General features: G+C 74.3%; 45 protein-coding genes, 1 tRNA gene, 2 pseudogenes and 1 riboswitch. Of the genes and pseudogenes, 21 read left to right on the top strand and 27 right to left on the bottom strand.

What is annotated here, in order from left to right:
- Positions 1–202, bottom strand: a pseudogene (locus ACEQ2X_RS12475) (hypothetical protein); the annotation flags it as partial.
- A 632-nt stretch (positions 203–834) separates the two neighbouring features.
- Here ACEQ2X_RS12475 and ACEQ2X_RS12470 point away from each other — a divergent pair.
- Positions 835–1,509, top strand: a complete 675-nt coding sequence (locus tag ACEQ2X_RS12470) for a YitT family protein (protein WP_370326139.1) — start codon at positions 835–837, stop codon at positions 1,507–1,509.
- Here ACEQ2X_RS12470 and ACEQ2X_RS12465 read toward each other — a convergent pair.
- From ACEQ2X_RS12465 to ACEQ2X_RS12455, 3 genes are read right to left on the bottom strand one after another with little or no spacing between them, the layout of a single operon-like run.
- The gene (locus tag ACEQ2X_RS12465; protein ID WP_370326138.1) at positions 1,490–3,022 is read right to left on the bottom strand and encodes a cell wall-binding repeat-containing protein; all 1,533 of its coding nucleotides are present in this window, start codon (positions 3,020–3,022) and stop codon (positions 1,490–1,492) included. The genes ACEQ2X_RS12470 and ACEQ2X_RS12465 overlap by 20 nt on opposite strands.
- A 60-nt stretch (positions 3,023–3,082) precedes the next feature.
- Positions 3,083–4,000 carry an MBL fold metallo-hydrolase gene (locus tag ACEQ2X_RS12460; protein ID WP_370326137.1) on the bottom strand — a complete coding sequence of 306 codons (918 nt, stop codon included), beginning with the start codon at positions 3,998–4,000 and terminating at the stop codon, positions 3,083–3,085.
- Between the two features lie 19 nt (positions 4,001–4,019).
- Complete coding sequence (locus ACEQ2X_RS12455) at positions 4,020–4,499, bottom strand: hypothetical protein (RefSeq protein ID WP_370326136.1); 480 nt, start codon at positions 4,497–4,499, stop codon at positions 4,020–4,022.
- A 146-nt stretch (positions 4,500–4,645) separates the two neighbouring features.
- On the opposite strand from ACEQ2X_RS12455, the gene ACEQ2X_RS12450 reads away from it, so the two are divergent.
- Positions 4,646–5,080, top strand: coding sequence for a protein kinase (locus ACEQ2X_RS12450; RefSeq protein ID WP_370326135.1), 435 nt, complete (start codon positions 4,646–4,648; stop codon positions 5,078–5,080).
- 422 nt (positions 5,081–5,502) lie between these two features.
- Positions 5,503–7,113 (top strand): molybdopterin-dependent oxidoreductase, encoded by a 1,611-nt coding sequence (locus ACEQ2X_RS12445; RefSeq protein WP_370326134.1) that lies wholly within the window; start codon positions 5,503–5,505, stop codon positions 7,111–7,113.
- Between the two features lie 17 nt (positions 7,114–7,130).
- Here ACEQ2X_RS12445 and ACEQ2X_RS12440 read toward each other — a convergent pair whose 3' ends face one another.
- The 4 genes from ACEQ2X_RS12440 to ACEQ2X_RS12425 form a co-directional block, all read right to left on the bottom strand.
- Positions 7,131–9,227, bottom strand: coding sequence for a cell wall-binding repeat-containing protein (locus tag ACEQ2X_RS12440; protein ID WP_370326133.1), 2,097 nt, complete (start codon positions 9,225–9,227; stop codon positions 7,131–7,133).
- A gap of 76 nt (positions 9,228–9,303) precedes the next feature.
- Complete coding sequence (locus ACEQ2X_RS12435; protein ID WP_370326132.1) at positions 9,304–9,582, bottom strand: DUF5522 domain-containing protein; 279 nt, start codon at positions 9,580–9,582, stop codon at positions 9,304–9,306.
- 30 nt (positions 9,583–9,612) lie between these two features.
- Positions 9,613–10,335 carry a hypothetical protein gene (locus ACEQ2X_RS12430; protein WP_370326131.1) on the bottom strand — a complete coding sequence of 241 codons (723 nt, stop codon included), beginning with the start codon at positions 10,333–10,335 and terminating at the stop codon, positions 9,613–9,615.
- Positions 10,336–10,407: 72 nt separating this feature from the next.
- A complete protein-coding gene (locus ACEQ2X_RS12425; RefSeq protein WP_372530563.1) occupies positions 10,408–11,211 on the bottom strand; it encodes an aldo/keto reductase in 804 nt (267 codons plus the stop codon).
- A gap of 93 nt (positions 11,212–11,304) precedes the next feature.
- On the opposite strand from ACEQ2X_RS12425, the gene ACEQ2X_RS12420 reads away from it, so the two are divergent.
- On the top strand, positions 11,305–12,639 hold the full coding sequence (locus tag ACEQ2X_RS12420; protein WP_370326129.1) for a cytochrome P450: 1,335 nt from the start codon (positions 11,305–11,307) through the stop codon (positions 12,637–12,639).
- Between the two features lie 19 nt (positions 12,640–12,658).
- On the opposite strand, the gene ACEQ2X_RS12415 is transcribed toward ACEQ2X_RS12420, so the two are convergent.
- From ACEQ2X_RS12415 to ACEQ2X_RS12405, 3 genes are read right to left on the bottom strand one after another with little or no spacing between them, the layout of a single operon-like run.
- Positions 12,659–12,913: a Rho termination factor N-terminal domain-containing protein gene (locus ACEQ2X_RS12415; RefSeq protein WP_370326128.1), complete on the bottom strand. Its 255-nt coding sequence runs from the start codon at positions 12,911–12,913 to the stop codon at positions 12,659–12,661.
- 45 nt (positions 12,914–12,958) lie between these two features.
- Positions 12,959–13,774: an LLM class flavin-dependent oxidoreductase gene (locus ACEQ2X_RS12410; RefSeq protein ID WP_370326127.1), complete on the bottom strand. Its 816-nt coding sequence runs from the start codon at positions 13,772–13,774 to the stop codon at positions 12,959–12,961.
- Between the two features lie 23 nt (positions 13,775–13,797).
- Positions 13,798–14,850: an iron-containing redox enzyme family protein gene (locus tag ACEQ2X_RS12405; RefSeq protein WP_370326126.1), complete on the bottom strand. Its 1,053-nt coding sequence runs from the start codon at positions 14,848–14,850 to the stop codon at positions 13,798–13,800.
- Between the two features lie 176 nt (positions 14,851–15,026).
- Here ACEQ2X_RS12405 and ACEQ2X_RS12400 point away from each other — a divergent pair, with 176 nt between their 5' ends.
- Together ACEQ2X_RS12400 and ACEQ2X_RS12395 are read left to right on the top strand one after the other, a co-directional pair.
- Positions 15,027–17,270, top strand: a complete 2,244-nt coding sequence (locus tag ACEQ2X_RS12400; protein WP_370326125.1) for an MMPL family transporter — start codon at positions 15,027–15,029, stop codon at positions 17,268–17,270.
- Positions 17,271–17,272: 2 nt separating this feature from the next.
- Entirely contained in the window at positions 17,273–17,983 is a 711-nt protein-coding gene (locus ACEQ2X_RS12395; protein WP_370326124.1) for a TetR/AcrR family transcriptional regulator, read from the top strand.
- On the opposite strand, the gene ACEQ2X_RS12390 is transcribed toward ACEQ2X_RS12395, so the two are convergent.
- Positions 17,974–18,816 (bottom strand): LysM peptidoglycan-binding domain-containing protein, encoded by an 843-nt coding sequence (locus ACEQ2X_RS12390; RefSeq protein WP_370326123.1) that lies wholly within the window; start codon positions 18,814–18,816, stop codon positions 17,974–17,976. The two genes, ACEQ2X_RS12395 and ACEQ2X_RS12390, sit on opposite strands and share 10 nt — an antisense overlap.
- A 133-nt stretch (positions 18,817–18,949) precedes the next feature.
- Positions 18,950–19,888 carry an alpha/beta hydrolase gene (locus ACEQ2X_RS12385; protein ID WP_370326122.1) on the bottom strand — a complete coding sequence of 313 codons (939 nt, stop codon included), beginning with the start codon at positions 19,886–19,888 and terminating at the stop codon, positions 18,950–18,952.
- 170 nt (positions 19,889–20,058) lie between these two features.
- On the opposite strand from ACEQ2X_RS12385, the gene ACEQ2X_RS12380 reads away from it, so the two are divergent.
- The 5 genes from ACEQ2X_RS12380 to hypE all read left to right on the top strand — a co-directional run bounded on the left by ACEQ2X_RS12380 (position 20,059) and on the right by hypE (position 26,500).
- Entirely contained in the window at positions 20,059–21,600 is a 1,542-nt protein-coding gene (locus ACEQ2X_RS12380; protein WP_370326121.1) for a cell wall-binding repeat-containing protein, read from the top strand.
- 37 nt (positions 21,601–21,637) lie between these two features.
- Positions 21,638–23,929 carry a carbamoyltransferase HypF gene (gene hypF, locus ACEQ2X_RS12375; protein ID WP_370326120.1) on the top strand — a complete coding sequence of 764 codons (2,292 nt, stop codon included), beginning with the start codon at positions 21,638–21,640 and terminating at the stop codon, positions 23,927–23,929.
- Between the two features lie 125 nt (positions 23,930–24,054).
- Entirely contained in the window at positions 24,055–24,339 is a 285-nt protein-coding gene (locus ACEQ2X_RS12370) for a HypC/HybG/HupF family hydrogenase formation chaperone (RefSeq protein ID WP_370326119.1), read from the top strand.
- Positions 24,336–25,445 (top strand): hydrogenase formation protein HypD, encoded by a 1,110-nt coding sequence (hypD, locus tag ACEQ2X_RS12365; RefSeq protein WP_370326118.1) that lies wholly within the window; start codon positions 24,336–24,338, stop codon positions 25,443–25,445. Before ACEQ2X_RS12370 ends, hypD begins: the two co-directional genes overlap by 4 nt.
- Positions 25,442–26,500 carry a hydrogenase expression/formation protein HypE gene (gene hypE, locus ACEQ2X_RS12360; RefSeq protein ID WP_370326117.1) on the top strand — a complete coding sequence of 353 codons (1,059 nt, stop codon included), beginning with the start codon at positions 25,442–25,444 and terminating at the stop codon, positions 26,498–26,500. The genes hypD and hypE overlap by 4 nt, the downstream gene beginning before the upstream one ends.
- 20 nt (positions 26,501–26,520) lie before the next feature.
- Here hypE and ACEQ2X_RS12355 read toward each other — a convergent pair whose 3' ends face one another.
- Genes ACEQ2X_RS12355 through ACEQ2X_RS12345 form a run of 3 tightly spaced genes read right to left on the bottom strand, consistent with a single transcriptional unit; the run spans position 26,521 to position 28,315 of the window.
- Positions 26,521–27,063, bottom strand: a complete 543-nt coding sequence (locus ACEQ2X_RS12355; RefSeq protein WP_370326116.1) for an SRPBCC family protein — start codon at positions 27,061–27,063, stop codon at positions 26,521–26,523.
- A 2-nt stretch (positions 27,064–27,065) separates the two neighbouring features.
- A complete protein-coding gene (locus ACEQ2X_RS12350; RefSeq protein ID WP_370326115.1) occupies positions 27,066–27,374 on the bottom strand; it encodes an ArsR/SmtB family transcription factor in 309 nt (102 codons plus the stop codon).
- Positions 27,375–27,424: 50 nt separating this feature from the next.
- Entirely contained in the window at positions 27,425–28,315 is an 891-nt protein-coding gene (locus ACEQ2X_RS12345; protein WP_370326114.1) for a patatin-like phospholipase family protein, read from the bottom strand.
- A 229-nt stretch (positions 28,316–28,544) separates the two neighbouring features.
- Between ACEQ2X_RS12345 and ACEQ2X_RS12340 the strand changes: the two genes are divergently transcribed.
- Positions 28,545–29,543, top strand: a complete 999-nt coding sequence (locus ACEQ2X_RS12340; protein WP_370326113.1) for a DUF559 domain-containing protein — start codon at positions 28,545–28,547, stop codon at positions 29,541–29,543.
- 267 nt (positions 29,544–29,810) lie between these two features.
- Positions 29,811–30,032, top strand: coding sequence for a DUF3072 domain-containing protein (locus ACEQ2X_RS12335; RefSeq protein ID WP_370326112.1), 222 nt, complete (start codon positions 29,811–29,813; stop codon positions 30,030–30,032).
- 6 nt (positions 30,033–30,038) lie between these two features.
- Here the strand turns inward: ACEQ2X_RS12335 and ACEQ2X_RS12330 are convergent, their stop codons facing one another.
- The 6 genes from ACEQ2X_RS12330 to ACEQ2X_RS12305 all read right to left on the bottom strand — a co-directional run bounded on the left by ACEQ2X_RS12330 (position 30,039) and on the right by ACEQ2X_RS12305 (position 35,801).
- On the bottom strand, positions 30,039–30,785 hold the full coding sequence (locus ACEQ2X_RS12330) for a 3-hydroxybutyrate dehydrogenase (RefSeq protein WP_370326111.1): 747 nt from the start codon (positions 30,783–30,785) through the stop codon (positions 30,039–30,041).
- Between the two features lie 37 nt (positions 30,786–30,822).
- Positions 30,823–31,737, bottom strand: coding sequence for an alpha/beta hydrolase (locus ACEQ2X_RS12325; RefSeq protein WP_370326110.1), 915 nt, complete (start codon positions 31,735–31,737; stop codon positions 30,823–30,825).
- Positions 31,734–32,399, bottom strand: a complete 666-nt coding sequence (locus ACEQ2X_RS12320) for a TetR/AcrR family transcriptional regulator (RefSeq protein ID WP_370326109.1) — start codon at positions 32,397–32,399, stop codon at positions 31,734–31,736. The genes ACEQ2X_RS12325 and ACEQ2X_RS12320 overlap by 4 nt, the downstream gene beginning before the upstream one ends.
- Entirely contained in the window at positions 32,396–33,877 is a 1,482-nt protein-coding gene (locus ACEQ2X_RS12315) for an AMP-binding protein (RefSeq protein ID WP_370326108.1), read from the bottom strand. The genes ACEQ2X_RS12320 and ACEQ2X_RS12315 overlap by 4 nt, the downstream gene beginning before the upstream one ends.
- Before the next feature lie 50 nt (positions 33,878–33,927).
- Positions 33,928–34,983 carry an alpha/beta fold hydrolase gene (locus tag ACEQ2X_RS12310; protein WP_370326107.1) on the bottom strand — a complete coding sequence of 352 codons (1,056 nt, stop codon included), beginning with the start codon at positions 34,981–34,983 and terminating at the stop codon, positions 33,928–33,930.
- A 311-nt stretch (positions 34,984–35,294) separates the two neighbouring features.
- Positions 35,295–35,801 (bottom strand): metallophosphoesterase, encoded by a 507-nt coding sequence (locus ACEQ2X_RS12305; protein WP_370326106.1) that lies wholly within the window; start codon positions 35,799–35,801, stop codon positions 35,295–35,297.
- Between the two features lie 66 nt (positions 35,802–35,867).
- Positions 35,868–35,952: riboswitch (ZMP/ZTP riboswitch) on the top strand.
- Positions 35,953–35,984: 32 nt separating this feature from the next.
- Here ACEQ2X_RS12305 and ACEQ2X_RS12300 point away from each other — a divergent pair.
- Entirely contained in the window at positions 35,985–37,439 is a 1,455-nt protein-coding gene (locus ACEQ2X_RS12300) for a glycine hydroxymethyltransferase (RefSeq protein WP_370326105.1), read from the top strand.
- 16 nt (positions 37,440–37,455) lie between these two features.
- Here ACEQ2X_RS12300 and ACEQ2X_RS12295 read toward each other — a convergent pair whose 3' ends face one another.
- Both ACEQ2X_RS12295 and ACEQ2X_RS12290 read right to left on the bottom strand, forming a co-directional pair.
- Positions 37,456–38,079 (bottom strand): TIGR00730 family Rossman fold protein, encoded by a 624-nt coding sequence (locus ACEQ2X_RS12295; protein WP_370326104.1) that lies wholly within the window; start codon positions 38,077–38,079, stop codon positions 37,456–37,458.
- Positions 38,080–38,133: 54 nt separating this feature from the next.
- A complete protein-coding gene (locus ACEQ2X_RS12290; protein ID WP_370326103.1) occupies positions 38,134–41,220 on the bottom strand; it encodes a S8 family peptidase in 3,087 nt (1,028 codons plus the stop codon).
- Between the two features lie 147 nt (positions 41,221–41,367).
- On the opposite strand from ACEQ2X_RS12290, the gene ACEQ2X_RS12285 reads away from it, so the two are divergent.
- From ACEQ2X_RS12285 to ACEQ2X_RS12275, 3 genes are all read left to right on the top strand, one after another.
- Positions 41,368–42,693 carry an NADH-ubiquinone oxidoreductase-F iron-sulfur binding region domain-containing protein gene (locus ACEQ2X_RS12285; RefSeq protein WP_370326102.1) on the top strand — a complete coding sequence of 442 codons (1,326 nt, stop codon included), beginning with the start codon at positions 41,368–41,370 and terminating at the stop codon, positions 42,691–42,693.
- A 123-nt stretch (positions 42,694–42,816) separates the two neighbouring features.
- Positions 42,817–43,569, top strand: coding sequence for an ABC transporter ATP-binding protein (locus tag ACEQ2X_RS12280; RefSeq protein WP_370326101.1), 753 nt, complete (start codon positions 42,817–42,819; stop codon positions 43,567–43,569).
- 26 nt (positions 43,570–43,595) lie between these two features.
- On the top strand, positions 43,596–46,148 hold the full coding sequence (locus ACEQ2X_RS12275; protein WP_370326100.1) for an ABC transporter permease: 2,553 nt from the start codon (positions 43,596–43,598) through the stop codon (positions 46,146–46,148).
- 81 nt (positions 46,149–46,229) lie between these two features.
- On the opposite strand, the gene ACEQ2X_RS12270 is transcribed toward ACEQ2X_RS12275, so the two are convergent.
- Positions 46,230–46,302: transfer RNA gene (locus tag ACEQ2X_RS12270), tRNA-Gly, on the bottom strand.
- A 138-nt stretch (positions 46,303–46,440) separates the two neighbouring features.
- On the opposite strand from ACEQ2X_RS12270, the gene ACEQ2X_RS12265 reads away from it, so the two are divergent.
- The 4 genes from ACEQ2X_RS12265 to ACEQ2X_RS12250 all read left to right on the top strand — a co-directional run bounded on the left by ACEQ2X_RS12265 (position 46,441) and on the right by ACEQ2X_RS12250 (position 53,096).
- Positions 46,441–46,917 carry a hypothetical protein gene (locus ACEQ2X_RS12265; protein WP_370326099.1) on the top strand — a complete coding sequence of 159 codons (477 nt, stop codon included), beginning with the start codon at positions 46,441–46,443 and terminating at the stop codon, positions 46,915–46,917.
- Positions 46,918–46,956: 39 nt separating this feature from the next.
- Positions 46,957–49,623, top strand: a complete 2,667-nt coding sequence (locus ACEQ2X_RS12260; RefSeq protein WP_370326098.1) for a glucosidase — start codon at positions 46,957–46,959, stop codon at positions 49,621–49,623.
- A 40-nt stretch (positions 49,624–49,663) separates the two neighbouring features.
- Entirely contained in the window at positions 49,664–51,595 is a 1,932-nt protein-coding gene (locus ACEQ2X_RS12255; protein WP_370326097.1) for a diguanylate cyclase, read from the top strand.
- A gap of 205 nt (positions 51,596–51,800) precedes the next feature.
- Positions 51,801–53,096 (top strand): DEAD/DEAH box helicase, encoded by a 1,296-nt coding sequence (locus tag ACEQ2X_RS12250; protein ID WP_370326096.1) that lies wholly within the window; start codon positions 51,801–51,803, stop codon positions 53,094–53,096.
- Here the strand turns inward: ACEQ2X_RS12250 and dut are convergent.
- Together dut and ACEQ2X_RS12240 are read right to left on the bottom strand one after the other, a co-directional pair.
- Positions 53,093–53,596 (bottom strand): dUTP diphosphatase, encoded by a 504-nt coding sequence (gene dut / locus ACEQ2X_RS12245; protein ID WP_370326140.1) that lies wholly within the window; start codon positions 53,594–53,596, stop codon positions 53,093–53,095. The genes ACEQ2X_RS12250 and dut overlap by 4 nt on opposite strands.
- Positions 53,597–53,662: 66 nt before the next feature.
- Positions 53,663–53,953: pseudogene (locus tag ACEQ2X_RS12240) on the bottom strand (GNAT family N-acetyltransferase); the annotation flags it as partial.
- Positions 53,954–54,184: the final 231 nt, after the last annotated feature.

Raw genomic sequence — 54,184 nt, 5'->3', positions numbered from 1 at the left:
GGGGGCGGGCCGCGGCGGGGGGGGGGGGGCGGGGGGCGGGGGGCGGGGGTGCGGTGGCGTGCGCCGGCACCGGGATGGTGCTCGGGACCTGCGCGACCGGTTCCGGGCCGGTGCGACCGCTGCACGCCGCCGCCAGCCCCGCGAGCGCCAGCACCAGGCCGGCGACCAGCAGCCGGCGACGGGGGCCCGCGCATCCGTCCATCCCGCGACCGTACCGACCCGCTCGTGACACCGCCGGGGAGGGGGAGGGAAACCCCGTGCACCGGTGCCTGTGGTGCGGTCGTGCGCAGGCCTGGACGTCCCCCTCACCCCGACGTGCTCACCCCCTCGGAGTGGCAGGTCCTCGACGCGGCCCGCCACGGGATGAGCCGACGCCAGATCGCCCGCCGGCGCGGACGTCACCGCCGCCCACGCCCACCTGGTCTCCCGGGGCGCGGAGTCGGTCGGCGTCCCGCACCGGGTCCACACCCACGCCGACGGCACGGCCGACTGATCCGGACGATCGGACCACGGATCGACTCCGCGACGGGCGGCACGGATCGGCTCCGGACCACAGATCGACTCCATGACCGGTGTGCGCGACCGGCGTCGTGCACATCCGTGGAGGTAGGTGCAGGTCAGGCGCGTCCTGGGCCACGGCCCGGAGTCGATCGGTGGCATCCCGGAGTCGATCCGTGGAGGGGGGAGCGCGAGACCGTCCCAGCCGGAGTCCATCCGTGGGGATCCCGGAGTCGATCCGTGGGGGTGGGCGTGGCGGGGGGTGAGCGCACCGTCCGGGCGCACACCGGGAGTGGCCGCGCGATTGGCCGCCCGCGCGGTCGTACGGTGACGCGCATGAGCTCGGCCGCGGTGGCATCCGCCGTCCCACCCCTCCCCCTCTGGCGCACCTCCCCCGCCAGGGTGGCGCGGCTCGTGGTCGGGCTCTGGGTCTTCGGCACGGGGGATGCGCTGCTGGTGGCCTCCCAGCTCGGGAACTCCCCGTGGACGGTGTTCGCCGAGGGGTTGTCGCTGCACACCCCGCTGACCATCGGCGCCTCCACGATCGTGATCAGCCTGGCGATCTTCGCGATCTGGGTGCCCCTCCGCGTGAGACCCGGCCTGGGGACGGTCCTGAACGTGATCGTGATCGGCATCGCGATCGACGTGACGCTCCTGCTGGTGGACACGCCCGGGTCGCTCATCGCGAGGGGCCTGCTGCTCGGCGGCGGGATCGCGCTCATCGGCGCAGGCAGCGGGCTCTACCTCGGCACCGCCCACGGCCCCGGTCCGCGGGACGGGTTGATGACCGGCCTCCACCGCGCGACCGGCCGTCCCGTCTCCCTCGTCCGGGGAGCGATCGAGGTGACGGCGCTGACCATCGGCTGGCTGCTGGGCGGCACCCTCGGCATCGGGACGGTCACCTTCGCGCTCCTGATCGGCCCGGCGGTGCAGCTCGGCCTGGCCGCCGACGCCCGCTGGCGCGCGGCCGCATCCCGTCGGCAGGAGCCGCTCAGCGCCCCGACGCGCTGAAGTGCTGGTAGTCGTCGGCTGAGGAGAAGTCCGCCCCCCACCCCCACCCGATGGCGGCGAAGGCGTCGACGACCGGTCCGGGCCGGACGATCATGCCCGGCCGGACGTCGGTGCGGTCGACGTACCCCGCGCCCGCGGGGGGGTCGACGGACCCACCGCGCACGTACGGGTTCTGCACCGGGTTCAGATCCACCGCGGTCCCGTAGGCGTGCTCGGACCACCGGCTGGTCCCGCCGACGAAGCGGCAGTTGAACGCCGAGGTGTTGTTGGCCGCCATGGACGCGTCGTCGTCACCGCCGTGCTCCCGGACCGGGCGGACCGACGCGAGCGGGAAGCGCGCGTCGAACAGGGCGGCCATGACACCGCGGACGTCCTCGGCGACGTCGGCGTGGACGACCAGCTGCCCGTCGCGGCGGACGTCCCCGTCGAACGTCCAGTGGTCCACCTCGACCACGCGGAGGGCGTCCAGTCCGACCGGGCACCCGTCGCGCCAGCTCACGCCGGTCATCGCGGCGCGCTCCTCTGCCGTCAGCCCCCGCACGCCGCCGTCGAACCCGGGCGGCGGCACCCCGGCCAGCGCCGCGGCGACCTGCTCGTCGACGAACGTCCCGACCGCCACGGTGCCGCCGGCGACGACCGCCCGGGCGTAGCCGCCGGAGCGGAGGTGGCCCTCCACGGCGGATGGCAGCTCGTCGTGGGTCGTGACCACGAGCGTGGCGCCACGACGCGCGGCCCACGGCACGAACGCGAGCGCATCGGCGTGGTCCTGACCCGAGGCGACGACGACGGTCCCACCACCCGAGGACCCGGCCGCCACGACGGCGGTGTCGTAGCGCGTGGGCCCCGCGAGGCGGTCGACGGCCGGCCCCTCCGCCTCGATGGCCGCGACCACGTCGTCGGAGACCGCGGCCGGACCGCCGAGCACGACGACCTCCTCGGGATCGAGGGTCCGGATGGCCTCGGCGGCCTCGGGTGCGAGCACATCGCCCGGCGTCAGCAGCAGTCGCGCAGGCGCCAGGGCCGCCCCGGCGAGCGCGTCGGCGAAGGGCGCCTCGGCGGCGACGACCACGGGGGCCCCAGCCGGGCCCGGCTCGAGGCCGAGCGCCTCCGCTGCCAGCGCGGCCGGTGAGCCGGCCCGGACGTGGGTGACCGCCGCCTCGGAGGACGGGAGGGCGACGTCGCCCACGACGACCACGCGCTCGGGTGCCAGGCGGTCCACCGCCTGCTGGGTGGCCGGCGGGACCTGTGCGGCTGACACCAGCACCGGGGCGTCCAGCCTGGCCGCGAGGTGCGCGCCCACCAGGGCGACCACGTGGTCCCAGCCGTCGACCAGCACCACCGTCGACGCGTGGTCCCACCCGTCGGCGGCCACGGCAGCCGCGGTCCCCGCGCGGTCGTCCCCGGCGATGCGCCGGACCGCAGGGTCCTGCGCCGCACCGGTCGGTGCCCACGCGATGACGAGGACGAGGGCCACCAGGGTGGCCAGCAGGCGGTGTGGCGGGACGGTGACCACCTCCGACGGTCGGGCGCGGACTCCGGAGCCTACCCACCCCTCAGCGACTGACTGCCTCCGTCAACGGCGCTGAGCGGGGACGGGGATGGTGACCAGGTCCCGGGCGGCCACGACGTCGGGGTGGTGGGCCCGCGCCTGCTCGGCGAAGACCTCCTCGTCGGCGTACCGCTGGGAGAAGTGGGTGACGACCAGCCGCCGCACACCGGCGGCCGCCGCCTGCGCCCCGGCAGCGTCGGCGGTGAGGTGGCCGTGCCGCTCGGCCAGCGCCTCGTCACCGCGCAGGAACGTCGCCTCCACGACAGCCAGGTCCACGTCGCGCAGCAACCGGCCGATCGCCGCGCACTCCCGGGTGTCCATCACGAGCGCGGCCGCCTGGCCGGGCCGCGGGTGGCTCACGTCCTCGACGCGGACGGTGCGACCGTCGACGTCCACCACCCCGTCCCGCTCGAGCACCCCGACGATCGGCCCCTCCAGCCCCTCGGCCGCCAGCCGGTGGGGGTCCATCGCCCGGCGGTCCGGCTCCTGCAGGCGGTACCCCAGGGTCGGGACCCGGTGGTCGAGCGGCTCTGCGACGAGCACCCGCCCCTCCCCCAGCGGCACGGTCGACCGCCGATCGGTGGGCAGGGGAACCCGGTGGACGTCGATGGGGCTGTCGTAGAGCCCCACGCCGAGCAGCCGGTCGAGGTGCGGACCCGCCTCCGCGGGGTGGATGAGCGGGATCGGGTCGCGGCGCTGGTCGAGGGCCATGCGCTGGAGCACGCCGGGGAGGCCGAGCACGTGGTCGCCGTGGTGGTGGGTGACCGCGATGTGGGAGATCTGGGAGGTCCGGACGCCCGCCAGCAGCATCTGGCGCTGGGTGCCCTCACCGGGGTCGACGAGGAGGCCGAGCTCGTCCCAGCGCAGCAGGTACCCGTTGTGGTTGCGGGTGCGGGTCGGGGCCTGGCTGGCGGTCCCGAGGACGACGAGCTCACGCGGCACCCGGTCAGGCTATCGGGGGTCAGACGGCATCCACGTCGGGGTACTGCTCGGCCCACCGGCGACGGGCCGCCAGCGCGGCCGGTGGGACGTCGGCGGGACGCCACGTCGCGACGGGCTGGAACTCCCAGCCGAAGCCTGGTCGCCGGTCGAGCCGGCCGCTCGGGCCGGGCGTCCGGCACTCCGCGCAGCGCCTCGGGGGGTCGAGGTCGACCGCGTCGCGCGTGCGGGCCCGCAGGACGCGTCCGCACCTGCGGCAGGACCCCACGACCGGGCCGCGCCCGGCGAGGGCGCGGAGCGCGTCATCGGACCCGACCGCCATCCGCAGCGCGGTCGTGGGGACCTCCGGCATCCGCCAGTAGGCGTGGCGGATGACCGCGCGCTGCTCGACGACGTCGAGGCCGTCCAGGGACCGGCGGATCAGCGCAGCGGTGTCCGCGTCGTCGGCGGCGGTGTGGGCGAGGTGGAGGTGCAGCCCGCGGATGGCGCGTGTGAGGTCCATGGGCGGACGGTAGATCCGATCCGGGCGGCGAGGTCGCACGGGATCGCCAGAGGTGTGGATGACGCCCCGCCGATGCACCGCGAGATTGCGCGACGCCCCGCGCTCTAGCCTCCCGCGGGTCCCTGACCGCGACCCGAGGTGCACTGGTGGAGATCCCCGGCTTCACGGACCTGACCGAGATCGGGCGCGGCGGGTTCGGGACGGTCTACCGGGCGCCGCAGCCCGGCTTCGGCCGTGACGTCGCCATCAAGGTGCTCGACGTCACGGCGGCGCGGCTGGACGACCGGGCCCGACGGCGTTTCGAGAACGAGACCGAGACCACCGGGCGGCTGTCGGGCCACCCCCACATCGTCACCCTCCACCACGCCGGGTTCACCCCCGAAGGGCGGCCGTACCTGGTCATGGCGCACCTGCCGGGCGGGTCGCTCGGCCAGCGGCTGGCGCCGGGGGCCGCTCTGCTGGCAGGAGGCGGTCGAGGTCACCATCGCGGTGTGCGGTGCGCTCGCGACGGCGCACGAGGCCGGCATCGCCCACCGCGAGACCGACGGCGACCGAGGCCGCACCGGCGCTCCCACCACTGACGACCGCGCCCCCCGTGACGCCCCCAGCGACTCCCCCGCCCGCCACGGAGCCACCGAGCACGCCACCCCCGCCCACCCCGCCACCGGCGACCGGCGTCGTGGTCGACGTGGCCTCCGCGCACCCGGACGCGGACGCCCTCGCCGCGGTCCTCGTCCAGTGGGCCGACGGCATCAACGCCGGCGACTACGAGCACGCGTTCGCGACCTACACCCCGGCCCTCAGGACCCCGCCTTCGGGCCGGACGGGCAGGCATGCTCGTCCTGGCGGCTCCTGTGGACCGCGGTGGCAGGCGTCGACGGGACGTGGCGGATCGACGACGCCGACACCGTCGACGGATCCCCCACCTCCTGCTGAGGGAACCGCCTGGCGGACCGGCGCACGACCCATCTGAGACCGCGTCCGCGACGAACACGGGGTGCTGATGGACTCCTCCCCCACCACCCCCTCCCGACCGCTCGCCGCCGTCGCCGGCCTGCTGGCCACCCTGGCCGCGCTCGCCGTGGGCGAGCTCGCCGCCGGGCTGATCGCGTCGTGGTACTCACCGGTCCAGGCGGTCGGCGACACCGTCATCGTCTACACGCCCCAACCGGTCAAGCAGTTCGCCATCGACGTGTTCGGGACGGGCGACAAGATCGCCCTCATCGCCGGCACGCTGATCATCACCGGGCTGTACGGCGTCGCGATGGGCCTCCTCGGCCGGCGACGCCTGCGCCTGGCCTGGGTCGGCGTGGGGATCTTCGGAGCGATCGCGATCGCCTGCTCGATCCACCAGTCCGACGTGCCGGCCAGCGCGCCGAGCCTGCTGACCATCGCCGTCGGCATCCCGGTCCTGACAGCGCTGCTGCGCCGCGCACCCGCCGGGGCCTCGACGCCGGCCGACGCCGTGGAGGCGGGCGGGGACCGGCGGGCGTTCCTCGCCATGTCCGGCGGGGTCGTCGCCGCCTCCGCCGCCGCGGTCGCGACGGGGCGCGTCCTGACCGGCCGGCGAGCCGCGTCGGTCGCCGACACCCGTCGCGACATCGCCGAGCAGATCAGCGGGGCCGGCTCGGGGCCACCGGTGGGTTCCGCCACGGAGCGCGCCCTCGGGCAGGTCGCCGATCCGCTGCCGCCGCTGCCGGACGGCGTCGACTGGGAGATCGAGGGGCTCGCGGACTTCCAGACGACCGATGCGGACTTCTACCGGATCGACACCGCGCTGGCGGTGCCCCAGATCGACCCGACGACGTGGTCGCTGCGGATCCACGGCATGGTCGACACCGAGCTCGAGATGGGCTACGAGGACCTGCTGCGCCGCGACGACCTCATCGAGGCCGACATCACCATGACCTGCGTCTCCAACGAGGTCGGCGGGGACCTCGTGAGCTCGGGGCGGTGGACCGGCGTGCCGCTCGCCAACCTGCTCGCCGAGGCCGGCGTCCAGGACGGCGCCACCCAGCTGGTCGGTCGGGACGGCGACGGCTTCACCACGGGCTTCCCGACCGAGGTGCTCGACGACGGACGTCCCGCGATGCTGGCGCTGCTGCTGAACGGCGAGCCGCTCTCACCGGAGCGGGGCTTCCCCGCCCGCACGGTCGTCCCCGGGCTCTACGGGTACGTCTCCGCCACCAAGTGGATCACCGAGATCGAGCTGACCACCTTCGAGGAGTTCGACCAGTACTGGGTCGAGCGGGGCTGGGCCGAGCGGGCGCCGATCAAGACCCAGTCGCGCATCGACGTGCCGGGACCGCTCGAGCAGGTCCCCGCCGGCGAGGTCGTCGTGGCCGGCGTCGCGTGGGCGCAGACCCGCGGCATCCAGGCCGTGGAGATCCGCGTCGACGACGGCGACTGGCAGCAGGCCGAGCTCGCCGAGCAGCTCGACGAGATCACCTGGCGGCAGTGGCGCTACCGCTGGCAGGCCGAGCCGGGCAGCCACCGGCTGACCGTCCGCGCGACCGACGGGACCGGCGAGGTGCAGACCGAGGAGCGCGCCCAGCCCTTCCCGGACGGGGCGAGCGGCTGGATGACGCTGCTGGTCACCGTGACCGAGGTGTGAGCGGCCACGGCGCCGGCTCAGCTGAAGCGGACCTGGCCCACGCCGTAGTCCTCGGTCGGGACGCCCTGGGCATCGACGTCGAACTTGCCGTTGCCGTCGCCCGCCACGACCACGACGGTGGCGCAGTCGGCGGACTCGGCCGCCACACGGATGTCGATCTGGCCGTCGACCGCCTGCACCCCGCCGACCGCGGTGCGTGCCTCGATCGTCTGGCCGTTGATGGCGGTGATCAGCATGGCACCGGTGTCGCTCGACCCCGTGCCGGCGGTGAAGCCGTCAGCCCCGCCATCGCCGTCGGCGTCGGTGAAGGTGTCCGGACCTGACCCGAGCACGTCGGTGGAGCTGCACGGGAACAGGATCACGTCGAGCCCGCGGGTGATCGGCGCACCGTCGAACCGCCCGTCGACGGTCAGGTCCGCGGTCTGGCCTGCGGCCGCGTCGATCCGCTGCTGGGGCTCGACCCGGTACACCTGGGTCGGGTTGAGGCCGTCGTCGGGGTCCTCACCGCCCGTGCCGTCGTCGACGGGGTGGTCGCCGAAGCGGATCTCGCTGGCGCCGTAGGGCACGGTCGGGCGCCCGGCGTCGTCGACGGGCAGGCCGTCCGGCTGGGTCGGGAAGACCAGGAGGGTCGCGCAGTCGTCGGCGTAGGCGGACACCTGGACGCCGAGGCGACCGTCCTCGGGCGCGAGCCCGCTGACGGCGGTGTCGTCGTCGACGTCGACGTTGTTCGCGCCGGTGATCAGCGCGGGGCCGACGACGTCGTCGCCCTCCGAGGCGCTCGACGATCCGTACGCGTCGGCCATGCCGTCGCCGTCGGCGTCGGTGAGGACCGCCGACCCGTCGGCGTCGACCTCCACGGCCTCGCAGGCGAACATCACCGCGTCGAGGGAGGTGGCGCCGTCGAGCTCCGTGGCCGCGACGGTGTCCACGAACCCGGTGCCGTAGATGGGCTTGAACGGGTTGTCGCCGACGAAGGACCGCGGCTGGCCCTCCCGCTGCTCGGCGGTCATGGCGTAGTCCGGGACGGCGTCGTCGACGGGATCGCCGCCCGTGCCGGACCCGCCGCAGGACTCAGCCGCCCCCTCGGCCTCGGCCAGGACGGCGGTGCTGACGGCGGCCTCGCCGCCGACGGCCTGCACGACCTCGATGTCCGCGCACCGAGCGGCGAGGAAGGCGCGGGTGCCCGGGCTCAGGATCTCCGGGGTCGTGGCGAGCACGAGGGCCCGCCCGGCGCGACCGGCCAGCTGGCCGGCGGTCAGCGCGTCGGGGAAGTCGTCACCCCGCGCGAGCATCACGGAGTGCCGGGTGAACCCCTCCACGTTCGCGGTGGTCCAGGCGGCGACCCGCTCGGCGGTCTGGGTGCGGTCCTGCCCGCCGAGGCGGACCACGGTGATGCCGTCGGCCTCGAGCTCCGCCTGCACCGCCGCGCCGATCGCCGCCTCGCCGCCGAGGACGACCACCTGCTCGACGGCCTGCTCGGCGAGGAACGCCCGCGTCTCGTCGCGCAGGTCGCCCGTCTCGGCGTACAGCACGGGGATGGGGCCGGCGAACGCCGCGGGGCTGCCGGCCAGGGCGTCGGGGAAGTCCTCGCCGTCGGCGAGCATCACGGTCCGGCGCCCGTCGACGACCGGCAGGTCGGCGACCTGGGCGGTCGCGGCCGACACCAGGGCGGCGGTGTCGTACTGGGTCTCACCGGCGATGCGGCGCACCTCGTAGCGCTCGGCCAGCTGCGCCTCGACCGCGGCCGACACCCCGAGCTCCCCGCCGACGATCGTCACGCCCTGCACACCGAGCCCCTCGAGGGCGCTCGCGGTCTCGTCGGGGACCCGGTCGAGCTCCACCAGGAGCATCGCCGCACCGCTGGCACCGGCGAGGGACGTGGCGGTCAGCGCGTCCTGGGCGGCGGCCGCGGTGGTCACGACGGCCTGCTCGGTCCCCTGGGGGAACGCCTGGTCGGCGATGGCGGCCGCGGTGGCGAAGCGGTTCGGGCCCTCCACCCTCGCCGGCGTGACGTCGTCGACGGCGGCGGCGGGCGGGGCCATCACGGCCCAGGCGAGGACGACCGCCACGAGGGCGGCGAGGGGCATCAGGCGATCGGTTGTGGTCTGGCTCACGGGGACAGTCCTTGCCGGTCTGACGTCGGGGAAACGCCGACCGTATCGCCGTCACGGCGCTGCCGCGGTCGGCCGGTCAGCGGCCACCCAGGCGCCCGGCGGCGTCCACCCAGGGGCAGTGGCGGCACCCGAGCCCGCAGCAGCGCCCGCGCCGCCAGTGGTGCAGGGCGGTGAAGCACAGCAGCCCGCTGACGGGGTCGACATAGCCCTCGGCGCCGTCGGCGACCGCCGCCCGGTGGACCGCGAGGACCTGATCAGCCGCGACTGCGGGCACGCGCTCCGGGTGGGGGTCGACGAGCGCATCGGGCAGCGGACGACCGGCGCGCGCCAGCTCCTCGAGGTCGTCGTGGCCCATGGCGCCAGAGGGTAGGCGGTCGTGCCCCGCTCAGGCGACGGCCGCGCCGTCGTCTGACAGGTCGGGCACGCACCGGGTCAGCGGCGCGGTCGGCGTCGTCCGCAGCGCCACGTCCCCCGACAGCGCGGCGAGCTCGAGGTCCGTCGCCGACCAGGTGGTGTCCGGTCCGTCGTGCGACGCGACCGCCCGGACCACCCGCAGGGCCTGGAGCAGCCGGGCCGTGGCCACCTCGTCGACGACCCCGGCGGAGAGGTGCAGTCCCTCCGGACCCGGCACCACCACGGCGAGCTCGCCGACCGGCACCAGGACGGGCGGGACGACGAGGACGCGCTGGCCGGACCGGCCGGTGACCACCGGCGCCATCCCCCGTCCCGCCGCCCCGCTGACCGGCACCTCCGCCCACCCCGCGAGAGGCGACAGCGCGGTCGCCAGATCCGCGTCGACGGGCCACAACCCGCCCGCCCGGCCGCGCGTGCGCGCGTCGTCGACGGCATCGTCGACGGCGATGGTGAAGGCGCGACCGTGCACCGTGGCGGCCAGGTCGAGCCAGCGGCCGTCGGGCAGCCGCCGCACCAGCGGGTCGGCGTCGAGGGCCGCCACCAGCCACCTGGCGTCCGGCAGCGATCGGCCCCAGTCGGTGCGCAGCTCGGCCGCGAGGCCCTCGAGGGTGACCGCACCCGTCCGGCGGAGCGCGGCCCGGGCGTCACGTCGCACCCGGTCGAGCGTCGCGGGTGTGGGATCGGTGTCAGCCATCACCGGACATGCAACACCGCCGACCGCGGGAGCCGGCGGTGTTGTCCACAGGGCGACCCCGGTGGCAGCAGCTCAGTCCCAGTCGGGCGCGAACGGCGGGTCGATCACGCGCTCGGACTTCGGGAGGGCGTCGATGGCCGCGGTGTCCTCCGGTTCGAGGGGTGGCATGTCGAGGGCGGCGAGGTTGTCGCGCAGGTGGTCCTCGCTGCTGCCCTTCGGGATCACGACGACGTCGTCCTGGTCGAGCAGCCAGCGCAGGGCGATCTGCGCAGGGCTGGCGCTGCGCGCACCAGCGATGTTGACGATCACCGGGTGGCTGAGCAGCTCGCCGCGGGCGAGGGGCGAGTAGGCGGTCAGCACCCCCTCGATCGCGCGGACCGCCTCGAGGACGGGACGCTGGTCGAGCAGGGCGTGGTACTCCACCTGGTCGGTGAGGATGTCGGTCACCGACTGGGCGCGCTTGACCTGGTCGGCGGTGAAGTTGCTCACGCCCACGTGACGGGTCAGCCCGCGGTCCCGCAGCCCAGCCATGGCCTCGAGCGTGGCCTCCAGGCGGTCGGGCTCCACGGGCCAGTGGATGAGCAGCAGGTCCACGTGGTCGAGCGCGAGGTCCCGCAGCGACCCCTCGGTGGACGACACGACGTCGTCCGGCGCGTGGTTGCCGTTGGCGAGCTTGGTCGTGACCCACAGCTCGTCGCGGTCGATGCCGCTCGCGGCGATGCCGCGGCCCACCTCCGTCTCGTTGCCGTACATCTGGGCGGTGTCGATGTGGCGGTAGCCGAGGCCGATCGCGGTCTCGACCGCGGGGGCGGCACGGTCGCCGGTCAGCTCCCAGGTGCCCATCCCGAGCCGTGGCATGGTGGTCATCGCAGTCATGTGGAGACCCTCTCCGGCCGGGTGGACCGCGACACGTGGACCGCCCTCCACCGGAGGACCCGTCGACCAGGCCACCGTGGAGGACCGTCGCCGATGCCCCGCCTCGCCCCCGGCCCCCGGGCCAACCCGCTCATCGGCCACCTGCCGCTCGCGACCTCGTCCCACATCGCCGGGGAGTGGCAGCGCCTCCACCTCGACTGGGGTGACACCTTCAGCCTCCGGTTCGGCCCGCCGCTGATCGGCCGACGGCTGACGGTGACGCGGACGCCCGAGGCGATCGGGCAGATCCTCGGCGCGCGCTCGCCCTTCACCAAGACCGGGCACCCGTTCTTCGAGGCCTTCCGGGACGTGCTGGGCACGGGGCTGTTCAGCGCCTACGGCGAGGACTGGCGGTTCCAGCGCCGTGTGCTGTCCCCGCTGTTCACGGCGAAGCAGTCAGCCGCCTACGCCCCGCTCGTCCGCAGGCGGGCCGAGGAGGCGGTGGCGCGCTGGATCGCCGCCGAGCGACCCCTGTCGCTGCGCAGCGAGGTGCTCCGGCTGACCCTCGTCATCGTCACCGACCTGCTGTTCGGCGCCGGTCGCGACGACCTGGCGGACCGCCTCGAGCGGCACTTCCAGACCGTCTCGGCCTACATCATCGAACGCGCCTTCGGCCCGCTGGTGCTGCCGCGGCGGACGCCCCTGCCCCACATCCGCCGCCAGGAGCGGGCGGTCCGCGAGGTCTACGCGCTGGTCGACGAGGTGCTGGCCGGCGCGACCGCGGACGAGGACTCCTTCATCGGCCGGCTGCGGCTGGCAGAGGACCCCGACACCGGGCGGCGGGTCACCGACGCCGAGATCCGCGACCAGGTCCTCGTGTTCGTCGCCGCGGGCCACGACACGACGGCGACCGCCCTGACGATGGCCCTGCAGCTGCTCGGCATGCACCCGGAGGTGCAGTCCGACGCCGCAGACGAGGTCGCCGCGCTCGGGCCGGTGGAGACCGCGGAGGACGCCCAGCGGCTCAGGCTCACGACCGCGGTGATGGACGAGACCATGCGCTTGTACCCCTCGGCGCCGGGGACGGGGCGGCGGGCCGCGGAGGACGCCGTCGTCGACGGCTGGGACGTGCCGGCCGGGACGATGGCGTACACGAACTTCTGGAGCCTGCACCGCCACCCCGACCTCTACCCCCACCCCGAGGCGTTCCGGCCACAGCGGTTCGTCGACGTGCCCGCCACCGACCGCCCGCGCCACACCTACCTGCCGTTCGGCGCCGGCCCGCGGTCGTGCATCGGGGCCCACACCGCGGTCCTCGAGATGCAGCTGATCCTGGCGACCGTGCTGGCCCGCGCGGAGGTCGTCGCGCTCACGCGGGACACCCCGGTGCGCAGCGACATCACCCTCACCCCGTCGGTGCCCCTGCCGGTGCGGTTCCGCCGGCGGTGAGGGTCAGGAACCCGGTCGTTCAGGAACCCTTGCGGAGGGCGTCGATGAGCTCGTCCTTCGACATGTCCGAGCGGCCCTCCACGTCGAGCTCCTGCGCCCGCTCGTAGAGGTCCTCCTTCGTCCACTCGTCGTAGGACGGGCTCTTGCCGCCCTTCTCCGAGGCCTCCTCACCGGAGTTGGCGATCGCCGCGGCCTTGGACTTGCTCATGCCCTGGTCGCGCAGCGCCTCGTACTGCTCGTCGTCCTTCACGCTGGGTCCGTGATCCTTGGCCATGTCATGGTCCTGCCCCGACGTCGCGGATGCGAACCCGGAACTCGATCAGGTCGTGGACGGCGGTCCCGCGGCGATGACCGCGCGGCACTCGGCGACCGGGCGCTCCTCGGAGCGGAAGGACTCGAGCCACCAGTCGACGCCCACCTCGGCGTACGCCGGCCAGCGGTCGATGTCGCCGGCCTCGCCGCTGCCCTGGTGCACGACGGTGGGCGGGGGGGCGGCCGGATCGCGGTGCTCGGCGATGAAGGCCCGCATCGCGGTGTAGTCCGCGGGCTCGTACCCGGCCCGGGTGACCGGGAACACGCCGTCGTACCGGGCTGCGCGGCGGAACGGCGCGGCGTTCGGCCAGGTACCGCCGACCCAGATCGGGATGTGCCCGCGGACCGGCCCGGGGGTGAAGTGCGCCTCGACGTCGAAGGCCGCCCCGTGATGGCGGACCGGCTCGGCCGTCCACAGCGCGGTGATGACCTCGAGGGCCTCGTCGAGCAGCGCCGCCCGGCCGCGGGCGGTGCCCTCCTCCCCCAGCTGCCCGAACTCCTCGGCGTGCACGCCGAGCCCGACGCCGAGGACGGTGCGGCCGCCCGAGAGGTGGTCGAGCGCGACCGCCTCGCGCGCCACCTTCCAGGGCCGTCGGCGTGCGAGCGGGGTGACCATCGGGCCGATCGTGATGCGCGCGGTCAGGGTCGCGATGGCCGCCAGCGCCACCTGCGGGTCGGTCATCGGCGGCTCGCCGTCGCGGGCGATGTGGTCCCACACGAACACGCCGTCCCACCCGGCGTCCTCGGCGGCGACGGCGAGGTCGGCGAGCAGCGCGGGGTCCGCGTACTCGCCGTGGTTGCAGAGGGTCAGCCCGAAGCGCATGCCCGCACTGTAGGCGCCACGGGTCAGCGGTCCGCGGGGGCCGGCGGGAGGTCGAGGGGGAGGCGGAGGGACGTCCGACCCGCCCCGAAGCAGTCGGTGAGGTGGCTGCTCATCATCCCCTCCACCGCCGACAGCGCGCTCGCGCCGAACAGGACGTCGGCCTTCATCGCGGGCGTCTGGGTGACCAGGCTCTCGGCCAGCTCCACCGCGACGTACTGGTGCTCGGCGTCGGCGACGACGTGGGTGTCGTAGAACAGGCAGGTCCAGTCGTCGCAGCCCAGGCGTCGGAGCGCAGTCGCGTAGTTGCGCATCGGGGCGACGGAGGCCATCTCGAACCCGGCGAGGTGCCCGATCAGGGCGCCGCGCCAGCGGCGGTGGAGGCCGAAGAACGAGATGAGGTTGACCGTCGACAGCGTCACGCCGGGGATGTGGTCCAGGTAGGCGCCGTAGGTCGGGTCGAGGCCCATGCCCTGCATGGACAGGCCGAACAGCCCGGCGTGCATCTCCTCGGTGATGCCCTCCCCGTACTCGTCGGACTGGATGGCGACCAGGCGGGCCTTGGGCTCGCCCGCCAGGCGCGGGATGCCCCAGGTGTGGGGGTCGGCCTCCTTGCGCTGGTAGGCGGAGCGGTGGACCGAGATCTCGCACAGGTCGGACCAGGTGCCCTCCCGGGCCATGCGGGCGCTCAGGGCGTCGGGGGACTCGGCCCCGGCGGCGAGCGCCCACAGCTCCTCGGCGAGGTCGAACCCGGCGGGGAGCCGGCCGACCTCGTCGCGCAGGCGGTCCTCGAAGGCCGTCTCCAGGCGCTGGCGGTGGGCCAGGAGACCCGGATCCCACTCCCAGGCATCGTCGACGCCCTCCAGCCCGCGGTAGTGGAGCTCGTAGCACAGGTAGAGGGCCAGCGCGGCGTCCTCGCCCGTCAACGGGTCGTCGGTGGGCTCCGGCAGGTCCGGCAGGTGGCCGCCCGGCTGGGACAGCGCCTTCATGAGCGCGGCGCTCGCGTCGCCCCGCGGCTCGGGTAGCGGGGCGGGTTCGCCCTGGTCGACGATGCGGGGGCGGTCGGTCTGGGTGCTCACGTCAGCTCTCGTCCTGCGTCCTGGCCCGCCGGGTGGAGGGCGCTCAGCTCCTCACCTACCCCGCCACGCGCAGGCGGCGAATCCACGGAGGTTGGCAACCCAGGATGTTGACATCGTCAACTTGACGTCGTTATGTTGGTTGGCGCCAGCACTCGACCGCTCCGTCAGGACCCGCCATGGCACTCCCGCTCCCCGCCCGACGGCCCTGGGCCGTCATCGTCGTCGCCCTGCTCGGGGTCGTGCTGGCCGGCGCGGTCGGCGGCGATGTCCAGGACTCCCTCGTCTCCGGCGGCTTCGACGACCCCGGCTCGGAGTCCGCCGCGGCGCGGACCGCGCTCGAGGAGACCTTCGACGCCGGCGGGCCCGACCTGACCCTGCTGGTGACCGCGGCGGAGGGGGACGTGGACGCGCCGGCGGTCACCCGCGCCGCCACCGCGCTCGCCGACGACCTGGCCGCGCGTCCGGAGGTGGCTGAGGTCGTCAGCTACTGGGGGCTGGGCGGTGCGCCGCCGCTGCGCTCGGCATCGGGCGACCGCGCCCTTGTGCTCGTCCGCCTGGCCGGTGACGAGGAGGCCCGCCTCGACGCCGCGGCCACGCTGCGCGAGGAGCTGCCAAGCGACACCGAGGTGATGGCCGTGCAGGTGGGCGGCATCACGGCCACCTTCGCCGAGATCAACGAGGTCGTCGAGGAGGACCTCGTCGCCGCCGAGCTGATCGCCCTGCCGGTGACCCTCGTCCTGTTGATCGTGATCTTCGGGTCGGTCGTCTCCGCCCTCCTCCCCCTGGCCATCGGCGGCCTGGCGATCCTCGGCACCTTCCTCGCGCTCGAGCTGATCGCCGGGGTCACCGACGTCAGCGTCTTCGCGCTGAACTTCACGACCGCCCTGGGCCTGGGGCTCGCGATCGACTACGCCCTGCTGGTCGTCAACCGGTTCCGCGAGGAGCTCGCCGCCGGCCACGACGTCACGACCGCCGTCGTTCGGACGCGCCGGACCGCGGGTCGGACCGTGCTGTTCAGCGGCCTGACGGTCGCCTCCAGCCTGGCCGCGCTCGCGGTGTTCCAGTTCGCGTTCCTGCGGTCCTTCGCCTGGGCGGGCATCGCCGTGGTCGGCCTCGCCGTGGTCGGCCTCGCCGTGGTCGGCGCGGTCGTCGTGCTGCCGGCGCTGCTGACCGTCCTCGGCCACCGGGTCAACGCCCTGACCGTGCGCCGGGTGCGGACCGCCGCGCCGGGCGAGGCGACGGAGGGGACGTGGCACCGCATCGCCATGGCGGTGATGCGGCGGCCGGTGCCGATCGCCACGGTCTCGACCCTGCTCCTGCTCGTCCTGGGGCTGCCCTTCCTCGACGTGGCCCTCGGCTTCCCCGACGACCGCGTCCTGCCGCCGGGCGCGGAGACCCGCCAGGTCGCCGACGTCCTGCGCGAGGAGTTCGACTCCCGCGAGGCGTCCGCGGTCACCGTCGTGCTGTCGGGCGTCGCGGACGCGGAGGAGGTGGAGGGCTACGCCGTGGCGCTCAGCGGCCTGGACGGCGTCGCACGCGTCGACGCCGCGACCGGGACCTACGCCGCGGGGGGCCGGTTGCCCGTCGAGCTGCCGGATGCCGTGGACCGGGCCGTCGGGGACCGCACGCACCTGTCGGTGATCTCCGCCGTGGAGCCCCTGTCGGACGCCGGCCGCGACCTGGTCGCCGCCGTCCGCGCGGTGGGTGCCCCCGCGCAGGGGGTGCTGGTCGGGGGGCCCTCGGCGGAGCTGACCGACTCCGTCGACGGGCTCCTCGACCGGCTGCCGGTGGCGCTGGCGCTGATCGCGGTGATCACCTTCGTGGTGCTGTTCCTCAGCTTCGGGTCGGTCCTCATGCCGCTGAAGGCCATCGTCCTGAACCTCCTGAGCCTGACCGCCACGCTCGGCGCGATGGTGTGGGTCTTCCAGCAGGGCCGGTTCGAGGAGGCGCTCGGGTTCACCGCCACCGGCTCGCTGGCGGTGACCATGCCGGTGCTGCTGTTCGTCCTGGCCTTCGGCCTGAGCATGGACTACGAGGTGTTCCTGCTCAGCCGGATCAAGGAGGAGTGGGACGCCACGGGCGACCCCATCGGCTCGGTCGCCTCCGGGCTCGAGCGGACCGGGCGGATCGTCACGGCTGCCGCGGTCCTGATCGCCGTCGTGTTCGTGTCCTTCGGGCTGACCGGCTCGGTGTCGTTCATGAAGCTGTTCGGGTTCGGCATGACGCTCGCGGTGCTGGCCGACGCCTTCATCGTCCGCACCACCCTCGTCCCCGCGTTCATGCGGCTCGCCGGGACGTGGAACTGGTGGGCACCCGCACCGCTCCGGCGGCTGCACGAGCGCATCGGCTTCTCGGAGGTCATCGACCTCGACGACGACACGGCCTCGACCGCCGAGGACCGGAGGCCGGCTACCGTCTAGCCATGTCGACCACGTCGCCCGCGGCCGGAGCGAGCAGCCGACGGAGCCACCGCGCGGCCGCCGGCGAGGGCGACCGCCTGCGGGACGAGCTGATGGACGCCGCGGAGCGGCTGCTCGGCGAGCGCGGCAACGTCGACTCGGTGTCGCTGCGCCAGGTCGCCCGGGAGGTCGGCGTCAGCGCGACGAGCGTGTACCTGCACTTCGCCGACAAGGACGACCTGTTCGTGCAGGTCTGCCACCGGCGGTTCACCGCGCTCGCCGACCACCTGCGCCTGGCCAGGGAGGGGCTCGCGTCACCCGCCGCGCAGCTCCGCGCCTGCGGTCGGGCCTACGTCCGCTTCGGCCTCGAACGGCCGGCGGAGTACACGACGCTGTTCACCACCCTCCCGATGGCGAAGGTCGTCGAGCTCGTCGACCCCGAGGAGCTGATCGGCCTGCGGACGCTCGAGGAGATGGCCGGGATCGTCGCGGCGGGCGTCGAAGCGGGCGAGCTGCGCGACGTCGACCCCTTCACCACGGCGGTCAGCCTGTGGGCGACCGTGCACGGGCTGGTCACCGCGCTCGGCCACGGCCTCGGCGAGGTGGAGCTCGACGCCGACGCGGTCACCGACCACACCCTCGACCTGCTGCTCGACGGCCTGCGCCGGCCCGAGCGCCAGCCGGCGCGCTCGCAGACGGCTCAGCCGTCGCGCTCTGACAGCGCTCAGCCGTAGCGCTCTGACAGAGCGATGACGTTGGCCGCGTAGCGGCGGCCGCCCTCTGACGGGCCGCGCTCCTCCACCCGACGCGGGCCCTCGTAGTAGGCGGCGAGGGTCAGCTCGATGTCGCCGTCGAAGCGCCCGTAGAGGTAGTCGAGGTAGGCGATGCCCGCAGCCACGTTGTCGGCGGGCTGGCGCAGGTCGGGCTGGCGGTCCAGCAGGTACGTGCCGGCCCACTCCCCGGTCGCGGGGAGCACCTGCATGATGCCGATCGCCCCGGCGGAGGAGACGACGGTGTTGTTCCAGCCGGACTCCTGCATCGCGAGCCCGAGGGGGATCGCGGGGCGCCAGCCCCAGCGCTGCGCGGTCTCGACGATCAGCCGGCGGACCTCGTCGCGGTCAGCGGCGCGCCCACCCCCGCCGGTGGCCGCCGGGGTCGCGGTCGTCCCGCCACCGCCCGCTCCGCCGGCCACCGCGATCTGGCGCCCGCTGTAGATGAGGTCGGGGTCGTCGATGCCGTTCGCCTCGGCGAGCGCGCTGACCGACACGCCGTACATCGCCGCGATGTGGCTGAGGGTCTCACCGGGCGCCACGACGTGCGTGACCGCGCTCGGTCGCCCGGAGCCGGAGGGGATCACCAGGACCGCGCCCTCGACGATCAGGTCGGGGTCGGCGAGGCCGTTCGCGTCGGCGACCGCGGCGGTGGACACGCCGTGGCGGGAGGCGATGCCGGACAGGGTGTCGCCGCGCTCGACGACGTAGCCGGACGCGGCGGTGGGGCCGGTGACGATGGTCAGGCCGGCCACCGCGACGATCATGCCGCGGCGGGTGGGGAAGCTCTGGCGCATGGCGTGGGGCCACCTCTCGTGTGACTGGTGTGGCGTGAGTTAAGGTAAGTCAACTCCTGTGCCCGTGCCAAGGGTCGATTGGGCGTCCCCCGATGCCGTACGTGACCGTCCGTGCCGAGATCGGCCGGCGAGGTCAGCCGTCGGATCCGGGCCCAGGGGCGCGGTCGAAGGAGCGGTCGGTCACCACGGTCGTGACCGCGGCGGCCAGCCGCGCGCAGAGCGCCGGCGTGATGCCGTCCTCCGCGTGCCCGAAGCCCGGGGCCTCCTCCCACAGGGTCGCGGACCCCCCGGCGGCGTCGCGGAGGGCGGTCGCGTGGTCCAGGGAGAAGTAGTCGTCGTCCGGGCCGTGCACGACCAGCCCCGGGGTCGAGGTCCCACCCAGGAGGTCGACCGGGTCGGGGTACGGCGGGATGGTGGCCGGGTCGTCCATGCGGAACCCCGCGAGGAGCTGCCACACCCGCCGCTTCACCGGGTGGCGCCACAGCCCGTCGAGCGTCCGCATGCCGGGCAGGTCGAGGTCGTGGTGCCGGGCGCTGCCGGAGATGAGCACCACCCCCGCCACGTCGAGGCCCCGCGCCAGCGCGTGGCAGGTGGCGGTCGCGCCGAGGGACACGCCGACCACGACGACGTCGCGGGTGCCCCGGTCGCGCAGGGCGGCGACGCCCGCGGCCACGTCCCGCCACTCGTCCGCGCCGAGGCGGCAGCGCCCGCCGGACTGGCCGTGGCCGCGGAGGTCGAGGCTCAGGCCGTCGACGGTGCCCGCGAGGTGGTCGGCCAGCAGGGCGTACGCGGGCTTGCGACGGCTCGCCGCGAACCCGTGGACCAGGACCACCCCCGGGCCGCGTGCACGCGGGCCTGGCAGCCAGGAGGCGGCGATGCGGACCCCGTCATCGGTGGTCAGGTCGACGCGGCGGTGCGGGGCGCGGTGCCCGCCGAGCCACGCCCGGGTCTCGGCGAGGCGGCGCAGGTCGCTGCGCTGGGCGCGGAGCTTGGCCGCGAGCACCAGCTGGCGGTCGACGCGCGCGGGGGAGCGGCGGAACGACGGCGGTGGAGGGGGCTCGGTCCCGGGCACGACGGGCGAGCCTACCCACGCTCCGCGGGCCCGGGTCGGCGCCAGCGGGCGGCCGTGGTCCGTTTGGACAGGGGGTGCAGCCGGTTAGGCCAGGGGTGAGGCCGCGTGGGGATCGGCGGTCGCCTGACCGCGCCCCGCACGCGATCCGCGACCTCGGAGAGACCCGCGCCATGACCCGATCGACCCGCTCGCCAGGACCACTCGGACGGACGCGGCACCTGCTGCTCGTGCTGATCGGCACCCTCGCGCTGCTCGTGCCCACCGTGCCCGCCGCCGCCGTCGAGGACGTCCAGCCCGCCCGCGTCGCCGGCGAGACCCGCCTCGAGACGGCCGCCGCCGTCGCGGACCTGTCCTTCCCCGAGGGCGCGAGCGAGGCCGTCGTCGCCAGCTCCACGACCTACCAGGGCGCGCTCGTGGGCTCCGGCCTCGCCGGCGCGATGGACGCCCCCGTGCTGCTGACCCCGCCAGAGCAGCTCGCCGCCACCACCGCCGCCGCCATCGGTGACCTCGGCGTCGATCGCGTGATCATCGCCGGCGGGCTCGATGCGATCAGCGCCCAGGTCGAGGCCCAGCTCACCGACCTCGTCGAGACCGACCGCATCGGCGGTGACGACCCGTACTTCACCGCGGCGAACGTCGCCAGGACCACTGCCGCGATCAACGGCGCCCTGCCGACCATCGACGGCCGACCGACCGTGCTGATGGCGAGCGGCGAGGACTTCGCCGATGCGCTGACCCTCAGCGGCCCGGCCCACGACGGCGCCTTCCCCCTCCTCCTCACCCCCGGCGGCATCCTCGCCCCGCAGGCCGCGTGGGTGCTCGACGAGCTCCAGCCCGCGCACGTGGTCATCGCCGGCGGCCCCGAGGCCATCGGGGACGTCGTCGTCGACGACATCGAGGCCCGCGGCATCGACGTGACCCGCCTCGGCGGCATCAACCGCGCGGACACCGCCACCGTCGTCGCGGACTACTTCGTCGACGTCGGCTACTTCCAGGCCGTCACGCCGCTGCTGGCCCGTGGCGACGACTTCGCCGATGCGCTGACCGCCGGCACGCTGTCCTCGGTCGAGGACGCCCCGATCCTGCTGACCGCCACCCAGGGCCTGCTGGGCGAGGAGGCCGGCGGGTGGTTCGTCGAGAACTGCCCCACGATCGAGGTCCTGCAGGTCGTCGGCGGGACCGCCGCGGTGTCGCCTGAGGTGGCCAACGGCGCCGAGGGGCTCGCGGAGTCCTGCGGCGAGGCGCCGCCCGAGATCCCCGAGACCGGCCAGACCTTCGAGGTCCAGCCGATGGAGGCCCTAGAGGGTGAGGCGCCGACCACCTTCGACTTCGAGGTCGCCCGCCGCACCGACGGCCAGCCGCTCGACGGCCCGCTCGACCTGATCCTGTTCCCCTGCACCGCCGCCGACGTCACCGGCAGCGGCCCCGACACCTTCGTCGACGCGGACGGCGACGGCGACGCGGACGGGTTCGCGACGACCGACACCGGCCAGGCCCGCATCGCCGTGGTCAACGACACCGACGTGGACGACACCACGATCTTCCTCGCCGAGCCCGGCGACGACGGTCAGATCGACGTCCGCCTGGCCAGCCAGGCCGAGGACTGCGCCCTGGTCGTCGTGGTCGATGGCAACGGCAACGGCGCGCTCGACCTCGACGAGGCCGGCAACCCCGTCGAGGACTACGGCGTCGGCAAGGCCACCTGGACCTGAGTTTGACGCCCGCCGGGACGGGTGCGTTGATCCCCCGGTGACCCCGACCCCTCCCACCCGCGCCGTCCGCCGGGCGCTGCGGGTGGCGGGCGTCGTCCAGGGCGTCGGGTTCCGTCCGTTCGCCTTCCGGTTGGCCTCCTCCCTCGGGCTGGCCGGACACGTCGGCAACGACGCGGCCGGCGTGTTCTGCGAGGTGGAGGGCCCGGCCGAGGCCGTCGAGGCGTTCACCCGCCGCCTGGTCGCCGACGCCCCGCCGCTCGCCAGGATCGAGTCGGTCGGGGCCGAGGACCGCACGCCGACGGGGGAGATCGGCTTCACGATCGTGGCGTCCCGCCCCTCCCCCGGCGCGCTGACGCTGGTCGCCCCCGATCTCGCGCCCTGCGACGCCTGTCTGGGCGAGCTGACCGATCCGGCCGACCGCCGGTACCGCTACCCGCTGCTCAACTGCACCGACTGCGGGCCGCGGTTCACGATCACGACCGACGTGCCCTACGACCGGCCGTCGACGACGATGGCCGCCTTCGCGATGTGCGCGGCCTGCCGTGCGGAGTACGACGACCCGGCGGACCGCCGCTTCCACGCCCAGCCGACCGCCTGTGGGACCTGCGGTCCGCGGGTGTGGCTCGAGTCGCCCGTCGGGGTGCCGGTCCACGACGCGGATCCGGTGCGCGCCGCCCGCGCGGTCGTCGTGGGCGGGGGGGTGCTCGCGGTGAAGGGCGTCGGGGGCTACCACCTGGCATGCCGGGCCGATCTCGACGACGCCGTCGCGGCGTTGCGCAGCCGCAAGTCGCGACCCGACAAGCCGTTCGCGGTCATGGTCGCCGACCTGGGCACCGCACGGGCGATCGCCCGGGTGGACGATGGTGAGGCGGCGCTGCTGGAGGGGCCGGAGCGGCCGATCGTGCTGGTCACCGCACGACCGGGGTCGGTCTCGTCGGCGGTCGCACCGGGCAACGGCTTCCTCGGCGTCACGGTGCCGCCGAGCCCCCTCCACGCCCTGCTGGTCGAGCCGGGAGAGGTGTGGGTCATGACGTCGGGCAACCGGTCGGGCGAGCCGATCTGCACGGGCGACGACGAGGCGCGGGACCGGTTGGGTGGCATCGCCGACGCGATCCTGGGCCACGACCGGCCGATCGCGGTGCCGTGCGACGACTCGGTGGTCCGCGTCGTCGACGTCGGGTCGGGCCCTTCGGTGCTGCCGCTGCGGCGCTCGCGCGGGTACGCGCCCTACCCGGTCCCCTTGGACCTGCCGGACGGCCCCCCGGTCCTCGCCGTCGGCGGCGAGCTGAAGGCCACGGCCTGCCTCCGCCGTGGCGGGCACGCCTTCATGAGCCAGCACGTCGGGGACATGGGCAGCCTCGAGGTCCTGGCCGCCTTCGAGCGGGCCGTCGACCACATGAGCCGGCTGTTCCGGACCGACCCCGAGGTGCTGGTCTGCGACGCCCACCCCGGGTACGCCTCGGCGGCGTGGGCGCGGCGGCACGCCGGCGGGCGCCCCGTCATCGCGGTGCAGCACCACCACGCCCACCTCGCGTCCCTGCTCGCCGAGCACCGCCGCGCCGGCCCGATCATCGGGTTCAGCTTCGACGGCACCGGCTACGGCACGGACGACACGATCTGGGGCGGCGAGGTCCTGCTCGCGGACCTCGCCGGTCTCGAGCGCGTCGGCCACCTCCGCCCCTCGGCCCTGGCCGGCGGTGACGCGGCGGTCGAGCGGCCGTACCGCCAGGCGCTCGCCCGGCTGGCGGAGGCCGGTCTCGGCTGGGATGGCGACCTGGCGCCGGTCGCCGCGTCGGGCGAGGACGAGCGGCGGGTCCTCGCCACGCAGCTCGAGCGGGGCCTCGGGGTGGTGGCGACGAGCTCGATGGGACGGCTGCTCGACGCGCTCAGCGCGCTGTGCGGCGTGCGGCAGGTGATCTCCTACGAGGGGCAGGCCGCGATCGAGCTCGAGGCGCTCGTCGACGCCGACGAGCCGGGGAGCTACCGGTTCGCCGTCGGTGACGACGGCGTCTGGGATCCCCGGCCCGTGGTGGCCGCCGTCGTGTCGGACGTCCGCATCGGCACCCCGGTCGGGGCGATCGCGGCCCGCATCCACGCCGCCGTGCGCGACGGCATCGTCGTGGCCTCCCAGCGGGTCCGCGCCACCCACGGCCTGGACGTCGTGGGGCTCTCCGGCGGCGTCTTCCAGAACGTCGTGCTGACCACCGCCGTCGCCCGGGCGCTGGCCGAGCAGGGCTTCGAGGTCCTCACCCACCGCCTGGTCCCCCCGAACGACGGCGGGCTCGCGCTCGGCCAGGTCGCGGTCGCGGCGGCCCAGCTGGCCCGGTGACCTGCGGCGGGCGTGGGTCGCCCCCGACCTCGGGGGGTCCCGGCCGGACCGGGCCGATGGGCCTGTCCGCGAGGCCGGAGCCGGCGTAGCGTCCGTCCCCGTCACCAACGAGCGAGGTCGCTGCCATGTGCCTGGGCATCCCCGGCCGGATCATCGAGATCGGCGAGTCCGACGGGGCCCGGATGGGCCGGGTCGACTTCGACGGGATCGTCAAGGAGGTGTGCCTCGAGTACCTGCCGGAGCTCGAGGTCGGTGACTACACGATCGTCCACGTGGGCTTCGCGATCACCAAGCTCGACGAGGACAGCGCGATGGAGACCCTCGCGCTGATGCGCCGCCAGGGGGTCCTCGCCGAGGAGCTCGACCCCGCGGCGGCTGAGCGGGCGGCGGACTGGGGCGCCGGGACGTGAAGTACCTCACGGAGTTCCGGGACCCCGAGGTCGCCACCGGCCTGCTGGCCGAGATCGCGCGCACCGTGACCCGCCCGTGGGTGCTGATGGAGGTCTGCGGCGGCCAGACCCACTCCATCATCCGCAACGGCATCGACGTGCTGCTGCCCGACGAGGTCGAGCTGGTCCACGGGCCGGGCTGCCCGGTGTGCGTCACGCCGCTCGAGACGATCGACCGGGCCCTCGCCATCGCCGCCCAGCCCGGGGTGATCTTCTGCTCGTTCGGCGACATGCTGCGCGTGCCCGGGTCGACGACCGACCTGTTCAGCGTGAAGAGCCAGGGCGCGGACGTCCGGATCGTGTACTCACCCCTCGACGCCTACCGGATCGCGGCGGAGAACCCCGACAACCAGGTCGTGTTCTTCGGCGTCGGGTTCGAGACGACCGCCCCGGCCAACGCGATGGCGGTGCACCAGGCGCGGCGGAACGGGGTGGGGAACTTCTCGATGCTGGTGTCCCACGTGCTGGTGCCGCCGGCGATCGAGGCCATCCTCTCCTCGGCCACCAACCGGGTCCAGGCGTTCCTCGCGGCGGGGCACGTGTGCAGCGTCATGGGCACCTGGCAGTACGAGCCGATCGTCGAGCGCTGGGACGTCCCGATCGTCGTCACGGGCTTCGAGCCGGCCGACGTCCTCGACGGGATCCTCCGGGCGGTCCGCCAGCTGGAGGCCGTGCGGGCCGAGCTCGAGAACGGCTACCCGCGGGCGGTGACCCGCGAGGGGAACGTCGGCGCCCAGGCGATGCTCGAGGAGGTCTTCACCGTCGTCGACCGGACCTGGCGTGGCATCGGGACCATCCCCCAGAGCGGCTGGGCGCTGAGCGACGCGTACGCCGAGTTCGACGCGGCCGAGCGCTTCACCGTCACCGACATCCACACCGAGGAGTCGACGGCGTGCCGCGCCGGCGAGGTGCTGCAGGGGACCCTCAAGCCCACCGACTGCCCGGCGTTCGGGGTCGAGTGCACCCCCCGATCGCCGCTCGGGGCGACGATGGTGTCGTCGGAGGGGGCCTGCGCCGCCTACTTCACCTACGGCCGGTTCCACCAGATCGCCGGGACGGCACGATGAGCGCCGACCTCGACTTCGAGGGCGCGACCTGCCCCCTCCCCCTCCGCCAGTTCCCGCAGGTGGTCATGGGCCACGGCGGCGGCGGCAAGCTCTCGGCCGAGCTGGTCGAGCACCTCTTCGCCCCCGCGTTCGACTCGACGGTGCTGGACCGGCTGGGGGACTCCGCGGTGCTGGAGCGGCCCGCTGGCCGGATCGCGGTGTCCACCGACAGCTTCGTGGTGCAGCCGCTGTTCTTCCCCGGCGGGGACATCGGGCAGCTCGCCGTGCACGGGACCGTCAACGACGTGGCCATGTCCGGCGCGGTGCCCCAGCACCTCACCTGCGGGTTCATCCTGGAGGAGGGGTTCGGGCTCGACCAGCTCAACGCGATCGCCCTGTCGATGGCGGCCGCGGCCCGGCACGCCGGGGTGGAGCTGGTCGCGGGCGACACCAAGGTCGTCGACCGCGGGCACGGCGACGGGGTGTACATCACCACCACCGGGATCGGCGTGGTGCCCGACGGCGTCGACATCGGCCCGCACCGCGCCAGCCCCGGCGACAAGGTGATCGTGTCGGGGACGCTCGGGGACCACGGGATGGCGATCATGAGCCGGCGTGAGGGGCTCGAGTTCACCTCGGAGATCGCCTCGGACACCGCGGCCCTCAACCACGTCGTCGCCGACCTGCTCGCCGCCGCCCCCGACGTCCACGTGCTGCGCGACCCGACCCGCGGCGGGCTGGCGGCGACGTTGAACGAGATCGCCGCGGCCGCGCAGGTCGGCATCACCTACACCGAGGCGCTGCTGCCGGTCGACCGGCTCGTCGCCGCGGCCTGCGAGATGCTCGGCATGGACCCCGTCTACGTGGCGAACGAGGGGAAGCTCGTCGCGATCGTCCCGCCGGAGCAGGCCGACGCCGCGCTCGAGGCGATCCGCCGCCATCCCGAGGGCGAGCGGGCGGCCGTCATCGGCGAGGTGGTCGCCGACCACCCGGGCATGGTCGCCGCCCGCACCGGCATCGGCGGCACCCGCGTGGTGGACACCCAGATCGGTGCGCAGCTGCCGCGGATCTGCTAGCCGGCGTGGTCGGAGCCGGGTCAGCCGGTCGAGTCGAGCAGCGCGGCGTACCGGACCTCCAGCGGGCTGGGGTCGGCCGCGGCCAGGGGGGTGAGGTCTCCCCCGTCGAGCAGGACCTCCAGGTGGTCGAGGCAGACGTGGTACCCGGCGGCCTGGTCCGAGAGCGCCGGGTGGTCGTCCTGGTCCGCGGGCCAGGTCGTGAACGTCAGGCGTGTGCCATCGCCCTCGGAGGTCAGCTGCCAGTGGAGCAGGTCGCCGTCCCAGGTCCAGGTGAACTCCCGCGGCGGGTCCCACACCCGGATCTCGCCGGACAGGACGGGGTCGGCGATGTCGTGGGCCTCGACGTGGTCGGGCCAGAACGGCAGCTCGATCGCTGCCCCGGGCCGCCGCTCCCCCACGATGTCAGCGGGGAACCATGATCGCAGGTGCGCGGACTCGGTGATGGCCCGCCAGACCTTCTCCGGCGGGTGGGCGAGGTGGCGCTCGAACCGGAGGCCCGTCCGGCCGTCGGCCCGGACGACGGTCGCCATCGAGGCGTCCGGGCCGGTGGGGGCGGTGTCCATGGTCAGTCCTCCATCTGGTCGAGGTGGTCTTCGAGTGCGTCCAACCGGTCGCTCCAGAGCCGCCGGTAGGGGGCCAGCCAGGCGTCGAGCTCCCGCAGCGGCCGGAGCCGCAACCGGTACAGCCGGCGCTGGGCGTCCGGTCGGGCGGTGACGAAGCCGGCCTCCCGGAGCACCCGCAGGTGCTTGGAGACGGTCGGCTGGGTCAGGCCGAGGTCCTCGACCAGGTCCGAGACCGGACGCTCGCCGTCGCGGAGCAGGTCCAGGATCCGCCGGCGGCTGGCATCGGCCAGGACGTCGAACGTCGTGGGCATGACGCCTAATATGCTTCTATAGCTATATAGCTGTCAAGCGATTCACCGGATCACGGCCAGTCGTCGAGCCACGGCGACTCGTCGAGCACCCTGGCGGCCTGCTGACGACCGGAGGTGATCAGCTCGTCGGTGCGGGCACCGAAGTCGAGGCCCAGGTGCGGCGTGAGCTGCGCAGGATCCGGCGAGATGACCTTCCACTCCACGTGGCGGTATCCGTCGATGCGGTTGCGGGCGCCCGCGAGCTTCAGGTCCGTGTGCAGGATGTGGTCGAACATCGTGTCGACCAGCACCGCCGCGGCGTGGCCGAGCGACTCGCGGCCGCGGGCGGGGCGCTTGACGTCGATGGCCTCGACCACGATCAGGCGGGTCGCGCCCATGTGGATGGCCGGCGACAGCGGCGTGTTGGAGATGACCCCGCCGTCCCAGTAGGCCGTCCCCCCGATCTCGACGGGGGTGAACAGCAGGGGGATGGCCGACGACGCGAGCAGGTGGTCGACGGTGATCGGGTCGACGACCTGGTAGTCGGCGTGGTCCGGCGCGTGGGGTGGGCGGCGGTTCACGAAGGTCGTCGTCGAGCCGTCCGCGATGTCGACGGCGGTCACCGCGATGTCGGCGAGCGGCTCGCGGATGACCTCGTCACCGAGGATGTCGGCCACCACGCCGTGCTGGACCCGCGTGTCCATCAGCCAGGACCACCCGACGCTGCCGAGGAGCCGGTCGGCGATCCCGCTCCCCTCCCACAGGCCCTCGGGTCTGGCGAGGCGCCACAGGTCCAGCCGCGGTCGGGCGACCTGCCAGGGCCGGAGCGAGCGCCACGCCTCGATCAGCGCGTCGGTCGGCACGCCGCCGGCGATCGCCCCGGCGTTGAGCGCTCCGGCGGACGTCCCGGCCACCACGTCCGGGCTGATCCCCCGGTCCCGCAGCTCCGCGATCACGCCCACCTCGAACGCCCCGAACGCCCTCGTTCGAACTCTCGGTGCACCTAGCGCCGTTCACCTGAGGGGTCGGGCGCACCGAGAGTCGCCCCGGGGCCTGTCCAGCACCGGCACAGAGCAGATCCACGACGCCTGGGTGACCGCGGTCACTGCACCGAGAGTCAGGGGAGGGAGTTGTCCACACCCTGGAGCAACTCGTCCGCGCCGGATCCGCCGCACCCGCGACGCTCGGCTGATGCTGCCCAGGGCCGCCGCGGAGGCCTTCGCCCGCGCTCCCGGGAGGATCCTGTCCACCCGTGAGCTCGTCCGGCTCGGGTTCCACCGGACGCAGCCGGCCGGGTGGGTCGTGGACGGCCTCGCAGAGCGCCTGCTCCACGGCATCTACCGCGACGCCGACGGCGAGGTGCCCGACGACCAGTGCCTCCACCTGGCGACCCGCTACATCGGCCAGCGCGCCACGACCCCGGACGTGCCGGCTGTCTTCTCCGGTGCGCCGGTGCTGGCCCTCGAGCGTGTGGAGGGGTTCGAGCTGCCCTGCCGCCCGCTCGTGCTCGTCGCCGGCGGCCGCGACCCGCGCTCCACACCGCAGGCGTTCTCCCGCCGTCGGGTCGATCTGGCCGAGGTCGCCGTCCGCCACCTGCTGGGCCACCCGACCACCTTCCCCGACCGCGCGGTCGCCGACGCCGCGCTGGACCGCGACCTGTCGGACCGGCAGATCCGGACGGCGGTGGACCAGCTGCGGTGGGACCGGAAGCTCTGGCTGCCGGACGCGGTGGCCACCTGGCAGGCCCTCGGCCACGCGGGCGCCCGCCGGCTGGTCGCGCTGTACGACGCGGGCGCCTTCGACCAGGAGAGCGAGGGCGAGCGGAGGGCCTTCCGCCTCCTCTTCGAGGACCACCCACCCCTCCCCGACTGCCAGGTCGTGATCGTCGGCCAGCTGCGGGTGGACTTCGTGTTCCTCTCGGCGATGTTGATCATCGAGTACCACGGCAACCCGCACGACGGCCGGACCGAGGCGGACGCGACCCGCCGGCACGCCCTCGAGCGCTTGGGGTACCGCGTCATCGTCGTGACCAAGTCGATGCTGGCGGACGCCGGCGGGCTGGCGCGGTTCATCCACACCGAGCGGGTGCACCGCGAGCAGCTCGTCGCCGCCGGCGCCCTCCCACGGGCCCCGCTGCCGATCCAACCGCCGCGGCGCCTCCCGCTCCGCACCCTCCACCCCGCGGGCTGAGGGCGCCGGGGTGCCCGTCGGCGTCACCTCGCCCCTCCCCTCGCCCGGTCGCCCGATCGAACTCTCGGTGCACCTAACGCCGTTCAGCTGCGACGGGGACCGCACCGACCGTCGAGGAAGCGCAGGTCAGGACCGCACCCGCGCCGGCACACCCACGCACTGACCCGGGTCAGTGCACTGAGAGTCCGGCCGGACCCGGACGGACCCGGACCAGTCCCGGTAGACGAACGTGTGTTCGCCACTGCGGATCCTGGGTAGGACCACGGCATGGACGACACCACCACGAACCCCGATCCGGCCCGGTCCAACACCGAGAAGGACCCCGCGCAGTGGGTCTCCGGCGACGAGCCGATGACCGGCGCGCAGCAGTCCTACCTGACCACCCTGGCTGAGGAGACCGGCAGGGAGATCCCGGCCGACCTCACGAAGGCGCAGGCCTCCGAGCTGATCGACGAGCTGCAGGCCCAGTCCGACCGGGTGGAGGGGTAGGGGCAGCTACCGCGCGGTCCAGCCACCGTCCACCGTCCACGAGGCGCCGTTGACCATCCCGGCGGCGTCCGTGCAGAGGTAGGCGGCGAGCTCGGCGACCTCCTCGGGCTCGATCAGCCGCTTGACGGCCGGCTCGGTCAGCATGATCTCCTCGACGACCCGGTCCTCGGAGATGCCGTGCGTCCGGGCCTGGTCGGCGATCTGGGCCTCCACCAACGCGGTCCGGACGTAGGCGGGGTTGATGCAGTTCGAGGTGACCCCGTGCGGTCCGCCCTCCTGGGCCAAGACCTTGCTCAGCCCCTCCAGCCCGTGCTTGGCCGCCACGTACGCGGCCTTGTACGGCGACGCCCGGAGCCCGTGCACCGACGAGATGTTGATGATCCGCCCCCACCCGCGGTCGTACATGCCCGTGACCACCTGCCGGGCCAGGACGAACGGCGCGGTGAGCATGACGGCGATGATGGTCTCCCACCGCTCGAGGGGGAAGTCCTGCACCGGGTCGACGTGCTGCAGGCCGGCGTTGTTGACGAGGACGTCGACCTCGAGATCCAACCGGGCCACCGCGTCCGCGTCGGACAGGTCGACCACGATCGGGTCGCCGTCGACCTCGTCGGCGATCGCCTCGACCCCCTCGTCGTCGATGTCGATCGCGACCACGGCCGCGCCGGCTGCCGCGAGCCGACGTGCGCACGCCGCGCCGATCCCGCTGGCCGCGCCGGTCACCGCCGCGGTCCGTCCCTCCAGGTCTGCCATGTGGGTCGGTCCTCCCTGCCTCGTCTGACGCACGTCGTCAGGCTCGCACCGCCTCGGCCACCGCAGCCGCGACGGCGGCCGCCCCGTGCGGGCTCATGCCTATCGTGAAGTGGTTGGTGTCGGCCACGAGCCGCACCTCGATCGAGTCCTGCCCACCGAGCAGCGCGTTCACGCGCGCCGGCGGGTACAGGCCCTCGGGGCCGTCGAGCATCCCCCGCTCGGCGTGGAGGAACGTGATCGGCGTCCCGGCGGCCGCCGCGTCGACAACCGCGGTCCGCAACGCGGTCGAGGTGAGGGTGTCGCGGCCGTCCTCGATCACCCGGTCGCGGTCGACGCACGAACGCCACGTCCCCTCCCCCGTGGGCACGAGGTCGTGGTCCGCGTAGGCCTCGACCAGGTCAGGGGGGACCGCGGCGAAGGAGGGGTGGCCGGCCCAGAACGCCCGGTAGGTCGCGCGATCGGGGTAGCGCTCGGCGAGCCGGGCCAGTGAGGGGCCGATGATCGCCCCGAGCGCCGCTTCGACGTCGACGTCCGCCGGCAGGTCGTCGCCGAGCGGCGGTCCCCCGTCGACCAGCACCACCCGATAGGCGCGGGAGGGGTGGCGGACCGCCGCGGTCGCGACCACGAACCCGCCCATCGAGTGGCCGACCAGCACCGCGTCCTCCACTCCCGCGTGGTCCAGCACCGCCATCAGGTCCTCGGCGTGCCGGGCCATCGACGACGGCCCCGGCAAGTCCGCGGACCGACCCCTCCCCCGCAGGTCGGGGGCGAGGAGGCGGATCCCCTCCGCGGCCAACCGCTCGCCGACGGGACGCCAGAACACGTGGGAGGAGGTGATGCCGTGGGCGGCGACGACGACCGGCCCGTCGGGTGGACCCCAGGACCAGACCGCGAGGTGGCCGCCGTCGACGGGGACGGTGAACGCCGCGGTCGTCGATGTGGATCCGGTCACGCGTCCCCTCCCAGCCCTCGGGTGATGAAGGCGACGACCTGGTCGAGGACCGCGTCGGGCACCTCGTCGGTCTCGCCCCACATGGTCCAGCGCATGCCGATCAGCTCGCCGATGCCCATCAGCGCCCACGCAGCGACCTCGGGGTCGACGTCAGCGGCGATCTCCCCGTCGGCCTGGGCGGCACGGAGCCCGTCGACGTACCCGGCGGCGATCCGGTCGTAGTGGCGGTGCAGGGCGGCGGGTGAGGCGAACTCGGCCTGCCGGATGATCCGGTACAGCGCCCGGTGCTCGGCGGTGAAGGTGAAGAAGCCCTTGAAGCCCAGCCGCTCCCGCTCGGCGCGGGTGCGGCCGCGGGCGGCGGACTCGCTCATCGCGTGGCGCACCCGGCGGTTGAGGTCGTCGACCAGCTCGTCGAACACCGCCTGCTTGGTGTCGAAGTAGCGGTAGAAGGTGCCGATCGACACGCCGGCGGACTCGGTGATCTTGACGATCGACGCGTCCTCCCAGCCGAGCGTGGCGAAGCAGGTCTCGGCCGCGTCGAGCAGCCGCCGGCGGGTGGCCTCACCGCGGGCGGACAGCGCCTTGCCGTCGGTGCCGATGGGGGCGGCCTCCTGCTCCACGGCCCACGGGCCGGTGCTCAGGCGCGACTCGCTGGTGCTCATGAGGCGTCTCCCCGCCGTAGCGCGGTCTTCTGGACCTTGCCGACCGCGGAGCGCGGCAGCTCGTCCACGAACACCACGTCGCGGGGGACCTTGTAGCCGGCCAGGCGCGCCCGGCAGGACGCCCGCAGCTCCTCTGCGGAGGCGGTGGCACCGGCCCGGCGCACGACGTGGGCGCGCCCGACCTCCCCCCAGCGGTCGTCGGGGACGCCGACGACGGCGACCTCGACCACGTCGGGGTGCTCGGCCAGGGCGGCCTCGACCTCGGCGGGGTAGACGTTCTCGCCCCCGGAGACGTACAGGTCGGTGGTGCGGTCGACGATGCGGTAGAAGCCCTCGGCGTCCCGCTCGGCGACGTCGCCGGTCAGCAGCCACCCGTCGTCGTAGGCCGCGGCGGTCGCCTCTGGGTTGCGCCAGTAGCCGGCGAAGGTGGCGGGACCGCGGACGCACAGCTCACCCCTCCCCTCCCCCTCCACCGGGGTGCCGTCGGCGGCGCGCAGCGCGACCTCGACGTGCGGGTAGGGGCGCCCGGCGAAGCCGAGGCGGTCCGCGACGTGCTCGGCGGAGAGGCACAGCACGTTCGGCGCCGCTTCGGTCAGGCCGTAGCCCTGGAGGAGGGCGACACCGCGCTCGTGGTAGGTCCGCAGGAGCTTCTCGGCGATCGGCGCGCCGCCGACGACGGCCTGGCGGAGGCTCGACAGGTCGGTGGTCGCGAACGTGGCCTCCTCGGCCATGAACAGGTACGTCGCCGGCACCCCCATCATCGTGGTGACGCGGTGCGCGGCGATCTGGGTGAGCGCGCGGGCGGGGTCGAAGTCGGGCTCGAGGACCACCGTGGCGCCCTTCCACCAGGCGAGCAGCGGCTGGACGTTCCACCCGCCGACGTGGAACTGCGGCAGCACCTGCAGGACGGTGTCGGTCGTGGTGACGTCGACCACCCGGTCGAGGGACAGGTTGGTCCAGAAGCAGTTGGCGTGGGTCAGCACCGCACCCTTGGGCCGACCGGTGGTGCCGGAGGTGTAGACCAGCAGCAGCGGATCGTGGTCGGTCGCCGCCGACCCGATCGGGCCGTCGCCGTGCAACGCGGCGAGGTCGGTGAGGGGGTGGGTGGCCACCCGACGGCCGGCGGCGGCGACCGCGGCGGCGCCCAGGTCGGCCTGCCCGGGACCGGTCAGGAGCAGCGCCGGCTCGCTGTCGTCGAGCTGCCAGGCCAGTTCGGGGGCGGTCAGGCGGGGGTTGAGGGGGACGAGCACCAGGCCGGCGGTCGCGCAGGCGAACAGCACCTCGACGTGCTCGGGCCGGTTGGTCGTGAGGACCGCGACCCGGTCGCCGTGGCGGATCCCCCGCTCGACCAGCCCGGCAGCGAGCGCGCGGGCCGCGGTGTGCAGCTCGGCGTAGGTGGTGGTGGTGTCGCCGAAGCGGATCGCCACCCGCTCGGGCGTGGCCACGGCACGGTCGCGGAGCCAGCGGCCGACGACCATGTCGTCGGCGCGAGGCTGGCCCGCGGACGGTGCTGCCGGTGGCGGTGGGCTCACGACGCCGGCTCTGGCCGCGCCGCCGCCTGCAGGTGGTCGGCGAGCAGCTCGGCGAAGCGGTGGGGGTGCTGGGTGAAGATGAAGTGGCCGGCGTCGGTCCAGCCCTCCTCGCGGACCGTCGCGCCGCCGGCGGCGTGGCGCTCGAGCACCGCGCGCATCTGGGTGACCATCGGCTGGGGCGGGTGGACGTCCGCCCCGGGCCACCCCGGCACCGCGCCATCCTCGCCGAGGGTCCCGAAGTCCAACATCGACCGCTCGTTGACGACCATGTCCGCCGCACCGTGGACCCACAGCACCGGCACCGCCAGGCCCGCCGTGCCGAAGCCGGACAGGTCGAAGTGCTTCGGGCTGATCGCGTTCAGGATCCCCCGGTCCCCGGGCGCGACCCCGGGCCAGTTGTCCGACGGCACCGAGTCCCCCGGGTAGTGGTCGTCACCGACCGCGGCGGCCAGGATCCCGTCGACGATGAGGTCCTCGTCCCGGATGTCGTCCGGGGAGGGGAAGAAGATCGACCGGGTCACCGACCGCGGGGACGCGGGGTGGTCGCCGCCGCGCTCCTGCTCGCGCATGAGGCGGACGAGCTCGGGGTTGGCCCCTCCCCCGCCCGAGCCGGCGAAGTCCGGGGTGGTCGGGCTGCCGTCGGGCAAGGTGGCCCCGAACCCGTACGGGCTGATGGGGGCGACGAGGGTGAGGGACCGCACCGCCTCGGGCCGGTCCAGGGCGATCTGCATGACCACCCCGCCGCCCATGGAGTGCCCGACCAGGTGGACCGGGCCGAGGTCGAGCGCGTCGATCGCGGCGGTCACGTCGTCGGCCAGGTCCCGGACGCCGCGGGTGGCGTCGACCGGGCGCGGCGGGGTGGACCCGAACCCGCGCTGGTCGACGGCGACGGCGCGGAAGCCCTCGCCGAGCAGATCGGCCTGCTCGTCGAAGATCCGCGCGTCGGAGAGGTTGCCGTGGACGAACACGACCGGCTCGCCGGCGGTCCGGCCGTCGGTACGGACGTTGACGGGCCCGACGGCGGTGTCGAGCAGCTGGGCGGTCATGGTCATCGCGGGGTCCGATCATCCGACGGAGGTGTGGACGGACATCGTTCCTGAGAGGTGATTCACCTGTCAATCCCCGCGTGATCCCTGGGATGGATTCGACATCGTGGTCGCGCGGCCCGGGATGGAATCGACACCCAGGAACGGGAGGGGGAGGGGTGGCCAGACACCATGTGCCTCAGTCGTTCGTCCTGATCACTCCGGTGGTCATGAGCAACAGGGTCCCGTGTCGAATCCATTCGGGCGGTGACCACCACGACGGCACGGAGATGTCGAATCCATCCCGTGGGCCGGTTGACCAGCCGACGCGCGCCAGATCAGGCCGAGTGGATGGGGATGATCTCTCGGCGCACGACCGCGCCGTCGGCCAGGACCAGGCGGCCGCAGGTGGCGACCGGTTGGCGCCGGCGCTGGGTGGGAGATCCGGGGTTGAAGAGGATCTGGCCGTCGACGCCGACGGTGTCCCAGGGGATGTGGCTGTGGCCGAAGACGACGACGCCGGCGGTCGGGAACATGCGGTGCAGGCGTGCCTCACGGCCCTTCGCCGGCCCGCTGTCGTGGACCATCGCGACCGCCACGCCGGCGAGGTCGAGCTCGAGGCGCTCGGGCAGCTCCTCCTCAAGCCCCCGGTCGTTGTTGCCCAGGACGGCGTGGACGGCTGCGTACCGGCCGAGGACGTCCAGCACCGCGCGGTCGGTGATGTCGCCGGCGTGCAGGATCACGTCGGCGGACTTGCACAGCGCGTAGACCTCCGGCGGCAGGTCCTCGGCGCGGGCAGCGGTGCGGTGGGTGTCGGCGATGACGGCGACCTGGAGCTCGGGCATCGTCGGCGTCCTACCCCGCCGTCGGACCCGCTCGACACCCCCCGGCGGCCCTGACTACGCTGTGGCCTGCTCGGCCGTGACTGGCGCACGGGTGGATCTGACCACCGGGGAGCGGCCCGAGCTCCACACGCCGCGCGCCTGGGCACCGCACCACGCAACCCACCACGCCAGCGAGGAGTCCCCGTGTCCCCCTCCCCAGAAAGTCGCTCCCCAGAGGGCCCGTCCCTCGAGAGCACCGCCTACCGCGCCAGCCTCGACGTCATCGGCGGCACCGACCCGCAGGTCGCTGACATGATCCGCGGCGAGTTGGGCAACCAGCGCAGCCAGCTCAAGCTGATCGCCAGCGAGAACTACGCCTCACCCGCCGTCCTGCTCGCGATGGGCAACTGGCTCAGCGACAAGTACGCCGAAGGCACCCCCGGCCACCGGTTCTACGCCGGCTGTGAGTGGGTCGACGAGGTCGAGTCGCTGGCCGCAGATCGCGCCCGTCAGCTGTTCGGGGCCGACCACGCCTACGTCCAGCCGCACTCGGGCATCGACGCGAACCTGGTCGCGTTCTGGTCGATCCTGTCCGCCCGCGTCGAGGCGCCCGCGCTGGCCGACCACGGCGTGAAGAACGTCGCCGCCCTCGACGAGGACGACTGGGAGGACCTCCGCCACCGCCTCAACGACCAGCGGATGCTCGGGATGTCGCTCGACGCCGGCGGGCACCTGACCCACGGGTTCCGGCCGAACATCTCCGGCAAGCTGTTCCACCAGCGGTCCTACGGCGTCGACCCCCAGACCGGGCAGATCGACTACGACGACGTCGCGCGGATGGCCAGGGAGTTCCGGCCGCTGATCATCGTCGCCGGCTACTCCGCCTACCCGCGGCTGATCGACTTCGCGCGGATGCGCGAGATCGCCGACGAGGTCGATGCCACGCTGATGGTCGACATGGCCCACTTCGCGGGGCTGGTGGCCGGCAAGGTCTTCACCGGCGACCACGATCCGGTCGCCCACGCGCCGGTCGTGACCACGACGACGCACAAGTCGCTCCGCGGGCCGCGCGGGGGGATGGTGCTGTGCACCGAGGAGTTCGCCCCGTTCGTCGACCGCGGCTGCCCGCTCGTGCTCGGCGGCCCGATGCCGCACGTGATGGCGGCCAAGGCGGTGGCGTTCGCCGAGGCGCTGACCGAGGAGTTCCGCACCTACGCCGGCCGGATCGTCGACAACGCGAAGGCGCTGGCGGAGGCGCTGGCCAAGCGGGACGTGACCGTCGTCAGCGGCGGGACCGACAACCACCTCGTGCTGATCGACACGGCCACGTCGTTCGACCTGACCGGCCGGCAGGCCGAGCAGGCGCTGCTCGACGCGGGCGTCGTGACGAACCGCAACTCGATCCCGGCCGACCCGAACGGCGCCTGGTACACCTCCGGCGTCCGCATCGGGACCCCGGCGGTCACGACCCTCGGCATGGGGACCGCGGAGATGGACGAGGTCGCCGACATCATCGCGACCGCGCTGTCCGCGACCACGCCGTCGTCGGAGTCCCAGGCCCGCTACGACCTCCCGGCGTCGACCGCGGAGGGGTGCCGCTCGCGTGCGGCGGACCTCCTGGCCCGCCACCCCCTCTACCCGGAGCTGGACCTGGGCTGACCCTGAGGTCTGGGGCTCAGCGCTCGCTGCGGTCCAGCCACTTGCTGGTGTCCGGCGGCTGCCAGGCAGCGAGCAGGTCGAGGACCTGGTCCGCGTCGGCCGCCGTCACCACCATGTCGCGGTGCGCCTGGGCGACGAAGCGCTGGGCGACCGCCCGGTCCATGAACTGGATGAGGGGCGCGAAGTACCCGTCGACGTCGACGATCCCGCACGGCTTGGTGTGGATCCCCAGCTGGGTCCAGGTGAGCGCCTCGAAGAACTCGTCCAGGGTCCCGAACCCGCCGGGGAGCATCACGAAGCCGTCGACCAGGTCGGCCATCAGCGCCTTGCGGTCGTGCATGGTCTCGACGACGTCGAGGCGGGTCAGCCCGCCGTGGCCGACCTCCCGGTCCATGAGGGCGCGGGTGATCACCCCGTGGACCTCGCCGCCCTCGGCCAGGACCGTGTCGGCGATCACCCCCATCAGCCCGACCCGGCCCCCGCCGTAGACCAGGCGGATGTCACGCCGCGCGAGGGCCCGGCCGAGCGCGGCGGCACCCTCGGCGAAGGACTCCCGGGCGCCCGGGCTGGACCCGCAGTAGACGGCGACGGCACGCAGGCGGGTTCGTGTGCGGCCTGGGGCGGTGGAGGGGTCGGTCATGGCCGGACCCAGGGTGCCGCGCCCGACCGGCGGTGGCCGGGAAGCCCCGCGGGCTCACACCGGCCGGCCCGCGCAGACCTCGGCCGTGCAGGTCTGCAGCTGGCCGACCGACACCCTCGACAGGGGGCTGGTGGACGGGAAGGGCTTGAGCGTCAGGCCGTCCACCACGAGCGGAGGAGCCGGCTCCGGGGGGTTCGGACCACCGCCATCCGTAGGCGGTTCGGCCACCCCGCCGGACCCGCCACCGTCCGAGCCGCCTCCGTCGGACCCACCACCGCCGAACCCACCACCGTAAGAGCCGCCACCCCCAGAGCCTCCTGACCCGCCGTCCTCAGGACCGTCGCCGGACCCCGGACCGGACCCGGAGCCGTCGTCCGCCCCTCCCCCGGCACCTCCGCCAGCGGGAGGCTCGGAGGGGTCGTCGGCCGGTGGCAGCTCCCCGTCGGCACCGAGGTAGGTGAACGCCTCGGCCAGCACCAACCGGGACCCGTCCCTGGCGATGACCTCGACGTCCACGACGCCAGGTGTGTGCACGGGGACGGTGACCACGACCGACGACGACCCGACGGACAGCACGTGGGCGTTCCGTCCGCCGAAGTGGACGTACGGATCAGCGGGCACCGGCGCGTCGACGGACACCGTCGCGGTCATCCCCCCAGTCCCGATCGGCGGCGACACCGACCCGGTGACGGGCGTGACCGCCGGCGCGTCGCCAGGTGCGGGTGGCGCGGTCGTCCCGTCCCCGGGCCCGGACCCGTCACCAGGGGGCGCACCAGGTCCCGACCCGGGGTCCCCTGACCCGCCACCGGCGCCCGACCCCGCACCGGTGTCCGAACCCGCACCGGCGCCCGACCCCGCACCCGCGTCCGACCCAGCACCCGCGTCCGATCCAGCACCAGTCCCGTCCCCCGCGCCGGAGCCCTCACCGGCACCCTCGCCTGGCGGGGTCCCCGCCCCCGCGCCGGAGCCGGACCCGGTGTCCGCACCGGAGCCGTCGCCAGTCCCGGGAACCGACCCGCCCCCCGGACCGGACCCGTCACCGGCACCGGAGCCACCCCCGGAGCCGTCCCCCGGCAGCGGGTCGCCCGGGCCGACGTAGTACCCGTCGCCGTCGTCCGTCCCCCCGTCCCCGGGGTCGCCCCCCGTCGATCCGCCGTCCGGTGGCGGCGCGCTCGAGCCGCCACCCGACCCGCCCTCGGCCGGGGGCTCGCTGACCCCCTCCTCCGGCGCCTCCGACGGACCGTCCTGGGGCATCGCCCCGACGGCGAACGCCACCAGCTGCGGGGTGTCCAGCGCCTCGCCGGCCGCGTCGACCAGCTCCACCAGCAGGACGTACCGGCCCGCTGGCAGGGTCCAGCCGAGCTCGACGTCGACCCCGTCGACCAGGTCGGCGGACGGGAAGGTGCCCAGCGGCAGGACCGCGCCGTCCGACGACGTCGTGGTGGGCCCACCCGCGACCGTCACCGGCAGGTCGACGACGCCATACAGGCGGTTCTGGTGGACCGTGCCGAGGGTCGCCCGGACCACGCCCTCAGCCGCGTCCATGGCCGTCGGGTCCGCTGTCACGTGAACCGTGGCAGTGTCCTCCTCCCCCGGCACGGCATCGCCGAACGAGCCGAAGTCCACCGCGAGGCCGACCTCGGCGTCCCGCGGGATGCCGACCGCCTCCGCGGCGTCCAACCGGCCTCCGGTGACGTTGTGCCCGGTGAGGCTGTCGAGGGGCTGGGCCGACGCCATCAGGGTCTGGCGCACCGCCGCACCCGAGGCACCGCGCTGCACGACGAGCGCGGCGGCGCCCGCCACGTGGGGGGTCGCCATCGACGTGCCCTGGTAGGACTCGAAGCGGCCCACCGGCACCGTCGACCAGATGTCGGTCCCCGGCGCGTGCAGGTCGACCAGGGTCGCCGAGCGGTTCGAGAACCACGACGGCCGGTCCGACGAGTCCGTCGAGCCGACCGAGATCATCGCGGGCACGTCGTAGGTGGCCGGGTAGGCGCCGGTCGCGGTGATGTCCCGGCCATCGTTGCCGGCCGCGGCGACCAGCGACAGGCCGGCCGCCGAGGCCCGCTGGACCGCAGCGAGCTCGGCGCTGACCGGGCGGTCCCCACCGATCGACATGTTGACGACGTCGGCCCCGTTCGCCACGGCGTAGTCGAGTGCCTGGGCGACCCAGCCGGTGTGCCCGTAGCCGCCGTCTGTGAAGATCTTGAGCGGCATGATGACCGCGTCCGGGGCCACGCCGACGACCCCCTCGCCGTCGGCGGCGGCGGCGATCGTCCCCGACACGTGCGTGCCGTGCCCGTGCCGGTCGGTCACATCGGCGTCGCCGTCCGCGAAGTCGTACCCGCGGCAGTCGTCGACGTAGCCGTTCCCGTCGTCGTCGCGTCCGTTGCCGCACACCTCGTCGACGTTGGTCCAGATCCGCCCCGCGAACTCCGGGTGGGTCAGGTCCAGACCCGTGTCGATCACCGCCACGACGACCCCCGCACCGGTCGCGCGGGTGCGCGCCTCCTCCCAGCGGATGTCCGCGCCGGGCGTCCTGGTGTTGGACAACCCCCACTGGCGGTCGTAGAGGTCGGCGAAGAGCTGCCGGGTGTCGTTGGGGTCGACGTCACCGATGCCGGGGAGGGCCGCGACCTCCTCGGCGGTGAGGCTGGTCGTGATCGCGAGGTAGCCCTGGCCGGCGGGCTCGACGTCCTCGATCCCCTCGACGGCCTCGAGGGCGGCCAGCAGGTCCGCGGGGTCGGTGGCCTCGACGACCAGACCGCCCGTGGGTGCCTCGTCGGCACCGTCGAGTTGCTCGAGCAGCACCCGGTCGGCCGGGGACAGGTCGGCGAACGGGAGGTGGAGGGGGTTGTCCGGGTCGTTGGCCCAGTCGATGTCCGGTGCGGGGGCGGCGGGGCTGGCGGGGACGGCCGGGTCGTCGGAGCTGACAGCGGGGGTCGCCTCGTCGACGATCTCGGCGACGAAGCGGTTGAGCCCGTCCTGTGGCTCGACCGGGTCGGACCAGGCCGTCGTCGCAGCCGCTGCCGGCGGCGCGCTGCGGACCTGCGCGAGCAGCCCGGGGCCGAACGGCAGCACGCCCACCACCGCGATGCCGGCGAGGACCTGCCCGCGCCGACCCGAGAACCATCCGTCCATGGACCCGCCTCCACCTGCCGGCACCGGAGAGCACCGATCGTGATGTGTAGCTACTGAGCGTGACCATCGTCCAGGACCGGCGCTGCTGGAGGCCATATCCGACACGGCCCGATGTGACTGGTCAGCGCGGTCTGGCATGGTGGGCACATGGCACTCCTCCCCGACGCACCGATCGAGACCATGGCCGACCACCTCGCCGCCGGCGGTGGCGAGGGCCTCGAGAACGCCATCGCCCTGGACCCCGACGAGGTGATCGCGGAGATCACCGAGTCCGGGCTCCGCGGGCGTGGCGGGGCGGGGTTCCCGACGGGTGCGAAGTGGGCGTCGGTCTCCGGCCAGCCGGACCTGGGCGACGTCTACCTGGTGTGCAACGCCGCTGAGGGGGAGCCCGGCACCTACAAGGACCGCGCGCTCATCGCGGCCAACCCCTTCCAGCTGGTGGAGGGGGTGCTGATCGCGGCGTACGCCATCGGCGCGCGGGGGGCGGTGATCGCGGTGAAGGCCCGCCACACCCACCACGTCGCCCGGCTCGAGCAGGCCATCGATGCCGCCGTCGCGGCCGGCTGGCGGGGCGCGGACCGCGTGGAGCTCGTCACCGGCCCGGACGAGTACCTCTTCGGCGAGGAGAAGGCGATGCTCGAGGTCATCGAGGGGAAGAACCCGATGCCGCGGATCCTCCCGCCGTACATGCAGGGGCTCTTCGCCACGATGGACCGGCCGAACCCGACCGCGGTCAACAACGTCGAGACCCTGAGCCACGTCGCCTGCATCCTGCGCGACGGCGCGGCCGCGTGGCGGTCGGAGGGGACGGAGGGCGCACCCGGCACGTTGGTCTTCACCGTGACCGGCGACGTGCCCCGGCCCGGGGTGTACGAGCTGCCGCTCGGCACGTCGCTCCGCACGCTCATCTGCGAGCTCGCCGGGGCGGAGGAGCCCCGGTGGATCATCTCGGGGACCTCGAACACGGTCATCACCCCGGACCTGCTGGACCTGCCGATGGACTTCGACTCCTTCGCCGAGGCGGGCACCGGGCTCGGCTCGGGCGGCTTCGTGGTCTACGGCGCCGACCGCGATCCCGTGCAGGTCACGACCGCGCTGGCGGAGTTCCTCGCCGTCGAGTCCTGCGGGCAGTGCAACGCCTGCCAGCTCGGCACGGCCGCCATGGCCGACCACCTCCACGCGCTGGACGAGGGGCGGGGAGGCCCGGAGGACCTCGAGGGGATCCGCGGGTGGCTGCCGCACGTCACCGACGCGAACCGGTGCTACCTGCCCGTCGGCGCGCAGCTGACGATCGGATCGATGCTGGACGAGTTCGGTGAGGCGTTCGCCGCGCGCGCCGCCGGTGCCGGCGCCGTGCCCGCCGAGCACCGGGCCCCGGTCCCGAAGATCGAGTCCCTCACCGAGGGCCACGCGACGTTCGACCCCGACTACCACCGCAAGCGCCGGGACTGGTCCTACGCCGACGAGGGCTGACGTCCCGGACGGGCCGATCGGCCCTAGGACGGGCGGCCACCTGACCCTCCACCGCCGCGACAGGCGGGGAGATGGTGGTGCTGAGCGCGGCCGATCATCGGCGCCGCGCGGACCGGAGGTGCCATGTCCACCGCCATCGCAGCCGTCTCGACGGACCTCGCGGCCCGCGCCAGCGGCGTGGTGAAGGTCTACGGCGAGGGCCCCAACCGCGTCGAGGCGCTGCGAGGCGTCGACCTCGACCTGCCCGCCGCGCGGTTCACCGCGATCATGGGCCCGAGCGGCTCGGGCAAGTCGACCCTGATGCACTGCCTCGCCGGCCTCGACGGCATCGACGGGGGCCGCATCGAGATCGGCGGGCAGGACGTGTCGGCGATGTCCGACCAGGAGCGGACGCTCCTGCGCCGCGACCACGTGGGGTTCGTCTTCCAGGCGTTCAACCTGGTGCCGAGCCTGACCGCGCTCGAGAACATCACCCTCCCCCTCGACCTGGCCGGCCGCCGACCGGACCAGGCGTGGCTCGACCAGCTGGTGGAGATCACCGCCCTCGGCGACCGGCTGCGGCACACGCCGGCCGAGCTGTCCGGCGGGCAGCAGCAGCGCGTCGCCGTCGTCCGCGCCCTGATCACGCGACCGGCGATCGTCTTCGCCGACGAGCCGACCGGCAACCTCGACTCGCGCTCCAGCGCCGAGCTGCTGACGTTCCTCCGCCGGTGCGTGACCGACCTCGGCCAGACCCTGGTCATGGTGACCCACGACCCGACAGCGGCGTCCTACGCAGACCGGGCCATCTTCCTCGACGACGGCCGGGTCGTGGACGACATGGATGCGCCGACCATCGAGCGGATCCTCGACCGCATCAAGGTGCTGGAGGCCTGAGCCGGACGGGAGGCAGGTGAGGGGCCATGTGGAAGATCACGCTCAAGGGTGTCCGGTCCCACAAGGTGCGGCTGGTCCTGACGACGGTGTCGGTCGTCCTGGGCGTCGCGTTCGTGTCGGGGACGTACGTGCTGACCGACACGATGCAGGCGGTCTTCGACGACCTGGTCCGCGGCGGCAGCCAGACCATCGACGTGATGATCCGACCCGCGGTGGCCGAGGACATCGCCATCGGCAGCGAGGCGTCCTACTACGGCGCCCCGACCCTGCCGGAGGACCTCGTCAGCGAGGTCGGCGCGGTCGAGGGGGTGGAGCGCGCCGAGGGGTCGGTGGAGGGCTACGCCCAGATCGTGACCCCCGACGGGACCCCCATCACGCCGATGGGGCCGCCGACGCTCGGCGTGTCCTGGTCCCTCGGCGGCGACCGGGTCGTGCGCGACGGCGGCCACGAGCCGACGGCCGACGACGAGGTCGTGATCGACGCGATCACCGCCGACCGCAACGGCTTGGGGGTCGGCGACCGGGTGCAGATCGTGTTCGCCGCGACACCGCCGCGGACCTTCACGGTCGTGGGGCTGTCGACGGTGCCCGACGGTGACAACCTCGCGGGGGCGACGCTGGCGGAGTTCGACTTCGCGACCGCCCAGCAGGTGCTCGACCTGCCCGGCGTGGTGACCGGCATCACCGTCCGCGGCACACCGGATGTGGACGCCGACGACTTGGCCGACCGTGTGGCCGCCGTGCTCCCCGACGGCGCCGAGGCCATCACCGCCGCGGACTGGGCGGACGAGACGATGGCCCAGATCTCCGACGCGCTCGGGTTCCTGACGACCGCCCTCGGCGTGTTCGCCGCGATCGCGCTGGTGGTCGGCGCCTTCATCATCGCCAACACGTTCTCGATCACCGTGGTGCAGCGGACCCGCGAGTTCGCGCTGTTCCGGGCGCTGGGCGCCAGCCGGCGCCAGATCGTGCAGGCCGTCCTGGGTGAGGCCGTCGTCGTCGGCGTGCTCGCCTCCGCGCTCGGGGTCGTCGCGGGCCTCGGCCTCGCGCTGCTCCTGCAGGGGCTGTTGGACGCCTTCGGCATGGACATGCCCACGGGTGCGCTCGTGCTCGAGCCCCGCACCGTGGTCGTCTCCCTCGCCGTGGGGATCGTCGTCACGGCCGCGTCGGCGCTGCTGCCCGCCCGCCGGGCGGCCGGCATCCACCCGATGGCGGCGCTGCGCGACACCCAGGTCGTGGCCTACCGGCCACCGCGCGCGCGGATGGCGGTGGGCCTGGGCGCTGCGGTGGCCGCAGCCGCGCTGCTGGGCTACGGCGGCATCGCCCGGCCCGACAGCGCCGGCGTGCTCGTGGGTGCCGGTGCCGGCCTGTCGCTCCTGGCCCTCGTCACGACCGGACCGGCGCTGACCCGGCCGGTCCTGCGGCTGCTCGGCGGGGACGGCGCCCACCTCGGCGCGGTCGGTCGGCTGGCTCGTCGGGCCAGCCTGCGGACCCCTCGCCGGACGTGGACGACCGCGGCGGCCCTGACCGTCGGCCTGGCCCTGGTGAGCGCGGTCGCGGTCATGGCGGCGTCGATGAAGGCGTCGGTGGCGGGTGCCCTGGACCGCACGCTCCGCGCCGATGTGGTCCTGACGGCGGGCAGCGCGTTCATGGGCGGGTCGGTGCCGACGGTCCTGGCCGAGGAGCTCGCGGCACTGCCCGAGCTGGCGGTGGTGTCCCCCCTCCGCGCCGGGTTCGGCGCGATGGAGGGGGAGTCCGCCACGGTCATCGCGGTCGAGCCGAGCTCCTGGGACGGGGTGGCGGCCACCACGTTCACCGAGGGCTCGGTCGCGGATCTGGAGGCCGCTCGCACGGTGGCCGTCGACGCGGAGGTGGCCACGGCCCAGGGCTACGCCGTGGGCGACGTGGTCACCGGCCGGTTCCCCGGCTCCGGCGAGATCGAGCTGCGGATCGCCGCGATCTTCGAACCCGACGACTTGGTGTCGGGGTGGATGACCTCGACGGCGACCTCCGACGAGCTGCTCACCCAACCGATGGACGCCGCCGTCCTGGCCGCGGCCGCCGACGGGGTGGATGCCGTGGAGGTGCAGGCCGCGGTGGCCGCGGTCGCCGACGCCTACCCCTCGGTCGTCGTCCAGGACCGCACCGAGTACGGCGAGACCGTCGCCGGGCAGGTCGACCAGCTCCTCGCGCTCGTCACCGCCCTGCTCGGCATGGCGCTGTTCATCGCCGTCCTCGGCATCATGAACACGTTGGCGCTGTCCATCAGCGAGCGCACCCGCGAGATCGGGATGCTCCGCGCGGTGGGCATGACCCGCCGGCAGGTGCGGGCCATGGTCCGCTGGGAGTCGATCGGCGTGGCCGCGCTGGGGGCCCTGGTCGGCCTCGCGCTCGGCTCGGTGCTGGGGTGGGCCACGACCCGCGCGCTGGGCGAGCAGGGCATGACGGCCTTCGTCGTCCCGGTCCTGCAGCTGGCCGGCGCGGCCCTGCTGGCCGTCCTGGCGGGTGTGCTCGCCGCCGTCCTGCCGGCCCGGAGCGCGGCGCGACTGGACGTGCTGCGGGCCATCGCGGTCGAATGACGTCGCGGAACCACGAAACCCCCCGCTGAGCAGGGGGTTTCGCAGGGGTTGGGCACTGATCCATCGCTGGAGCAGGCCTCGAGCGGACGACGGGATTCGAACCCGCGACCCCCACCTTGGCAAGGTGGTGCTCTACCAACTGAGCCACGTCCGCGCGGACCGGGAAGTATGGCCCGGCGGCCACGCGTTCGCAACCCGACCACGTCCTCGCCAGGGGACGTTCGACCCTGCCCGCCCGTCCCGCGCCGGCCTACCGTCGAGGTGTCCCACCGCTCAGCTCCGGAGGTGCGCCATGACCGCCACCACCACCCCGACCGCACGCCCCGGGGGCCGCGTGGCGCGACGCCCGTGGCGAGGTGCCACCCGACTCGGCCACGTCATCGCCCTCGCGGTCGACCTCGGCCTGATCGTCCTCATCCACGTCGAGCCCGGCTGGGAGTCGGTCTCGGCGATCACCCCCGACGCCGCCCGGGTGATCGGCCTCGTCACCGCATCCCTCGTCGTCGGCGCGGCCGCCAACGCCGCGTTCGTGGTGTCGGACGCCTCCGCCGTCCGGGCCGTGGGCGACCTGGCGGTGGACGCGGTCGCGTTCGCCGCGACGCTGCAGATCCTGCAGGTCTTCCCGTTCGACTTCGGGGAGTGGTCGCAGGACTGGTCGACCCCGCTGCGGGTGCTGCTGGTCATCGGCCTGGTCGGAGCGGCCATGGGCGCCGCCGAGGCCGTCATCCGCCTGCTCGCCGCCCCCGCCCGAGACCGCACCGGACGCTGAGGACCCCGCACCGCGAGCCGTCGTGGCACGATCCGGCACGTGACGACGACAGGTGGCGCGGAACGCCAGCGGCTCGCCGAGGACGCCGCGGGCACGGTCGCCTGGCGCCGCTGGGGCGCCTACGTGTCCCTCCGGCAGTGGGGGACGGTGCGCGAGGACTACTCTGCGGACGGGAACGCCTGGGCCCACCTGCCGTTCGACCACGCCCGATCCCGCGCCTACCGCTGGGGCGAGGACGGCCTGGCGGGGATCTGCGACCGCTGGCAGCACCTCTGCCTGGCCGTGGCCCTGTGGAACGGGCGGGACCCGATCCTCAAGGAGCGGCTGTTCGGCCTCGCCAACGAGGAGGGCAACCACGGCGAGGACGTCAAGGAGCACTGGTGGCCCCTCGACGCCACCCCCACCCACAGCCTGCTGGTGTGGCGCTACCGGTACCCGCACGCGGCGTTCCCGTACGACCGGCTCCGCGAGGAGAACCGGCGCCGATCACGCCAGGAGCCCGAGTTCGAACTGCTCGACACCGGCGTCCTCGACGGCGACCGGTTCACCGACGTCGACGTCACCTGGGCCAAGGACGGCCCGGAGGCGATCGTCGGCCGGATCACCTGCACCAACCGCGGACCGGAGCCGGTGACCCTCCACGTCCTGCCGACCGCCTGGTTGCGCAACACCTGGTCGTGGGGCCGGGACGCGCGCCACGCCCGCCCCTCCCTCGCCGTCGACGACGCGACCGGCGCGGTCCGCGTCGACCACCCGACCCTCGGCACCCGCTGGGTCGACGTCGCGGGCGACCACCGCTGGTTGACGTGCGACAACGAGACCAACGTGCCGCTCCTGTACGGCGCGGAGCCGACGACGCCGTACCCGACCGACGGCATCGGCGACCACGTGATCAGCGGCGCGCCGACGGTCAACCCCGACGGGACCGGCACGAAGGCCGCGGTCTGGATCATCCTCACCCTCCCCCCGGGTGAGCCGCAGTCGGTCCACCTCCGCCTCGACGATCACCGGCCCGGCGCGCCACTCGAGCCCGACGCCGTCGACGCGGTCATCGCCACCCGCACCGCCGAGGCCGACGCGTGGCACGCCTCACTCGTGCCCGAGGGCACCGACGCCGAGGCGGTGCTCGTCCACCGCCGCGCCGTCGCCGGGCTGATCTGGACCCAGCAGTACTACCGCTACCACGTCGCGGAGTGGCTGGAGGGCGACCCCGCCCAGCCCCCTCCCCCACCGGGTCGCGAGCACATCCGCAACGGCGCGTGGACCCACCTGGGCAACACCGACATCATCTCGATGCCCGACGCCTGGGAGTACCCGTGGTACGCGGCCTGGGACCTCGCCTTCCACTGCGTCGCCTTCGCCCACGTCGACCCGGCGTTCGCGAAGGACCAGCTCATCCTGCTGTGCCGCGAGTGGTACATGCACCCCTCGGGCCAGCTGCCCGCCTACGAGTGGGCCTTCGACGACGTCAACCCGCCGGTCCACGCCTGGGCGGCCCTCGAGGTGTTCCGGCGCGACGCCGCGGCGACCGGTGCGCCGGACTTCGAGTTCCTGGAGCGGGTGTTCCACAAGCTGCTGCTCAACTTCACCTGGTGGGTCAACCGCAAGGACGCGGAGGGGCGGAACGTCTTCGGCGGCGGGTTCCTCGGCCTCGACAACATCGGGCTGTTCGACCGGTCCGAGGAGTTGCCCGGCGGCGGACGCCTCGAGCAGGCCGACGGGACCAGCTGGATGGCCGCGTACTCGCTGCACATGCTCTCGATCGCCGTCGAGCTCGCCGCCCACGACCCCGTCTACGAGGACGTCGCCACCAAGTTCTTCGAGCACTACCTGGCGATCGCCCGGGCGCTGTCCGACCTCGGGCTGTGGGACGAGGAGGACGGCTTCTTCTACGACGTCCTCCACCTGCCGGGCCGCGAGGCGATCCCGTTGAAGGTCCGCTCCGTCGTGGGGCTGCTGCCGCTGATCGCGGCCACGGTCCTCGAACCCGAGCTGCTGGCCGGCCTGCCCGACTTCGACCGCCGGATGCAGTGGTTCCTCCGCCACCGCCCCGAGCTGGCCGGCAACGTCTTCGGGCTCGCCCGCGCCCGCCACCACGGCGGCGGGGACCGGTGGCTGCTGAGCGTCCTGTCACCCCAGCGGCTGCGCCGGGTCCTGGCCCGGCTGCTCGACCCGGACGAGTTCCTGTCCGCCCACGGGCCGCGGACGCTGTCGGCGGCGCACGCGGCCGAGCCGGTCCGGCTGGACCTCGACGGCGTCGTCCACGAGGTCCGCTACGAGCCCGGCGACTCCCCCAGCCCGATGTTCGGCGGCAACTCCAACTGGCGCGGCCCCATCTGGTTCCCGCTCGCGGTCCTGCTGATCGACGGCCTGCGGACCTACGACCAGTTCTTCGGCGATGCGCTGACCGTGCCGCACCCGACCGGCAGCGGCGAGGATCGTCGGCTGGGGGCGGTCGCCGACGACCTCGCGGACCGCCTGGTCGGGTTGTTCCTCCCCGACGCCGACGGACGGCGCCCGCTCCACGCGGACCGGCCGGTGCTCGACGCAGACCCCCACTGGCGGGGGATGGTCACCTTCCCCGAGTACTTCCACGGCGACTCCGGCGCGGGGTTGGGCGCGAGCCACCAGACCGGCTGGACCGCCCTGGTCGCCACGCTGATCGCCCGCGGGCACCCGATCGTGTCGCGCACCCCGTCGGCCTGACGGACGGGTGGGCGGCCGGAGGGCTGGGAAGGACTGCGGGATGGGCATCACGGCGTCGATCACGCCCAGCCTGGCCGAAGCGGTCCTGCAGTCCCGAGCGGTCCTGGCCGGGCTGCTCGAGGGTGCCAAGCGCACGGGGGCGCTGCCGGCCCGGACGGTCGCACCTGCGGCGGTCGCCGAGGGGATGGACCACCTGGTCGGGGCGTGCGAGCGCGCGGTGGACACCCAGGCGACCGTCGAGGCGGACCTCGGGACGCGGGTCGAGGCGGCCCGGCTGGTGCTGTACCTGCACGCCACCTCCCACTGGGTCGCCGCTGAATCCGCCCGCACCGGTCGCGGGCCCCTGCTGACCCCGCACGACGCGGTGGTGCTCGCGTCGAGGCAGTGGATCCCCACCACCCGGCCGGACCCCGCACCGCGGTGGCTGGACGCGCTGCCGGTCGGCCTGGTCCGCCTGTCCCCGTCGGGGTTCATCGACGTGGCCAACCGCTGCGCCCGCACCCAGCTCGGCCTCGACGAGTCCACGTGCCTGTTCGACCGGCTGCCGCCCGACGAGGCGCTGTGGCTCGGCTACGTGCTGACCGAGGAGGGCGAGGTCAGCGGCGAGGCGGAGTTCCGGCCCGTCGAGGGCTCCAGCGCCGGCCTGACCGTGCGCGGGGATGTCCGAGACGCCAACGGTGATGACCAGGTCGGCGGGTGGGTCCTGGCCCTCCGGGACGTGTCGGACGTCGACGGCCTGCAGCAGCTCCAGCACGAGGCCTCGACCGACGAGCTGACCGGCCTGCTCAACCGGCGCCGGTTCCTCGACCGGCTCGACGCGGAGCTGCGCCGCCCGGCCGAGCTCGGGATCCCGTTCGCCGTCGTGATGATCGACCTGGACGACTTCAAGCAGGTCAACGACACCCACGGCCACGAGGCCGGCGACCGGGTGCTCCGGATCGTGTCCCGTCGGCTGCAGCGCGGCCTGCGGGGCAACGACGTGGCCGCCCGGCTGGCCGGTGACGAGTTCGTCGTCCTGCTCGACGACGTGCGGCAGCGCGACGCCCACGCCGTCATCGACCGCATGCGCCACGCACTGACCGAGCCGCTGTCGCTTCCCGACGGGACGCTGATCCGGGTCCACGCGTCCTTCGGCACCGCGGTCGTGCCCCCCGGCGACGAGCGGCACGGCCAGGCGGTGCTCTCGGCGGCCGATCGGGCCATGTACGCCGACAAGGCGCAGCGCCGGTCGACCCGCGCCCGGCCGGAGGTGACCACACCGGTCCAGGTCCCCTCCGAGCAGCTGGACGTCTCCGCCACGCTGGTCCAGTTCTCCCGCATCCTCGCCGCGAACCAGAGCGTCGACGCGATCCTCACCGCGCTCGGGGACTTCTGCACAGAGCTCCTGCCCGTCGACGGCGCTGGCGTCCTGCTGCTCGACGACGGGGAGCTCACGGTCGCCACCACCAACAGCCCCCTCGGCGATGCCGCCGAGGCGCTCGAGGCCGAGCTCGGCGACGGACCGTGCACCGAGGCGATCCGGACATCGCGCCCGGTGTCGGTCCCCGACCTGCAGGACGCCGTGGGGCGCTACCCGACCTTCGCCCCCCGTGCGCTCGCGGCCGGCATCCGCAGCGTCCACGGCGTGCCGCTCATGTCGCACGAGGACCTCGTCGGATCCCTGGACCTGATCGCTGCGACTCCGCTCACCATCAGCGAGCACCAGCTCGAGACCGTGCAGATGCTGGCGGACGTGGCCGTCGCCTACATCGTCACCGCGCAGCTGCACCAGGAGCAGACCCGCCTGGCCACCCAGCTGCAGCACGCCCTGCAGAGCCGCGTGGTCATCGAGCAGGCCAAGGGGCTCCTGGCCGAGCGGCACGGTGAACCACCCGACGCGGCGTTCGAGCGGCTGCGCCGGCACGCGAGGCGGCACCAGGAGAAGGTGCACGCCGTCGCCGAGCGGGTCGTCGCCGGGCTGCTCGACGTCTGAGGTGCCGCGATCGGTCGCGGCGGGGTGCGCGGCAGGATCGTCGCGAGCGTGCATCATGGAGGGTGTCGGCGTCGTGCGGGTCAGTCCCGCGGCACGCTGGCGGGTCGTCTTCCTCGAGAGGTGGGCGCTCCACCGTCCTCGCTGCGGCGGTGTCCCCCTGCAGCACGCCCCACGCGGGCGCTCCCCCACCTACGAAGGCTGATCCTTGCCTGCAACCGAAACCCGACGTCGCCCTGCCCGCACCGCTGGCGGTGACGACTTCGCCGCCCTCGGCGTCGATCGCGCCATCGCCTCGCGGCTGGCCCGCGACGGCATCACCACCCCCCGCCCCATCCAGGTCGACACCGTCGCCGCCGCCCTGGACGGCCGCGACGTGTGCGGCCGGGCACCCACGGGGTCCGGGAAGACCCTCGCGTTCGCCCTCCCCGCGGTCCACGTGGCCCCCGGCCAGGGCCGCCCGGTCGTCGCGATCCTGGCGCCGACCCGCGAGCTGGCCCTCCAGATCACCGAGGTCGTCCGGCCGCTCGGCGACATGCGCGGCCTGCGCACCTGGGCGCTGATCGGCGGCACCAACATCAAGCGCGACATCGCGGCGCTGAAGGCCGGCGTCGACATCGTGATCGGCTGCCCGGGCCGGATGGTCGACCTGGTCCAGCGGAAGGCCCTGAAGCTCGGCGACGTCCGGCTGGCGGTGCTCGACGAGGCCGACCGCATGGCCGACATGGGGTTCATCCCCGACGTCACCCGGCTGCTCGACGCCACCCGCTGCGCGGACGGGCAGCTGCTGCTGTTCTCCGCCACCCTCGACGACACCACCGCGAAGCTCGAGGCGCGCTACAGCCACGACCCGGTCCGCGTGGACGTCGGCGCCGCGCCGACCGCCAGCGGTGACGTGTCCCACACCTGGTACACCCTCGACCGCCCGGACCGCCGTGAGGTCGTCCAGTCGATCCTGGCCGACCACCGCTCGGCGATCGTGTTCTGCCGCACCAAGCGCGGCGCGGACCGGCTCGCCAAGCAGCTGACCCGCAACGGCTGCGACGCCGCGGCGATCCACGGCGACCGCTCGCAGAACCAACGCCAGCGGGCGCTGGCGGCCTTCACCGAGGGTCGCACCCGCGTCCTCGTCGCCACAGACATCGCCGCCCGCGGCATCCACGTGGACGACGTCGACGTGGTCGTGCACTACGACCTGCCGGCCGCCCCCGAGGACTACGTCCACCGGTCGGGTCGCACCGGTCGGGCCGGTGCCGACGGCGCGGTCGTCGCGCTGGTGTGCCGGGACTCCGAGGCGGACGGCAAGGCCCTCGCGCGCAAGGTCGGCGTGGACGTCACCTGGGCGCGGCACGGCGGCGGACGCCCGACCCCCGTCACGGAGCGGCCGCAGCCCGCCGCCCAGCGCCAGCACACCGGCGGTCCGCGCGGCAGCCGCGGCGGGACCGCCGCACCGTCCGGCGGACGCCGTGGCGGTCGCGGACGGCGTCCCCGCCGGAACGGCTAGCGCCCCGTCGAGCCGAACCCGCCCTCCCCGCGGACGCCCGCGGGGAGGGCGTCCACCTCGACCAGCAGGGCGTGCTCGACCCGCTGGATGAGCAGCTGGGCGATCCGATCGCCCCGCTCCAGCCGGATCGTCGCCGACGGGTCCAGGTTGATCAGCGGGACGAGCAGCTCACCCCGGTAGCCGGCGTCCACGGTCCCCGGGGAGTTGACGATGCCGAGGCCCTGGCGCACCGCGGTCCCCGACCGCGGGTGGATCAGCCCGACGTGGCCCTCGGGGATCGCGACGGCGATGCCGGTGGGCATCAGCGCCCGGGTCCCGGGCGGCAGGACCCGGCGCTCGCGGGCGTGCAGGTCCAGGCCGGCATCGCCGGGCCGGGCGTAGCGCGGGAGCGGCAGGTCGGGGTCGAGGCGGCGGACCGGCACGCGCACCCCTCCCCCGGTCTCGGCCGGTGCGACGTCGGCCCGCGCGGGTGTCGTCCCGCCGGTCAGGTCCTTGGTCATCACGATCAACCCCGTCGGGACGTCGTCGATCCGCACCCACCCGGGCAGCACCGCCACCTCGGCGTAGCCGTGGGCGGCGTAGAACCGCTCCCGGCCGGTCCCGGCGCGGACGTCGAGGGTCAGCAGGGACACCCCGCGCGCCACCGCCCGGGCCTCGATGGCGGCGAGGAGGGCCGCGCCGATGCCCCGACCGCTCACGGCCGGGTCGCGCTGCAGCTTGAGGACCTCGCCGCGGTGGGCGCGGACGGCGCCGGCGTGGACCCGCAGGAACCCGAAGCCGACCACCGCGCCGTCGTCCTCGGCGACGACCAGGTCGAGGGTGCCGTCCAGGCGCGCACGCGCGACCTCATCCCACATCGACGCGACCTCGTGGGCGACCTGGGCGGGGGTCACGGGTGCGGCGAACCCGACCGAGCCGCCGGCGTTGGTGACGGCGACCCACATGGCCTGCAGCCGGTCGATCAGGGACTCGGTCAGAGGGGGGTTGACGACGGTGGTCAGCACGGCGCGGGACCCTACACCGGGTCCGGGCCCGTCCCGCGCCTCACGCACCCACCGGTGTGTCGGGAGAGCCGTCGTGTCGACGGG

Source organism: Euzebya sp. (assembly GCF_964222135.1).
Classification (GTDB): domain Bacteria; phylum Actinomycetota; class Nitriliruptoria; order Euzebyales; family Euzebyaceae; genus Euzebya.
This window is presented reverse-complemented; position numbering and strand designations above follow the sequence as displayed.

Coding starts and splice junctions, on each gene's coding strand:
- ACEQ2X_RS12295 (WP_370326104.1), bottom strand. CDS start 38,079: ATGACCGACCCCTCCACCGCCCCAGGCCGCACACGAACCCGCCTGCGT.
- ACEQ2X_RS12340 (WP_370326113.1), top strand. CDS start 28,545: ATGCTGCCCAGGGCCGCCGCGGAGGCCTTCGCCCGCGCTCCCGGGAGG.
- ACEQ2X_RS12370 (WP_370326119.1), top strand. CDS start 24,055: ATGTGCCTGGGCATCCCCGGCCGGATCATCGAGATCGGCGAGTCCGAC.
- ACEQ2X_RS12275 (WP_370326100.1), top strand. CDS start 43,596: ATGTGGAAGATCACGCTCAAGGGTGTCCGGTCCCACAAGGTGCGGCTG.
- ACEQ2X_RS12445 (WP_370326134.1), top strand. CDS start 5,503: ATGGACTCCTCCCCCACCACCCCCTCCCGACCGCTCGCCGCCGTCGCC.
- ACEQ2X_RS12415 (WP_370326128.1), bottom strand. CDS start 12,913: ATGGCCAAGGATCACGGACCCAGCGTGAAGGACGACGAGCAGTACGAG.
- ACEQ2X_RS12430 (WP_370326131.1), bottom strand. CDS start 10,335: ATGGCTGACACCGATCCCACACCCGCGACGCTCGACCGGGTGCGACGT.
- ACEQ2X_RS12390 (WP_370326123.1), bottom strand. CDS start 18,816: ATGCGCCAGAGCTTCCCCACCCGCCGCGGCATGATCGTCGCGGTGGCC.
- ACEQ2X_RS12310 (WP_370326107.1), bottom strand. CDS start 34,983: ATGACCATGACCGCCCAGCTGCTCGACACCGCCGTCGGGCCCGTCAAC.
- ACEQ2X_RS12305 (WP_370326106.1), bottom strand. CDS start 35,801: ATGCCCGAGCTCCAGGTCGCCGTCATCGCCGACACCCACCGCACCGCT.
- ACEQ2X_RS12435 (WP_370326132.1), bottom strand. CDS start 9,582: ATGGGCCACGACGACCTCGAGGAGCTGGCGCGCGCCGGTCGTCCGCTG.
- ACEQ2X_RS12350 (WP_370326115.1), bottom strand. CDS start 27,374: ATGCCCACGACGTTCGACGTCCTGGCCGATGCCAGCCGCCGGCGGATC.
- ACEQ2X_RS12455 (WP_370326136.1), bottom strand. CDS start 4,499: ATGGACCTCACACGCGCCATCCGCGGGCTGCACCTCCACCTCGCCCAC.
- ACEQ2X_RS12410 (WP_370326127.1), bottom strand. CDS start 13,774: ATGCGCTTCGGGCTGACCCTCTGCAACCACGGCGAGTACGCGGACCCC.
- ACEQ2X_RS12265 (WP_370326099.1), top strand. CDS start 46,441: ATGACCGCCACCACCACCCCGACCGCACGCCCCGGGGGCCGCGTGGCG.
- ACEQ2X_RS12280 (WP_370326101.1), top strand. CDS start 42,817: ATGTCCACCGCCATCGCAGCCGTCTCGACGGACCTCGCGGCCCGCGCC.
- ACEQ2X_RS12470 (WP_370326139.1), top strand. CDS start 835: ATGAGCTCGGCCGCGGTGGCATCCGCCGTCCCACCCCTCCCCCTCTGG.
- ACEQ2X_RS12290 (WP_370326103.1), bottom strand. CDS start 41,220: ATGGACGGATGGTTCTCGGGTCGGCGCGGGCAGGTCCTCGCCGGCATC.
- ACEQ2X_RS12355 (WP_370326116.1), bottom strand. CDS start 27,063: ATGGACACCGCCCCCACCGGCCCGGACGCCTCGATGGCGACCGTCGTC.
- hypE (WP_370326117.1), top strand. CDS start 25,442: ATGAGCGCCGACCTCGACTTCGAGGGCGCGACCTGCCCCCTCCCCCTC.
- ACEQ2X_RS12285 (WP_370326102.1), top strand. CDS start 41,368: ATGGCACTCCTCCCCGACGCACCGATCGAGACCATGGCCGACCACCTC.
- ACEQ2X_RS12400 (WP_370326125.1), top strand. CDS start 15,027: ATGGCACTCCCGCTCCCCGCCCGACGGCCCTGGGCCGTCATCGTCGTC.
- ACEQ2X_RS12380 (WP_370326121.1), top strand. CDS start 20,059: ATGACCCGATCGACCCGCTCGCCAGGACCACTCGGACGGACGCGGCAC.
- ACEQ2X_RS12420 (WP_370326129.1), top strand. CDS start 11,305: ATGCCCCGCCTCGCCCCCGGCCCCCGGGCCAACCCGCTCATCGGCCAC.
- dut (WP_370326140.1), bottom strand. CDS start 53,596: ATGACCAAGGACCTGACCGGCGGGACGACACCCGCGCGGGCCGACGTC.
- ACEQ2X_RS12330 (WP_370326111.1), bottom strand. CDS start 30,785: ATGGCAGACCTGGAGGGACGGACCGCGGCGGTGACCGGCGCGGCCAGC.
- ACEQ2X_RS12315 (WP_370326108.1), bottom strand. CDS start 33,877: ATGGTCGTCGGCCGCTGGCTCCGCGACCGTGCCGTGGCCACGCCCGAG.
- ACEQ2X_RS12255 (WP_370326097.1), top strand. CDS start 49,664: ATGGGCATCACGGCGTCGATCACGCCCAGCCTGGCCGAAGCGGTCCTG.
- ACEQ2X_RS12425 (WP_372530563.1), bottom strand. CDS start 11,211: ATGACTGCGATGACCACCATGCCACGGCTCGGGATGGGCACCTGGGAG.
- ACEQ2X_RS12395 (WP_370326124.1), top strand. CDS start 17,273: ATGTCGACCACGTCGCCCGCGGCCGGAGCGAGCAGCCGACGGAGCCAC.
- ACEQ2X_RS12320 (WP_370326109.1), bottom strand. CDS start 32,399: ATGAGCACCAGCGAGTCGCGCCTGAGCACCGGCCCGTGGGCCGTGGAG.
- ACEQ2X_RS12335 (WP_370326112.1), top strand. CDS start 29,811: ATGGACGACACCACCACGAACCCCGATCCGGCCCGGTCCAACACCGAG.